48 protein-coding genes and 13 pseudogenes (2 of these 61 cut by a window edge) are annotated in these 57671 nt (G+C 59.9%); 29 read left to right on the top strand and 32 right to left on the bottom strand.

The features are described from left to right. Both istB and AC0L7L_RS20690 read right to left on the bottom strand, forming a co-directional pair. Positions 1–609: the 5' portion of an IS21-like element helper ATPase IstB gene (istB, locus tag AC0L7L_RS20685; protein WP_272214502.1), read on the bottom strand. Its footprint begins 150 nt before the window's first position; the window shows 609 of its 759 coding nt (coding positions 1–609); its start codon is at positions 607–609; its stop codon lies beyond the left edge, outside the window. After that, the gene (locus AC0L7L_RS20690) at positions 606–1190 is read right to left on the bottom strand and encodes a Mu transposase domain-containing protein (RefSeq protein ID WP_473514143.1); all 585 of its coding nucleotides are present in this window, start codon (positions 1188–1190) and stop codon (positions 606–608) included. The genes istB and AC0L7L_RS20690 overlap by 4 nt, the downstream gene beginning before the upstream one ends. A gap of 77 nt (positions 1191–1267) precedes the next feature. Here AC0L7L_RS20690 and AC0L7L_RS20695 point away from each other — a divergent pair. Continuing rightward, a pseudogene (locus AC0L7L_RS20695) lies at positions 1268–1492 on the top strand (IS5/IS1182 family transposase); the annotation flags it as partial. Positions 1493–1561: 69 nt separating this feature from the next. On the opposite strand, the gene AC0L7L_RS20700 reads toward AC0L7L_RS20695, so the two are convergent. Further along, the gene (locus AC0L7L_RS20700; RefSeq protein ID WP_473514263.1) at positions 1562–1933 is read right to left on the bottom strand and encodes a winged helix-turn-helix transcriptional regulator; all 372 of its coding nucleotides are present in this window, start codon (positions 1931–1933) and stop codon (positions 1562–1564) included. A gap of 128 nt (positions 1934–2061) precedes the next feature. Between AC0L7L_RS20700 and AC0L7L_RS20705 the strand changes: the two are divergent. Continuing rightward, positions 2062–2537 (top strand): annotated as a pseudogene (locus AC0L7L_RS20705) (oxidoreductase); the annotation flags it as partial. Here AC0L7L_RS20705 and AC0L7L_RS20710 read toward each other — a convergent pair. The 3 genes from AC0L7L_RS20710 to AC0L7L_RS20720 all read right to left on the bottom strand — a co-directional run bounded on the left by AC0L7L_RS20710 (position 2500) and on the right by AC0L7L_RS20720 (position 4566). Next, positions 2500–3222, bottom strand: coding sequence for a GNAT family N-acetyltransferase (locus AC0L7L_RS20710; RefSeq protein WP_473514144.1), 723 nt, complete (start codon positions 3220–3222; stop codon positions 2500–2502). The pseudogene AC0L7L_RS20705 and the gene AC0L7L_RS20710 overlap by 38 nt on opposite strands. Before the next feature lie 43 nt (positions 3223–3265). Next, positions 3266–3682 carry a cupin domain-containing protein gene (locus AC0L7L_RS20715; protein WP_272214500.1) on the bottom strand — a complete coding sequence of 139 codons (417 nt, stop codon included), beginning with the start codon at positions 3680–3682 and terminating at the stop codon, positions 3266–3268. Between the two features lie 71 nt (positions 3683–3753). Then, the gene (locus AC0L7L_RS20720; protein WP_272214499.1) at positions 3754–4566 is read right to left on the bottom strand and encodes an AraC family transcriptional regulator; all 813 of its coding nucleotides are present in this window, start codon (positions 4564–4566) and stop codon (positions 3754–3756) included. 100 nt (positions 4567–4666) lie between these two features. On the opposite strand from AC0L7L_RS20720, the pseudogene AC0L7L_RS20725 reads away from it, so the two are divergent. The 10 genes and pseudogenes from AC0L7L_RS20725 to AC0L7L_RS20770 form a co-directional block, all read left to right on the top strand. Then, positions 4667–4844: pseudogene (locus tag AC0L7L_RS20725) on the top strand (ISNCY family transposase); the annotation flags it as partial. 467 nt (positions 4845–5311) lie between these two features. Next, positions 5312–6379 (top strand): alkene reductase, encoded by a 1068-nt coding sequence (locus AC0L7L_RS20730; protein ID WP_473514264.1) that lies wholly within the window; start codon positions 5312–5314, stop codon positions 6377–6379. A 142-nt stretch (positions 6380–6521) separates the two neighbouring features. Further along, a complete protein-coding gene (locus AC0L7L_RS20735; protein WP_473514145.1) occupies positions 6522–7040 on the top strand; it encodes an LAPAL motif-containing putative phage structural protein in 519 nt (172 codons plus the stop codon). Positions 7041–7094: 54 nt separating this feature from the next. Then, complete coding sequence (locus AC0L7L_RS20740) at positions 7095–7931, top strand: IS5 family transposase (RefSeq protein ID WP_272214497.1); 837 nt, start codon at positions 7095–7097, stop codon at positions 7929–7931. Between the two features lie 4 nt (positions 7932–7935). Next, entirely contained in the window at positions 7936–8193 is a 258-nt protein-coding gene (locus AC0L7L_RS20745) for an LAPAL motif-containing putative phage structural protein (protein ID WP_272214496.1), read from the top strand. A 342-nt stretch (positions 8194–8535) separates the two neighbouring features. Continuing rightward, complete coding sequence (gene tnpA, locus AC0L7L_RS20750) at positions 8536–8910, top strand: IS66-like element accessory protein TnpA (protein WP_272214495.1); 375 nt, start codon at positions 8536–8538, stop codon at positions 8908–8910. Beyond that, positions 8907–9254, top strand: a complete 348-nt coding sequence (gene tnpB / locus AC0L7L_RS20755) for an IS66 family insertion sequence element accessory protein TnpB (protein WP_237271240.1) — start codon at positions 8907–8909, stop codon at positions 9252–9254. The genes tnpA and tnpB overlap by 4 nt, the downstream gene beginning before the upstream one ends. A 62-nt stretch (positions 9255–9316) precedes the next feature. Then, positions 9317–10211: pseudogene (locus tag AC0L7L_RS20760) on the top strand (transposase); the annotation flags it as partial. A gap of 70 nt (positions 10212–10281) precedes the next feature. Next, positions 10282–11637, top strand: coding sequence for an ISKra4 family transposase (locus tag AC0L7L_RS20765; protein WP_473514129.1), 1356 nt, complete (start codon positions 10282–10284; stop codon positions 11635–11637). Between the two features lie 455 nt (positions 11638–12092). Further along, a pseudogene (locus tag AC0L7L_RS20770) lies at positions 12093–12793 on the top strand (IS6 family transposase). Between the two features lie 195 nt (positions 12794–12988). Here AC0L7L_RS20770 and AC0L7L_RS20775 read toward each other — a convergent pair. From AC0L7L_RS20775 to AC0L7L_RS20825, 11 genes and pseudogenes are all read right to left on the bottom strand, one after another. Then, entirely contained in the window at positions 12989–13126 is a 138-nt protein-coding gene (locus tag AC0L7L_RS20775) for a hypothetical protein (protein WP_272214493.1), read from the bottom strand. A gap of 81 nt (positions 13127–13207) precedes the next feature. Beyond that, positions 13208–14320, bottom strand: a complete 1113-nt coding sequence (locus AC0L7L_RS20780; RefSeq protein WP_473514146.1) for an ABC transporter permease — start codon at positions 14318–14320, stop codon at positions 13208–13210. Between the two features lie 3 nt (positions 14321–14323). After that, positions 14324–17095, bottom strand: coding sequence for a ribosome-associated ATPase/putative transporter RbbA (gene rbbA / locus AC0L7L_RS20785; protein WP_473514147.1), 2772 nt, complete (start codon positions 17093–17095; stop codon positions 14324–14326). Next, positions 17092–18178: pseudogene (locus AC0L7L_RS20790) on the bottom strand (HlyD family secretion protein). Before AC0L7L_RS20790 ends, rbbA begins: the two are co-directional and overlap by 4 nt. 860 nt (positions 18179–19038) lie before the next feature. After that, positions 19039–20142 (bottom strand): ABC transporter ATP-binding protein, encoded by a 1104-nt coding sequence (locus tag AC0L7L_RS20795; RefSeq protein ID WP_473514148.1) that lies wholly within the window; start codon positions 20140–20142, stop codon positions 19039–19041. A gap of 2 nt (positions 20143–20144) precedes the next feature. After that, entirely contained in the window at positions 20145–22079 is a 1935-nt protein-coding gene (locus AC0L7L_RS20800; RefSeq protein WP_473514149.1) for a glycoside hydrolase family 127 protein, read from the bottom strand. A gap of 26 nt (positions 22080–22105) precedes the next feature. After that, a complete protein-coding gene (locus AC0L7L_RS20805) occupies positions 22106–22996 on the bottom strand; it encodes a carbohydrate ABC transporter permease (protein ID WP_272214490.1) in 891 nt (296 codons plus the stop codon). After that, positions 22993–23934 (bottom strand): carbohydrate ABC transporter permease, encoded by a 942-nt coding sequence (locus AC0L7L_RS20810; protein WP_473514150.1) that lies wholly within the window; start codon positions 23932–23934, stop codon positions 22993–22995. The genes AC0L7L_RS20805 and AC0L7L_RS20810 overlap by 4 nt, the downstream gene beginning before the upstream one ends. 85 nt (positions 23935–24019) lie before the next feature. Next, positions 24020–25273 carry an ABC transporter substrate-binding protein gene (locus AC0L7L_RS20815; protein WP_272214487.1) on the bottom strand — a complete coding sequence of 418 codons (1254 nt, stop codon included), beginning with the start codon at positions 25271–25273 and terminating at the stop codon, positions 24020–24022. 127 nt (positions 25274–25400) lie between these two features. Beyond that, positions 25401–26447, bottom strand: a complete 1047-nt coding sequence (locus AC0L7L_RS20820) for a LacI family DNA-binding transcriptional regulator (protein ID WP_473514151.1) — start codon at positions 26445–26447, stop codon at positions 25401–25403. Between the two features lie 206 nt (positions 26448–26653). Then, positions 26654–27370, bottom strand: a pseudogene (locus AC0L7L_RS20825) (MFS transporter); the annotation flags it as partial. Between AC0L7L_RS20825 and AC0L7L_RS20830 the strand changes: the two are divergent. After that, a pseudogene (locus AC0L7L_RS20830) lies at positions 27352–27954 on the top strand (IS110 family transposase); the annotation flags it as partial. The pseudogenes AC0L7L_RS20825 and AC0L7L_RS20830 sit on opposite strands and share 19 nt — an antisense overlap. A 55-nt stretch (positions 27955–28009) precedes the next feature. Here the strand turns inward: AC0L7L_RS20830 and AC0L7L_RS20835 are convergent. Together AC0L7L_RS20835 and AC0L7L_RS20840 are read right to left on the bottom strand one after the other, a co-directional pair. Continuing rightward, entirely contained in the window at positions 28010–28504 is a 495-nt protein-coding gene (locus AC0L7L_RS20835; protein ID WP_473514152.1) for an IS6 family transposase, read from the bottom strand. 363 nt (positions 28505–28867) lie between these two features. Further along, on the bottom strand, positions 28868–29560 hold the full coding sequence (locus tag AC0L7L_RS20840; protein WP_473514153.1) for a GntR family transcriptional regulator: 693 nt from the start codon (positions 29558–29560) through the stop codon (positions 28868–28870). 135 nt (positions 29561–29695) lie between these two features. Between AC0L7L_RS20840 and AC0L7L_RS20845 the strand changes: the two genes are divergently transcribed. The 7 genes and pseudogenes from AC0L7L_RS20845 to AC0L7L_RS20875 all read left to right on the top strand — a co-directional run bounded on the left by AC0L7L_RS20845 (position 29696) and on the right by AC0L7L_RS20875 (position 38059). After that, positions 29696–30808: a sugar ABC transporter substrate-binding protein gene (locus tag AC0L7L_RS20845; protein ID WP_272214485.1), complete on the top strand. Its 1113-nt coding sequence runs from the start codon at positions 29696–29698 to the stop codon at positions 30806–30808. 62 nt (positions 30809–30870) lie between these two features. Next, positions 30871–32430, top strand: coding sequence for a sugar ABC transporter ATP-binding protein (locus AC0L7L_RS20850; protein ID WP_473514154.1), 1560 nt, complete (start codon positions 30871–30873; stop codon positions 32428–32430). Beyond that, on the top strand, positions 32427–34484 hold the full coding sequence (locus AC0L7L_RS20855) for an ABC transporter permease (RefSeq protein WP_272214484.1): 2058 nt from the start codon (positions 32427–32429) through the stop codon (positions 34482–34484). The genes AC0L7L_RS20850 and AC0L7L_RS20855 overlap by 4 nt, the downstream gene beginning before the upstream one ends. Positions 34485–34495: 11 nt before the next feature. Beyond that, positions 34496–35290, top strand: a complete 795-nt coding sequence (locus AC0L7L_RS20860) for an SDR family oxidoreductase (RefSeq protein ID WP_473514155.1) — start codon at positions 34496–34498, stop codon at positions 35288–35290. Continuing rightward, the gene (locus AC0L7L_RS20865; protein WP_272214482.1) at positions 35290–36231 is read left to right on the top strand and encodes a 3-hydroxyacyl-CoA dehydrogenase; all 942 of its coding nucleotides are present in this window, start codon (positions 35290–35292) and stop codon (positions 36229–36231) included. The genes AC0L7L_RS20860 and AC0L7L_RS20865 overlap by 1 nt, the downstream gene beginning before the upstream one ends. A 4-nt stretch (positions 36232–36235) precedes the next feature. Then, positions 36236–37163 (top strand): annotated as a pseudogene (kce, locus tag AC0L7L_RS20870) (3,5-dioxohexanoate:acetyl-CoA acetone transferase). A 17-nt stretch (positions 37164–37180) separates the two neighbouring features. Then, the gene (locus AC0L7L_RS20875) at positions 37181–38059 is read left to right on the top strand and encodes an SMP-30/gluconolactonase/LRE family protein (RefSeq protein ID WP_272214480.1); all 879 of its coding nucleotides are present in this window, start codon (positions 37181–37183) and stop codon (positions 38057–38059) included. A 150-nt stretch (positions 38060–38209) separates the two neighbouring features. On the opposite strand, the pseudogene AC0L7L_RS20880 reads toward AC0L7L_RS20875, so the two are convergent. After that, positions 38210–38785: pseudogene (locus AC0L7L_RS20880) on the bottom strand (IS6 family transposase). Between the two features lie 498 nt (positions 38786–39283). On the opposite strand from AC0L7L_RS20880, the gene AC0L7L_RS20885 reads away from it, so the two are divergent. Further along, a complete protein-coding gene (locus AC0L7L_RS20885) occupies positions 39284–39553 on the top strand; it encodes a type II toxin-antitoxin system ParD family antitoxin (RefSeq protein WP_272214479.1) in 270 nt (89 codons plus the stop codon). Here AC0L7L_RS20885 and AC0L7L_RS20890 read toward each other — a convergent pair. Then, positions 39547–39732 (bottom strand): hypothetical protein, encoded by a 186-nt coding sequence (locus AC0L7L_RS20890; RefSeq protein ID WP_272214478.1) that lies wholly within the window; start codon positions 39730–39732, stop codon positions 39547–39549. The genes AC0L7L_RS20885 and AC0L7L_RS20890 overlap by 7 nt on opposite strands. On the opposite strand from AC0L7L_RS20890, the gene AC0L7L_RS20895 reads away from it, so the two are divergent. Next, positions 39682–39867: a type II toxin-antitoxin system RelE/ParE family toxin gene (locus tag AC0L7L_RS20895; RefSeq protein WP_473514156.1), complete on the top strand. Its 186-nt coding sequence runs from the start codon at positions 39682–39684 to the stop codon at positions 39865–39867. The genes AC0L7L_RS20890 and AC0L7L_RS20895 overlap by 51 nt on opposite strands. 87 nt (positions 39868–39954) lie before the next feature. On the opposite strand, the pseudogene AC0L7L_RS20900 reads toward AC0L7L_RS20895, so the two are convergent. The 5 genes and pseudogenes from AC0L7L_RS20900 to AC0L7L_RS20920 form a co-directional block, all read right to left on the bottom strand. Next, positions 39955–40140: pseudogene (locus tag AC0L7L_RS20900) on the bottom strand (IS30 family transposase); the annotation flags it as partial. Between the two features lie 471 nt (positions 40141–40611). After that, positions 40612–41040, bottom strand: a pseudogene (locus AC0L7L_RS20905) (ATP-binding protein); the annotation flags it as partial. A gap of 46 nt (positions 41041–41086) precedes the next feature. Next, a pseudogene (locus AC0L7L_RS20910) lies at positions 41087–41263 on the bottom strand (DDE-type integrase/transposase/recombinase); the annotation flags it as partial. Positions 41264–41432: 169 nt separating this feature from the next. Further along, the gene (locus tag AC0L7L_RS20915) at positions 41433–42755 is read right to left on the bottom strand and encodes a TRAP transporter large permease (protein WP_473514157.1); all 1323 of its coding nucleotides are present in this window, start codon (positions 42753–42755) and stop codon (positions 41433–41435) included. 1 nt (position 42756) lies between these two features. Next, a complete protein-coding gene (locus AC0L7L_RS20920) occupies positions 42757–43260 on the bottom strand; it encodes a TRAP transporter small permease (RefSeq protein ID WP_272214476.1) in 504 nt (167 codons plus the stop codon). A 168-nt stretch (positions 43261–43428) separates the two neighbouring features. Here AC0L7L_RS20920 and AC0L7L_RS20925 point away from each other — a divergent pair, with 168 nt between their 5' ends. Continuing rightward, entirely contained in the window at positions 43429–44469 is a 1041-nt protein-coding gene (locus tag AC0L7L_RS20925) for a LacI family DNA-binding transcriptional regulator (RefSeq protein WP_473514265.1), read from the top strand. A 60-nt stretch (positions 44470–44529) separates the two neighbouring features. Here AC0L7L_RS20925 and AC0L7L_RS20930 read toward each other — a convergent pair whose 3' ends face one another. The 5 genes from AC0L7L_RS20930 to AC0L7L_RS20950 all read right to left on the bottom strand — a co-directional run bounded on the left by AC0L7L_RS20930 (position 44530) and on the right by AC0L7L_RS20950 (position 51087). Beyond that, on the bottom strand, positions 44530–47025 hold the full coding sequence (locus AC0L7L_RS20930) for a hypothetical protein (protein WP_473514158.1): 2496 nt from the start codon (positions 47023–47025) through the stop codon (positions 44530–44532). Continuing rightward, entirely contained in the window at positions 47025–47861 is an 837-nt protein-coding gene (gene kduI, locus AC0L7L_RS20935) for a 5-dehydro-4-deoxy-D-glucuronate isomerase (RefSeq protein WP_473514159.1), read from the bottom strand. Before kduI ends, AC0L7L_RS20930 begins: the two co-directional genes overlap by 1 nt. Next, a complete protein-coding gene (bglB, locus tag AC0L7L_RS20940; RefSeq protein ID WP_272214474.1) occupies positions 47861–48952 on the bottom strand; it encodes a beta-galactosidase BglB in 1092 nt (363 codons plus the stop codon). The genes kduI and bglB overlap by 1 nt, the downstream gene beginning before the upstream one ends. 221 nt (positions 48953–49173) lie before the next feature. Beyond that, the gene (kduD, locus tag AC0L7L_RS20945; protein ID WP_272214473.1) at positions 49174–49935 is read right to left on the bottom strand and encodes a 2-dehydro-3-deoxy-D-gluconate 5-dehydrogenase KduD; all 762 of its coding nucleotides are present in this window, start codon (positions 49933–49935) and stop codon (positions 49174–49176) included. Between the two features lie 174 nt (positions 49936–50109). Continuing rightward, the gene (locus AC0L7L_RS20950) at positions 50110–51087 is read right to left on the bottom strand and encodes a TRAP transporter substrate-binding protein (RefSeq protein ID WP_272214472.1); all 978 of its coding nucleotides are present in this window, start codon (positions 51085–51087) and stop codon (positions 50110–50112) included. Between the two features lie 672 nt (positions 51088–51759). On the opposite strand from AC0L7L_RS20950, the gene AC0L7L_RS20955 reads away from it, so the two are divergent. Continuing rightward, the gene (locus tag AC0L7L_RS20955) at positions 51760–51984 is read left to right on the top strand and encodes a hypothetical protein (protein WP_473514160.1); all 225 of its coding nucleotides are present in this window, start codon (positions 51760–51762) and stop codon (positions 51982–51984) included. A gap of 51 nt (positions 51985–52035) precedes the next feature. After that, positions 52036–52998, top strand: coding sequence for an aldo/keto reductase (locus AC0L7L_RS20960; protein WP_473514161.1), 963 nt, complete (start codon positions 52036–52038; stop codon positions 52996–52998). Here the strand turns inward: AC0L7L_RS20960 and AC0L7L_RS20965 are convergent. Continuing rightward, positions 52990–53892, bottom strand: coding sequence for a GntR family transcriptional regulator (locus AC0L7L_RS20965; protein ID WP_473514162.1), 903 nt, complete (start codon positions 53890–53892; stop codon positions 52990–52992). The genes AC0L7L_RS20960 and AC0L7L_RS20965 overlap by 9 nt on opposite strands. A gap of 153 nt (positions 53893–54045) precedes the next feature. Here AC0L7L_RS20965 and AC0L7L_RS20970 point away from each other — a divergent pair, with 153 nt between their 5' ends. The 4 genes from AC0L7L_RS20970 to AC0L7L_RS20985 all read left to right on the top strand — a co-directional run. Then, positions 54046–55056, top strand: a complete 1011-nt coding sequence (locus AC0L7L_RS20970) for an ABC transporter permease (protein ID WP_473514266.1) — start codon at positions 54046–54048, stop codon at positions 55054–55056. Between the two features lie 41 nt (positions 55057–55097). After that, positions 55098–56036, top strand: a complete 939-nt coding sequence (locus tag AC0L7L_RS20975) for an ABC transporter substrate-binding protein (RefSeq protein WP_272214467.1) — start codon at positions 55098–55100, stop codon at positions 56034–56036. Between the two features lie 67 nt (positions 56037–56103). Next, on the top strand, positions 56104–56880 hold the full coding sequence (locus tag AC0L7L_RS20980; protein ID WP_272214466.1) for an ATP-binding cassette domain-containing protein: 777 nt from the start codon (positions 56104–56106) through the stop codon (positions 56878–56880). Beyond that, positions 56880–57671: the 5' portion of a zinc-binding alcohol dehydrogenase family protein gene (locus tag AC0L7L_RS20985; protein ID WP_473514163.1), read on the top strand. Its footprint extends 216 nt past the window's final position; the window shows 792 of its 1008 coding nt (coding positions 1–792); it begins with the start codon at positions 56880–56882; its stop codon lies off the right edge, out of view. Before AC0L7L_RS20980 ends, AC0L7L_RS20985 begins: the two co-directional genes overlap by 1 nt.

Below are 57671 nucleotides of genomic sequence, written 5' to 3' on the forward strand. Positions count from 1 at the left end.
GCTGGTGATCAGGGTGGCGCCCCGCTCATAACGTTGCGAGATCAACTCGAACGGCAGTTCCGCGCCAGTCTTGGAGAGCGGCACGAAGCCGAGTTCGTCGATGATCAGCAGCTTGTACCCTGCCATCTGCTTTTGGAAACGCAAGAGACGCCGCTCGTCACGGGCTTCCATCATCTCACTGACCATGGCTGCGGCTGTGGTGAAGCCAACAGACAGGCCCTTCTGGCAGGCTGAAAGGCCGAGGGCGAGCGCTATGTGCGTCTTCCCGGTTCCGCTGGGGCCGAGAGCGATGACGTTCTCGCGACGCTCGATCCATTCGCAGCGGGCCAGCTCCAGCACCTGCATCTTGTTGAGCTTCGGGATGGCGGCAAAGTCGAAACTGTCGAGGCTTTTGACGACCGGGAATTTGGCTGCCTTGATACGCCGCTCGACCTTACGACGATCCCGTTCGACCATTTCCCGCTCGGCAAGCCGGCTGAGGTACCCGATGTGGTCGACGCCCTCGGTGGCGCAAAGCCGGGCCAGTTTCTGATACTCCCGCTGGAAGGTCGGCAGCTTCAGGGTCTTGAGGTCGTGGGCAAGCAGAATCTCGGGTGCTTCGGTGCTCATGCCGCTTCTCCCTTCCCCGATGACAAGAGGCCCATGTACGCCTTCGCCGATGTCGTCTCGACGGTTGCTCTCGGCAGGTAGGGATAGATCGACAGATCCAGTCGCGGCGGCCGGCGCTCCACCCGGCAAAGAATCAGATGTTTGACGGCGTCGAAGCCAATCGCGCCGAGTTGCAGGGCTTGCTTGATCGCCGCATGCAGGTCAGCCATATCGAAGCTTTCCAGCAGTCGAAGAACCTGCACGTATTCTCGCCGGCCATGCTTTGCCATGCGGCCTTCCATCAGCCGGCACAGTGTCGCAAACTCCTCCGGCAGAGCCCAGCCCTGCAGAGGGGCCGCCTGATCCAGCGCATTGATCTTCTGTTCGATCAGCGGCAGGTAATGAACAGGGTCGAAGATGACATCTTCCCGATCCCAGCTCCTGGGATGGCGGGCGATGATCTCGCCGCGGCAACCAATCACCACCTTGTCGACATAGCCTCGAACCCAAACGTCCTGATGACCGTAGGCGACAGGCACGGAATAGTCACCGGATTGTAGTTCAGCGCGGCACCAGGACCCCACACTCTTTAAATCTTTCAAAGACTTATCGTGCCGATCGGCGTCGAACCCCTATGCCGATTTACATTCATCTCGTCATCGCAGTCCATGCGAACAGCTACGGGCCACACAAAACGCTCTATAACCGTTTCATTCGCTGGAGCCGTCTTGGCGTGTTCGACCGCATCTTCGCGGCGCTGGCCGGTGAGGCTCCCAGGCCCCAGCGCATCATGATCGACGCCACGCACCTGAAAGCGCTCCGCACTGACGAGGGGCGCCCGATCATCATGCTGCTCAGTGAGGGCCAGATGAGCGATGGGGGGCGCTCAGTGGCGCTGGCAGGGTTGGGGATACCGGGCCAGTCCCGCCTCTTACTGCACCGCAGCTTTTGCAGCTTCACCATCGCGGCGCGTCTACTTGCTGTGCACCGCGTCGAACGAGTCCCGTGCGGCATCAACCTCGGGCAGCTTTTCGAGCGTCCACTCGTGCAGGGCTCGAAAAGGCTGCTGCAGCGTTCGCCCAAGTGGTGTGATCTGATACTGAACCGCAACCGGCGAAAGCGAAATAACCTCTCTTGCGATCAAGCCGTTGCGTTCCAACCGGCGAAGGCACTGGGTAAGCGCCTTCTGGGTGACGCCTTGCAGCCTGCGACGGATGGCGTTGAACCTCAGCGGTCCGTCGTCGAGCACGGCCAGGACCATCATCGACCATTTGTCGGCGATCTGATCGAACAATGCCCGGCTAGGACATTCTGACGAGAAACAGATCGGTTCAAGTTCAAGCATGGCTGTTTCCTTCAATGTTCCAAGGCGACTTCAGGCGACTGACTGACGCCAAGTCTACAACGTATACCATGCTAGATAATTGAAAACGGAGTCTCTGTCATCCCCATCCCCATCCCGATTCCAGCAGCTTGTTCCACCCGTTTACCGCCCGGTCGCTCGACCTGAAAAAGCCACATCGTCATTGGCGCCGATGACGCGCCGGTTCTCTCCTGAAGGTATTCCGGGGCCAGTCAGCGCAGCCTGCTATCAGCAGCGGGACGGTTTGGACACCCCGGGCGAACCGCGCCGCGTCGCCATGAACGAGCAAGTCATCGCCGATACGGTCGCGGCCTTTGTCAAGGCTGCAGCGGACGCCAAGCGGCTGGGCTTTGATACCGCCGATATGCACGGTGCCCACGGTTATCTCATCGACCAATTCTTTTGCGCGGGTACCAATCTGCGCGCCGAACGTTGTGGTGGCCTCACGATCAAGGATCGTTCGCGGTGGTGATCGTCAGCGCCGTGCCGGGCGGTGGGCCCAGATTTCCCGATCATCATGCGCGGCTGCCAGTGGAAGCAGCAGGATTTCAGCGCTCGGCGGGCGGTCTCTTCGACTGAGGTGGAAGCACGCAAAACTCCGCGCGGAAATCCTCAAGCATCTTCCTTTGTACACCCTCGGCATCAAAGTTCTCCGGCGCAAGCCAAGCCTCATAGGCAGGCCGCAGCTTCGTCCAATCTTTGTCAAGCATCGCGAACCATGCGGTGTCGCGGTTCCGGCCCTTCACGATCAGGTGCTGGTGAAACACCCCCTCGTGCTGGAAACCGAAACGGTGTGCTGCCCGTTTGGACGGCAGGTTTTCGTTGTCGCATTTCCACTCGAAGCGGCGATAGCCGAGGTCGTCAAAGATGTGATGGGCAAACAGGAACAGGGCCTCGGTTGCCGCTGGCTTTCGTGACACCAATGGGCCCCAGTAGATATGGCCGATCTCGGCCACACCGTTGTCCGCATCGATCCGCATGAAGGCCTGCCGCCCTGCAACCTTGCCCGATGCTTTGTCGATCACAGCAAAGAATAGCGGATCCTCGCTTGCTGCCGACTGCTCCACCCAGGTGCGAAAGACGTCGCGGTCGGTTGGCGAGACATTGGGCAACCAGCGGAACCGCTCGTCCCCATCCGGTTGGGCCGAGGCATCGAACAGGCCGTCCGCATGCCTTGCCGGATCGAGCTTTTCCAGCCGGACGAACCGTCCGTTCATCGGCTCGGTTCGGGGTTTGGGGCGCTGGGTCCATCTGGACAGGTCTTCTGCCATTTCAGGCTCCTTCTTGAATGTTCGACCGGCTTAACCGGCATACTCAGGCCTCAGGACCGGCCACATTTTCCAGCGTCTCGCCCCGGCCGATCCTGACGAAGACATACCGTACGTCATCTCCGCCTTGCAGGATCTGCGCCCGATGAATCACACGGCGTGGGAAATAGGCGTAGTCACCCGCTCCGAGTTCGAAAGACTGCTTCCCGCCCGTGCCATGATCGACGCGGATGCGGCCCGAGAGCATATACATGACGCTGTCGAAGTCATTGTGGTGGTGCCACTGGCTTGGTTGATCCAGCGCAGTAACATGACATTCGCCGACCCAAAGCTCCCCAACTTCCAGCGCCTTGCGCCGGATCTGCCCTGGCGTGATCGGCCCCTCTTCAAGGTCCGCCGCGCGGATGATGCCAATTTCGGAAAACAGTTCCTTGCCCATAAGACTTCCTCTCGATGCAGTCATGGTCTGTCATGCAGTATCGACGGTTCGTCTGAAAAACAGAAGGACAAGTCTTGTTGCGAAACGGACAAAGACTAGGGTCCGTCAAGATGCAGTTTCCGGGCTTGTGCCGGGGTCATGCCAAAGGTTCGGCGGAACGCGACCCCGAGCGCGGATTGACTGCTGAAGCCGACCTTCTGGGCGATGCGGTCTATTTCGCCGTCGGTCATCAGCAGGGCGAACGCCGCGTTCAGGCGCGCCTGTAACCGCCATTGCCCAAAGGTCATCCCGGTATCGTGAAGGAACAGCCGCGCCAGTGTCCGCGCCGATGCGCCGCAAACTTCGGCCCAGTCATCAAGCGTTCGTGGATCGGCAGGATTTTCGACGATGGCCCGCGCGATCCTGGACAAACGCGCTTCCCGCAGTTGCGGCAGGCGTGTCATCAGGGTTTTGGCCCGTCCGATTTCATCGATGATAAGGGCGATGATATGCGGGCATCGCCCGTCAGGGGCCCAGTCCACCGGTTCGGCACAGATTGCAAGGATCAGTTCCCGCAGCAGCGGATTGACCGTCAGCACCCGCGGTTCCTGGACGAGAGCCACAGCCATGGTTCGTTCGATGAACAATTCGCGCATCGCGACATCGCCCTCCATGGAGATGGAATGCGCTTCGTCCGCAGGCAGAAACAAGGCCTTGGTCGGTGGAAGCAGGAACAAAGCGTTTGCGGTTTCCACGCGCATCAACCCCGAGATCGCGTAGACAAGTTGCGCTTTGGGATGGCTGTGCCTCCCCGAGGAAAGCCCATGTGGATAATCCATGGCGAAGCCGACGACACTGCGATCAGCGCGTTCATACTCATCAATAAGCGCCTGTCGTTCTGGCGAAAGAAATATAATTTCTGTTTTCATGCGGCCACGTTATTCGCCGCGTCGTTCGCTGGCAATTGCGCCAGTGGAAAGCCCGCCTTCGGGTTTCGTAGATCCGAGACCCGAACGGGAGCTTTGGGCAGGTCGCTCCGCGTGCGAACTGGTGCAGACTGATGGCCTCGCATCACTGATGGTTCGAGAACCGCAGTCCTAAATGTGCCCTGCTGGTCTCCATCGGTGATGCAATCGACAAGCGCCTGCATCTTCGTTTTGCCAGCTCGGAGAACACCTTCGACGATCTGCATGCGAGGAAGGTTTATGCCGTTTCGTCTGCTGGAATGACAGATAGTGAATGGGGACTGCGATTGGAAACAGGGCGGAGAAGAACTTATTCGCCTCCAGGTATCCCTAGACCTACCAAGTGTATTGCGAGTGCCTAATTGACGCTAGGTTTATTTAATATACTACTTCGTCGACAACGCAGACGGAGTATTTTATGTCACAACGAACCCTCATCCAAGACAGACATTCCGTCTCCAAATCGTCGATAGATCTCGCTCAGGCTGCCGAAATGGGCTCCAGGGCACCTTTCGTGCGGATCTGAGCATTTCCAGGAATGAATGCAAATGGTGACTTCCGAATTGCGACTTGAGACCTCGGCTATTGGTTCAAAGTCAGCGCCAGCCAGTCGCCCTGGCAGGCCTGTACATCACAAATGGTCGCGTTCGGGATCCCCGGCTTCATTCAGATATTCAACCAATCGAGAAAGCAGAATCAGAGAGAAAACATGCCAACATCTAAGCTTCTAAGTGCCGTAGGCAACGCCGAACTCACATTTAAAAATCGCGTCTTCATGGCTCCGATGACAAGAGCGCGATCCAAGGATCATGTAGCCAACGAATTGACGGCGACATACTACGCACAGCGTGCGTCCGCCGGCCTGATTTTTACCGAAGGAACCCAGATCAGCTCCCAGGCAATCGGCTGGACCAACACACCGGGAATCCACACCGCCGAGCAGATCGCGGGATGGAAAAAAGTCACGGAGGCTGTTCACAAAGCTGGAGGCCTGATCTTCGCCCAGCTCTGGCACACAGGCCGTGCGTCCCATCCGGATTTTCACGGCGGCGAACTCCCTGTAGCGCCGTCCGCGATTCCCTTTGACAGCCAGGTGTTTACTGCAGAAGGCCCCAAGCCGACGGTCACGCCGAGAGAGCTTACAATCGATGAGATCAAATCCACGATAGCAGACTATGAAGCCGCGGCGCGTGCCGCTAAGGAAGCAGGCTTCGATGGCGTCGAAGTCCACGGTGCCAACGGCTACTTGCCGGCACAGTTTCTGGAAGATGGCCCAAACAAAAGGACCGACGAATATGGCGGTCCGATCGAGAACCGCGCGCGGTTCCTGCTCGAAGCCACGGACGCCGCCATCAGCGTCTTTGGGCCGGAGCGCGTCTCGGTCAGGCTTTCGCCGCGTATTCCGTATAACGACATGGGCGATTCCAATCTCGAGCAAACATATCTGTTTGCTGTTGAGGCACTTGAAAAGAAAAAGGTCGGCATCCTCCATTTCATGGAGTCCGCGAACCTGCCGGAGGGAGCGAAGCCATTCGCACCAGAGGCCCGGAAGCGGTTCTCAGGCCTTTTCGTGGTGAATGTCGACTATGATCAGCAGACTGCGGAGCAGGCCATCGAATCGGGCCTGGCTGATGCCGTCACGTTTGGAAGGCTCTTCATCAGCAACCCGGATCTGCCGGAACGCTTCCGCAGGAAAGCGACTTTGGCACCTTCGGATCATGACACTTACTATAGCGGCGGCGAAAACGGATACACTGACTATCCCAATCTGCCGTAGTACAAACGGTACCCAGCCAGATGCACATTTGCCATACCCGACGGTACGGCAAATGTGTGCTGCTGCCGGTTTCGTGGACATGAAGATGTCATTCGGCGCGGCACCCGGACCCCATACGCTTTAAATATTTCAAAGGCTTATCGTGACGATCGGCGTCGAACCCCTATGCCGATTTACAATCATCGAATCCATATTCACCTACGCACAAGCCCACAAAGACGAAATCGCGGCTGCAAATGGGCTTGCCGATCTTGTCTTCAAGATCGGCGGTGCGGCCGTTGGCGGTGTTACTGTTGCTGGTGGTGGTCTGCTTGCTTTGCTCAAATGGATGAAGGGACGCAAGCCCGATCGGATTGAAGAAAAAGGTGGAGATGTCATTGTTCACATCGGTGACACGTATTTCATCACCAATCTACAAACGATAAAACTCGCAGAGAGTGCCAATGTGCGGAGTCATGCGCGAAAGATGGTCGCGAGCCTTGAAAAAGAGGGAATCGAGAGCATCTCGGCACGCCAACCAGGGGGCGAAGAGCTTGTCTTAGAAAAGAGCGATATTCCATCTTTCGATGTGCCAGAGAATGAAGAAGAAGAGATCGAAGATGAAACCCGGAAAATGACTCTTCAGATCATCTCTCTGAGAGCCCGATTTAAAAGTTGTTGAGTGATATCAGAAGGATGTGATTCAACCACCTCTGCCAAGAACGTGGAGGATTGCATGCCCTGGACTGATATCACCCGCCTGCAGCATAACCGCGATCGCCTTCGCTATCCAACCGATTTGACGGATCGTGAGTGGGCTGTAATTGCTCCACTGATACCGCCGGCCAAGCCCGGTGGGCGGCCACGGAAAACGAATATGAGGGAAGTGGTGAACGCGATCCTTTATATTGCGGGCAGTGGCAGTCAATGGCGGGCACTGCCGAAGGACTTCCCTCCGGTCTCCACGGTGCGAGGCTATTTCTATGGCTGGCGCGATATCGGCTTTTGGCAGACCATCAACCATCTGCTTGTCTGTGCTACGCGCGAACTGGAGGGGCGTGAGGCCTCGCCCACGGCCGGTGTGATCGACAGCCAGAGTGTCAAGACCACCGAAAGTGGCGGGGTCTCGGGCTACGACGCCGGCAAGAAGATCAAGGGCCGCAAGCGCCACATCATCACCGATACGATCGGGCTGATGCTGTTCGTGCTTGTCCATGCTGCCGATATCCAGGACCGCGACGGTGCGCCCGATGTCCTGAAAGCCATCCGCTACCGTTTCCCCTGGTTGCGCCATGTCTTCGCAGATGGCGGCTATGCCGGGCAGAAGTTGCGAAAAGCGCTGCGCGGATGCGGCCAATGGAACCTTGAGATCATCAAGCGTTCCGACACAGCGAAAGGCTTTGAGGTTCTGCCACGCCGATGGGTGGTCGAGCGCACCTTCGGCTGGTTCGGTCGATGCCGTCGACTGGCCAAAGATTGGGAAAAGTCCATCGCAAGCGCCACAGCATGGGTCAACATCGCAAGCATCAGGGTGATGACCAGACGCCTCGCACGATATCGTTTCCCATCATGAACTTTTGAATCCGGCTCTGAGCTTCAAAGAAGACAACAAGTGGCGTCTCACAGATGGAGCCGAGCCCTTCACAGCAGATATCGAAGATGTCGATTTCCTTAATAAGATCGCCAACGATGAAATCTCGTTTGGGAAGAATGACTATTTGATCTGTGAAGTGCGAGAACGGCAATCAATGACGTCGAAGGGGCTCAAGAAAGAGCGAACCGTCATGAAGGTGATCGAGCACAAGCCCGCAGCAAGGCAACTTCGCCTCATGTAAACATGAAAGCATGCAAGGCGCTTTTGCGACTTACTTGTTCCGGCTGGAATGTCAGCTTTTAAATTTATGCGAGCTTTTGGCTAAAAGCTTGCATGAAGATGAGAGCGGACGTTCGTGGATAGCGCGGCGAAATCCCGGTTTGAGCCCCTTTACCGAATGCTTTCCCGCAGCATTTTGCGAGTGCAAAAAAACTTGCCCTACGCGATCGGCCCTTTTCGGACATTCAGAACCATTTTGATGCTGGTAACCACTCCGTTGTGACCGCCTGCCTGATTTCCGGCTGATTTGCTAAGATACGTGCTTAACGACGTCGTTAGCGACGTGTCTTAGGTGGGTTTGGCGATGCGTGGTGAAATACTGGGGTTTGAACGTCGTCGGCGCTGGAGCGACGAGGAGAAGCTTGGGATTGTCATGTCGGTGGGCACCGATGAGGCGACGGTCACGCAGGTGGCGCAGCGCCACGAGGTCACCCGACAGCAGATTTATGCGTGGCGTCACGAGATGAAGAAGAAGGGGCTGTGGTCACCGGATGGTGGTGCACTCTTCCTTCCTTTTGATATTCCGACGCATGGCGTGCCCGCCATCGCAGACACGCCCATCATAGCGGCCCCGATGGCAGTCGAATTGCGCCTGCGCAACGGTCGCAGCCTGCACTTCGACAGCAGCATGGCTGCGGTGGCGCTGACGCAGCTGATCCGTGCTGTGGAAACGGCATGATTGGTCCGGGCACTGGCGTTCGCGTCTACGTGGCTTGCGGCGTGACAGATATGCGCAAAGGCATCGCCGGTCTGGCGGCGCTGACCCAGGATGTGCTGCGCCAGAAGCCTGCGGGCGGCGCAGTCTTCGCTTTCCGCGGCCGCAAGGGTGACCGGCTCAAGCTTCTGTATTGGGACGGTCAGGGCTTTTGCCTCTACTATAAAGTCCTGGAACGCGGCCGCTTTCCCTGGCCTGCGATGACCGAGGGTGCCGTCCGGCTGACGTCCGCGCAGCTCGCCATGCTCTGGGAAGGCATTGACTGGCGCAGGCCGGATTGGGGCGCACCGCCGGCCCGTGTGGGCTGAATATATGAGTCAAAACGCTTTGTTTTTATAGCGCTATCACGTGCCCTGTGGTAGAAATGTGCATGTCAAATGTAACGCAAAATCTGCCAGATGATCCCGCCATATTGAAGGCGATGATTGCGGCTTTGCAGGCCGAGAATGCCAAGATCTCGGCGACATTGCGGGTCCACGACCAGCTGGTTCAGGCCCTGCGCCTGCGGATCGCCAAGTTGCAGAAGCTGGCTTTCGGCAAATCCTCTGAGAAAATCGAACGCGAGATCGAGCAGCTGGAACTGGCGCTCGAAGATCTGCTGGTTGCCGTAGCCGAGGAAGATGGAGCGCCCATCGACGAAGGACACAATGAGCCGTCTCCAGAGGCTGCCGATGCGCCCGCGCTGCGTCGACGTCCACGTGTCTCGGATGCGACCCTACGCGAGCGTCGTGAGCTTGATCCCGGCACATGCTGCGCTGACTGTGGCGGCGATCTGCGGGTTGTGGGCGAGGATGTCAGCGAACTGCTGGACATGATTGCAGCCCAAATGAAGGTGGTGCAGATCGCCCGCATCAAGAAGTCCTGCCGGCGCTGTGAGCGAATGGTGCAGGAGCCTGCGCCCAGCCGTCCGATCCCAGGCAGCATGGCCGGCCCGAACCTGCTGGCTCATATTTTAGTCGCGAAGTTTGATGATCATCTTCCTTTGTATCGCCAGCACGAGATCTTCGCCCGCATGGGCGCAGACATCCCCGAGACCACGCTTGTCGGTTGGTGCGGACGCGCGATGAAGACACTGTCGCCGCTCATCGAACGGATCGAGGCTGACATCATGGGCAGCGACCTGCTGCATGCGGATGACACGCCGATCCGTGTCCTGGACCGGTCGTTGCGCGGCAAAGGGGCTTGGTAAAGGCGTCAGACAGGGCCGGATCTGGGCCTATGTGCGTGACCAGCGCCCATGGGCTGGATCATCCCCGCCCGGGGCGAGGGAGCGGGAAAAAGGTGGGGGTAAGAAATAAAGCGTAACCAGAACCCTTTTCAGAAGGGTACTCGTGGATGTCACAATTGAAGCTGAATGTTGTTGTCGAGTTAGTCGGGCCCGATGGCGTTCGTCAGCGCCGAGAAATCGCAGTTGTAGAACGCATGGTCGAGGGAGCGCGATTCGATGAATTCGGCCTGTCCCTTGAGGAAGGCAAGTTGATACAACGCCGCCTGCAAGAAGAGCTTACGCAGTTTCAGGTGGATCAAGCCAGCCAGCACGATCGGAAATGTCACGACTGTGGCCGCCTTCAAGGGGTTCATGACTATCGATCTCGCACGGTCCATTCGCTCTTTGGTATTTGTCGCCTGCGGGTGCCTCGGCTCCGCAGCTGTAGCTGCGGAAAGCCGGCAAAGTCGAACACCGGAAACATCGAGACCTTGTTGAAGGGCAGAGCGACGCCGGAATTGGAGCGCGTACAAGCTGAGCTCGGTTCGCGCCTGTCGTTTCGTGAAGCAGCTCGTGTACTCGATCTTTTTGTACCGACCACGCGGCCACACAATCATCGAACTGTCGTCAACCGGCTCGCCAAGGTGGCCGATCAGATCGAAAAATGGGATGCCGCGAGCCCCTATCGCATGAGCCGGGCCGGCGGATCCTCCATTTCCGTCTTCATTGATGGTGCCTATATCCGTGCAGTTCCTGGATATCAGAGTCGGCATTTCGAGATCGCCATGGGACGCGTTGTTTCACCGGGGCGGCTACCGCGTCAGTTCGCGGCCGCACCGCATGTGGCTACCGGCAAGCACGATGCGGTTCGTTCCGCAATGCGAGCGCAAGGATGGCTGCCTGGCCGCGACGTCACTGTTTTCAGCGACGGTGACGTCGGGCTGCAAAGCATCGTGCTCAGTGCAACAAGGCAGCCCGTGACGCATATTCTTGACTGGTTCCATCTGTCGATGCGGCTTCGGCACATCGAACAGACGTGGCAAGGCCTCAAGCATATCGGCGATCTGAACATTTACCTTCGAGATGTTGCGGCTGATGTGCCGAGGCTTCGCCATCTGCTTTGGAGCGGCTACGTCAGGGAGGCGACGAGAGCCGTGAAGAATATGCTCTACCAGTTGGAGCAGCACCCCACGCTTCGTGAGGCCAACCAAAAGCTCAAGCGATTGTCCGTATTGATCAGCAATCTCCGGTCCTACCTGGTCCAGAACACAACGTCGATTGTCGACTACTGCCATCGATATCGGTCGGGTCAGCCGATATCGAGTTCTCCGGCCGAAAGCGCCGCCAATAGCCTCGTGAACGCTCGGATGAACAAAAAGCGGCAGATGCGTTGGTCTCCTGCCGGCGCCCATCGGGTATTGCAGGTTCGGGCAGCGATTGCCGATGGTCGGCTCAAGCAAGCTAAGTTTGCCCTTGCGGCTTGAACCCCAGCTTTTTCCCACTCCCATTGATATGCTGGCGCTCGCTGATCGAGACCTTCTGATATAACCTCAGACCGGAAAATATCAGGCAGATTTCCAGTCGCCGTACCATGCCAAGATGGTTCGCGGGCTCGGCAACGAGGGGGCGATTGGCTGTTCATAGGCCGACCCGGTGCTCAAGCGTCCTTACATTGCGCCGGTTCGGCTGCGACATATTCAAGTCAACGACAAACGATGTCGAACCGATCCTCTCAATTGTAAGCGCATTTCCAGCTCATTTGGTTTCCGTCCGTCCGACCTCGCGGGCATGCAGGTCTCCAACCACCGTCTCCCAAGCGTCGTCCTCAGGATAAAGTGCGCTACGCAGATAGGCCCATGTTAAGCGTTGTACTTCCGCCAGGCGATCGGGGCATCGTCAACTTAACGGAATGTGGAACTTGATGTGCGAATGACGGGCCATGACAGACCGTGATCCACTATATCGTCGCCGTCGCTTCCCAGCTGAAGTCATTGCCCACGCCGTGTGGCTCTATTTCCGGTTTCCTCTGAGCCTGCGAATGGTCGAGGACTTGCTGGCTGCTCGCGGATCATTGTCTCGCACCAAACCGTCCGGGGGTGGGCATAGAAATTCGGCCGCACCTTTGCCAACGACATCCGTCGTCGATTGTCCGGTCGGCTTGGGGACAGGTGGCATCTCGATGAAGCCGTTTTTTCAATCCGTGGCAAGAAGCATTGGCTGTGGCGCGCAGTTGATCAGGACGGTTTCGTCCTGGAGGTTCTCGTTCAAAGCCGCCGAAATGCCAAGGCCGCCAAGCGCCTGATGCGCAAGCTCTTGAAGGGCCATGGCCGATCGCCGCGGGTGATGATCACAGACAAGCTGCGATCCTGCGGCGCAGCAAAGCGAGAGATCATGCCTTGTGTCGAGCATCGCTCCCACAAAGGGTTGAATAATCGGGCGGAGAATTCTCACCAACCAGTCAGGCGCCGAGAACGAATCATGAAGCGCTTCAAGTCACAGCGACATCTCCAACGCTTTGCCTCCATCCATGACCCGATCGCCAACCTGTTCCACATCCCGCGCCACGACATCCCTTCCAAGCATCATCGCGAATTGCGTTCCGCGGCGATGAACCTGTGCACAAAAATCGCACGGGCATGATCGGCGAAACAGGCCGTTGTCATGGTCTGCCCTCGTTACCGTTAAGTTGACGACGCCCCTTTGCCCTTTGAGGCATTGTGAGCGGTATTCTTTTGTCGGGCCCTAGGAGTTGGTGCCTGGCGGTCTTCGGATACCCCTCGTCTCCGCCAAGTCGCGCCTGGGGAAGTCGCATCGATGACCTCCTGCCATGGAACTTCAAGCTGTCGGGCTGATTACCGGTGCGGCGCAGACGACGCTTACGTTCCATTTGAGCTGGGTTGCAATCATCATGTCAGCCATCGTCGCCCAGGCCAACGGCTCGGCATCCGGTCGGACGGTCAGGATCGCGGTCACAAGGTTGTCCACCGCGAATGGAACGGTTCGGCCGGACTGGGGCGCTGTATCCGGGAACGACAATGAGCGTCGGATACGGGCCTATTGCAGGAACCCGCGGAAACGGCGCAGCGCGATGGCAAAGAGCGCCAGTCCGAGGACTGCCAGCCAGACGAATTGCGGCCAGACGACATCAAGGCCCGCGCCGCGAAACAGAATGGCCTGCGACATCGTCACGTAATGGGTATTGGGCGCCAGCAGCATGATGTCCTGAATGAATTGCGGCATGCTTTCACGCGGCGTCAGTCCGCCGGAAAGCACCTGCAGCGGCAGCAGCACCAGCATCAGCAGCAGGCCGAACTGCGGCATCGAGCCCGCAATCGTCGCCAGGAAAATGCCGAGCGAGCACATCGCGAACAACATCAACGCGCTGCCGGCCATGAACAGCGGCATGGAGCCGTTGACGGGCACGCCGAGAATGCCTTCAACCACGATCACGAGGGAAAGCGTCGAGGCAACGAGGACGACGAGGCCGATCGACCAGATCTTGCTGACCACGATTTCAAGCGCCGTGACCGGCATGACCAGAAGGTGCTCGATCGTGCCATGCTCGCGCTCGCGGATCAACGCCGCGCCGGAAAGGATCATCGACAGCATGGTGATGCTGGTGATGATGTTGATGATCGAGCCGAACCACATCTGGCTAAGCTGCGGATTGTAGCTGGCGCGGATATCGAGAGAGACCGGAATTTTGCTGCCGCCTGGAGCACGGTTAAGATATTCGCTGACTGTATTGTCGATGATCTGCTGGATGTAGGTGTTGCCGGTAAACGCCTGGGTCATGCGCGTGGCATCGATATTGAGCTGCAGCTCCGGCTTTCGTCCGGCCAATACATCCCGTTCGAAATTTGTCGGTATATCGAGCACGAAGGTCGATGTTCCGGTATCCAGGCGGGCGTCCATCTCGGCGGTGGTGATGATTTCAGGCTCGATGAAATAGGGGGGATAGAAGGCATCGACAATGCGTTGCGACAGCGCCGAGCGATCCTCGTCGACAACCGCGATCGCCGCGCGGTTGAGCGTTTCCGGCATCGCCGAGGATTCCATGTAGATGGATAGCGAAAAGGCGTAGACGATGAGAACGATCATCAGAGTGTCGCGGCCAAGCCCTCGTAATTCCTTGATGCCGAGCTGGAGGATATTGGAAAACCGCATGACCTACCTCGCCTGCTTGCCGAGCAGAAGCGTGCTGGCGATCGTCAGAACCGGAATGGCGATGAGAAGAGGCACAAAGGCAGCGTGAAGATCGGCAAGGCCGAGCGCCTTGGTGAAGGTTCCGCGCGATATCGTCACGAAATAAGTGGCCGGATAGACCTCGCCGATCATGGCGCCAAAGCCCTGAAGCGCGCTGACCGGATCGATGAGGCCGGAATACTGGATTGCCGGAATGAGCGTGAGAAGAGCGGTGGCGAACAGGGCTGCGATCTGACTGCTGGTAAAGGTCGACACCAGCAGGCCCATGCCGGTTGAAATGGTGACGAACAGCAGGGCCGCCAGCGAAAAGGCGAGCATGCTGCCGGTAAAGGGCACCTGAAACACCATCAGCGAGGTTGCCAGCAGCAGGGCGAAATTGAACATGGCAAGCACGATATAGGGCAGTTGTTTGCCAATCAGGAATTCGAGTCTCGTCGTCGGCGTGACATAGAAATTGACGATCGAGCCCAGCTCCTTCTCGCGCACCACGGAAAGTGTGGTGAGAATGGCGGGAATGAGCAGCAGCAGCAGAGGAATGACTGCCGGCGCCATGGCGACGAGGCTGCGGATATCCGGGTTGTAGCGATAGCGCGCGGCAACCGAATAGGCCGGATCAGCTGCTCCAGCCCCGTAGACTTCTTCGATCTTGCGGGTAAGCCATGTGGCATAGACGCCCTGAATATAGCCTCTAGCCGACGATGCGCGTTGCGGCATCGATCCGTCCAGCCAGACGCCGATTTCGACATCGCGCCCGCGCGCCAGATCGGCGGCGAAATGCGGCGGGATTTCAATAGCGAAACTGATTTCCCCGTCGCGCATGCGCCTGTCCATATCGGCATAATCGAGAAGCGGAGCCTTTTCATCGAAATAGCGCGATCCGGAGATATCGAGCGTCAGGTCCCGGCTCGTTACGGTCTGATCGCGGTCAAGCGTGGCATAGCTCAGGTTTTCGATATCGAGATTGATGCCGTAGCCGATCACCAGCAGCAGAATGACGCTGCCGATGATCGCCATGGTGGCGCGGATCGGGTCGCGGCGCAGTTCCAGCGCCTCGCGCCATGAATAGGCCATCATCCGGCGAAAGTCGAAACGGTGTTTCAGCGCCCTTTCGGCGGCTCGCCCGTCGGCGTCGTCCTTTTCGGCATTTTCGGCGATCGCGGGCTCTTCAGCCTCCCGCGCTTCGTCCGTGACCGCTTCCAGATGGCTGATGAAGGCCTCTTCGAGCGTTGCCTTTCCGCTTGCCTCGATGATGGCGGCCGGGCTGTCGCTCGCCAGCACCCGGCCGGCATGCATCAGCGAAATCCGGTCGCAGCGCGCCGCCTCGTTCATGAAATGGGTGGAGACGAAAATCGTGACATTGTCGTTGCGCGAAAGCGCGATCAGCATGCGCCAGAAATCATCGCGCGCCAGCGGGTCAACGCCGGAGGTCGGTTCGTCCAGGATCAGGATATCCGGCCCGTGGATCATCGCGACCGCCAGCGACAGGCGCTGGCGAATGCCGAGCGGCAGCGCATCCGGCAGGCTGTCGGCGACGTCGGCGAGATCGAAACGCGCAATCATTTCGGCAACGCGCGGGCCGATCGTTTCCGCCGGCAGCCGGTAAAGCCGGGCGTGCAAAGACAGGTTCTGCCGCACGGTCAGCTCGGTATAGAGCGAAAAGGCCTGAGACATATAGCCGACTCGCCGGCGCACGTCGAGATTGCCGGGGTCGACCGGCTGGCCGAACAGCTTTGCCGTGCCGTCGCTCACATCCAGAAGCCCGGTCAGCATTTTCATGGTCGTGGTCTTGCCGCAGCCATTCGAGCCGAGAAAGCCGAAAATCTCGCCCCGGCGAATGCGGAAGCTGACATCGTCGACGGCGGTGAAATCGCCGAAACGCTTGCTCAGATGCTCGGCTTCGATCGCAAAGTCGCCGGCATCGCCCTCCGCGCGCGGGGTAATGTCCAACGCCGGTCGGTCGCGGCCAGTCGCTTCCGGCAGCAGCGCCACGAAAGCGTCGTCGAGATTGTCGGTGGCGGTCGCGCTCAAAAGCTCGGCCGGGCTGCCGGTGGCAAGAACATTGCCGTCATTCATCGCAGCCAGCCAGTCAAAGCGCGCGGCCTCTTCCATATAGGCGGTTGCGACAATGACGCTCATGCCGGGGCGCGAGGCGCGGATATCGTCGATCAGGCTCCAGAACTGCCGTCTGGACAGGGGATCGACGCCGGTCGTGGGTTCATCGAGAACCAGGAGATCGGGATCATGGATCAGCGCGCAGCAAAGCCCGAGCTTCTGCTTCATGCCACCCGAGAGCTTGCCGGCCGGCCTGTCGGCGAAAGGCAGCAGTCCTGTACTTTTCATCAGGGTTTCGATGCGCCGCCGGCGCTCTGCATGGGCATGGCCGAAAAGCCGGCCGAAGAAATCGATATTCTCGTAGACCGACAGCGTGGCGTAGAGATTGCGGCCGAGACCCTGCGGCATATAGGCGATGCGCGGGCAGACAGCGCGGCGGTGCCCGTCATCGGAGATGTCGCCGCCAAGCACGCTGACAGCGCCGGTCTGCACCTTGCGCGCGCCGGCAATCAGCGACAGCAGGCTTGACTTGCCGACGCCGTCCGGGCCGATGAGGCCCGCCATGCAGCCGGCGGGAATATCAAGCGATATGTCGTTCAGCGCCGCCGTCTTGCGATAAAGCAGGCTGACGCCTTCAAGGCGAGCGACTGCGCCGGCGCCACCCTGCTCATCCGCGACATTCATTGGGCGAGATTTCCTTCAAGCGCGTCAGGCCAAGCGGCATTGGGGTCATAGCGCACATAGGCGACGCCAGGCAGGCCGGTCTTGACGAGGTCGATATGCTCGCGCAACAGAGCCGGGTCGATGCGGGCCTTGACCCGAAACATCAGCTTCTGGCGCTCCACCTCCGTCTCGACGGTCTTCGGCGTGAACTGGGCGACGTCGGAAACATAGGAAATGCTGGCGGGAATGGTGAATTGCGGTGCGGCATCGAGCACCAGCCGGGTCTCGGCGCCAATTGCCGTCCGGCCCGCCTGTTCGGTCGGCAGGAAGAAGTTCATATAGACATCGGTCAGATCGACAATATTGAGAATACGACCGCCGGCCGCCACGATCTCGCCCGGCTGGGCGACAAGATACTGGACACGTCCGGGACGCGGCGCGGTCAGTGTGCTGTCGTCAATGATCGACTGGATATAGTCTATGCTCGCCTCGGCGGCATCGATCGCCGCTTCCGCCTTGGTAAGCTGCGCCTCGGCGGTGCTGATGGCCGCGCTTGCGGCGGCGGATGAGGCCTCGCCGGCGGCAACGGTGGCCTTCGCCTGCAACGCCTTCGCCTCGGCATCCTCAAGCGCCTGCCTGGAGGTGACATTTGTCTGCACCAGCTTCTTAAAGCGCGCGAAAGTGGCCTCGGCGGAATTGAGCACGGCCTTGCGCTGTTCGACGACGGCTTCGGCCGCGCGTTTTTCCGCCTTCGCCTGTTCTATCGTCGCATTGGCGGCATCCACGCCGGTGCGGGCGCTGCGCAGCTTGGCCTCGGCCTCGCGTTTTTGCGCCTCCAGCTGCACTGGTGTCCATCTGCACCAGTTTCTCGCCGGCCTGGATGAAATCGCCCTCATTGACGAAAATCTCACTGATTCGCCCGGCCGTCTTGGCGGAGATATCGATTTCCGTCGCTTCGATACGGCCGTTCCCGCTGGCAATGCCTTCGGGAAGGGCGTCGCCGTTGAGATTGCGCCATGCGGCATAACCGCCGGCCGCAACGGCCGCCAGGACGACGATCGCAACCCATTTACCCAAACCTGTCCGCACTCTGCCACCCCCCATTTCGGGTGAGATTTCACCCCGACATATGCATACAATCGCTCTTTAGCATTTTAGCGGGTGGAAAGATTGTGACAATGCGACATGTCGCCTTCATATCTGGGGTCAGGACAAGATTTGTTCCCGCAGACACGCTAAAGCCGAACGGAATGTGAACATCATGCGGCTTGGTGGATTTTTCCGGAAAGTCGTAGGGGCCTGAAGCCGTCGTGCATCTGTTGCTCGGTATCCCAGGTATAGATACCGGTGAGATTGATGTGCTCCCAGCTGAGCGGCGAGATGTGTTTCAACGCCACTGTAAACTTAACGAAGACCGATCAAGAGTTTCGCCCTCCGCTTTCGGTTAAGCGATTTGCAGGCGAGCGATCTCGTTCCACATTTGCATGGCTGCGGTTCTCAGGTTGCGGTGATGGTGGGACGGGATATCGTGGCGTTGGATGTTGAAGAGATTGGCAACGGGGCAATCACTTCAGCCGGGAACCGGTGGTGGCGATAAAGCGAATCACGAACGGTTTGGGTCATGCCGTAAAATCACGCAGGCCAATCGCTGCCCGGTTAATGTTACGATGCCCTCGATATGTCTGGATCGTGGACGATTTCAAAATGATCGGAATGACGGCCTCTTCCAAAGTTCAGAAAAGCCACCTAGCTGCTCACGTGCGTAAACTGCTTGAGTCCGTGCCGGAAGCGTCGGCTGGATAGGACGACGCGAAATATCGGTTCGGTGACGTATCTCCGAGCTGCATTCCGCCCGTGCGCTTTCATCTGCCGAAAGGACGCGGCTCCGTCCTATCGCATCCCAGCGGACGCACCGCGCTCCGAAGCATTTCGCGGAGGTCAGGTGATTCCACCTGACTGCTACTCTAGCGGACTCGCTGCTCGCCTGCATTGAAGATGCACATGGCCTCAGGGTCCGCCGTCAGGTGGAGAACCGTGCCGGGTCTTGCGATCGCCGAACGTTCGACTTCCACGGTGCAGCTGGTTTCGCCGATGGTGCCGTAAAGATAGCTCGCACCACCGAGAAACTCTGAGAAATCGACCTTGAACGGCACGGAAGGCTGGCCCTCTTGCGCAATCTTCCAGTGTTCGGGACGGATGCCGATCATGATCCGGTCCCCCTCACCGGGCCTGTCCGCGAGAGCGGGCAGCGCCAGTGCGGCACCAGCCACCTCCACCCCCGAACCCCTTACGACACCCGGCAGGAAGTTCATCTTTGGCGATCCTATAAAGCCGCCGACGAACATATTGTCCGGGTCATCGTAAAGGGCCGCAGGAGAGCCGACCTGTTCAATGCGGCCGCCGCGCAGAACCACGATCTTGTCTGCCAGCGTCATCGCCTCGGTCTGGTCATGGGTCACATAGATCATCGTATTGCCGAGTTCCTGGTGCAGCCGTGCGATCTCGATCCGCATGCCGACCCTAAGTTCCGCATCGAGGTTCGAGAGCGGCTCGTCGAACAGAAAGATTTCCGGATCACGAACGATTGCGCGCCCGATCGCGACACGCTGGCGCTGGCCACCGGAAAGCTGGGCCGGGCGGCGATCAAGATATTCCGTGAGTTTTAGAATGTCGGCAGCCTGCCGCACCTTGCTCTCCACCTCGGCCTTGGACCGGCCGGCGACCTTGAGGCCGAAACCCATATTCTGCTCCACGCTCATATGCGGATAAAGCGCATAGGTCTGGAACACCATCGCTATGCCGCGATCCGACGGGTCCTCATCGGTGACATCCTTGCCGGAGATCAACACATCGCCACTGGTCACCTCTTCCAGCCCTGCGATCAGGCGCAGCAATGTCGACTTGCCGCACCCCGAAGGCCCGACGAAGACGACAAACTCGCCCCCTTCTATTTCGAGATCGACATCATGGATAACCTGAACTGCGCCAAACGATTTCGAAACCCGTCGAAGCGTCAAGCCGGAAGGAGCGTGATCCTGTTTGAGACTCTGCAATTCGCTCATCGCCATCTTCAAGCCTCCCTGCGCAGCCAGACCAGCATTTCGCCCGGTGCGCGGTTATCCCAGAGATAATAGGGGATCGCCTTCAGTGTCACCGGTGCACGCATGGGCGGCGTTGTCACGTAGAGCGCGTCGTCAGGCTGGCTCTCGGCAACGGCCTCGATCGCGAGGCCGACAGCTTCCGGCAGGTCATCGATATCGGACATGCGGATCGAAGCGCCGTCCTTGACGACAAAGGCGTTCAGAGGCGCGTTGTTGTCGGTTTCCTCCACGCAATAGACCAACGGGCCGCGCAGGATCGCCGTTCGGCCCTGGTCGGGCGCGACCTTCGGGTTCGCATAGAGCATTTCGACCTCCATGGCGAGATCGAGCTTCACCGTGTCGCCGGCCGACCATTGCCGTCTGATTCTGAGATATCCCTTTTCGGGGCCCACAGCCAGAGTTTCGCCATTGACCAATACGGCAAAGCCCTTCGCCCATCCGGGAACGCGCAGCGACACGGTGAATTCAGCGGGCGTTTCTGGCGTCAGCGTAACGGCGATCTGCCCATCGCGCGGATACTGCGTTTCCTGCCGGAGAGCGACCCTGGTGCCGGCCACTTCAACCTCGGCGGTGTTCTCGCAATAGAGATGCAGCGCCAGCTCATCTTCCGCGACACCGTAAAAATAGGTTCCGATCGACGCCACCAACCGCGAAATGTTCGGCGGGCAGCAGGGGCAGCGATGCCAGCGCCAGCGGTGATGCCCGCCATAGCTTTCCAGCGGATTATCGTAAAAGAAGTGGGTCCCGTCCCGGGATATGCCGGATAGCGCACCGTTATAGAGCGCGCGTTCCATCACATCGGCAAAGCGGGCATCCGGTTCGCGCCCGAGCATGCGACTTGACCAGAAGACGAGCGCGACAGCGGCGCAGGTCTCGGCATAGGCAGTCTGGTTCGGCAGGTCATAGTCGAAGGTCAGTCCCTCATTGGCTTTGGACGGTCCGAAGCCGCCGGTCACATAAAGGTTTTTGTCGGTCAGATGCGACCAAAGCGCCTCAAGTGCAGGATCGAGGCTGTCATCGGAAAACTCAGTCGCCACATCGGCCATGCCGGCGTAGAGATAGGCGGCGCGGACGGCGTGGCCGACCACTTCGCGCTGCGCGCGCACCGGCTTGTGGGCCTGGCAATATTGCAGCGTTCCAAAGTGGAAGGCTTCCGGGCTCTCGCCGCGTGCCTCGGCCTCGACGTCAAAATAAAGCGGCACCTGACCGCGCTCATCGACGAGGTATCTGGCAAGATCGAGATAGCGTTGTTCGCCGGTCACCCGGCCGAGCTTGACCAGCGCCAGCTCGAGTTCCGGATGCCCGGGATAGCCGCGCTTCTTGCCCTCGCCGTGCCCGAACGTCTCTTCGATGCAATCGGCATAGCGGCACATGATGTCGAGGAATTTGCGCTTGCCGGTGGCATGATAATAGGCGATCGCGCCTTCGATCAGATGACCGGCATTATAAAGCTCGTGACGATCGCGCAGATTGGTCCAGCGCTGTCCGGGCTGGATGCGCAGATACCAGGAATTGAGGTAGCCATCCTCTGCCTGAAGACGGCCATAGGCGTCGATCACGGCGTCGACGCGGGCTTCAAGTTCCGCATCGCGGCGGCGGTAGAGCGCGTAAGCCGCCGTCTCTATGCTCTTGCCGAAATCGGAATCCCAGAACATCTGGGTCGTAACCGTATTGCCGTGGTCGTAGGGGATCACGATGCCCGGATTGGGAAGGTCGGGATCGACCTGCTCCAGCATCCGCGCCTCGATGCAGCGATCGAACAGAAGCTTCGCCGTCGTTGTCGCGATCACATCGACATGCCGTCCGAAGAAACCGCCGACCTCGACCTGATTGACCGCCAGCGGCCTGAATTTCGATTTTGGCCGAAGCGCGTCGGCAGTCTTGAAGGGGTTGGCTTCGTTCATGGTTGTGTCCTTTCGGAAATTCTGAATTACTTGACCGCGCCGGCCGTCAGACCGCGAATGTAAGAGCGCTGGAGAACGAGGAAGAGGATCATGCAGGGGATCATCATTAAGGTGACGCCGGCCTGCACCGCGCCCCAGTCGACCGAGCCGTAGCGGCCGTAACGCACGGCGGTCATCAAAACGGGAAGCGTGAATTTCGACTGGTCCGTCAAAAGCACCAAGGCAGCCAGAAACTCGTTCCAGGCGTTCAGGAAGGCAAACAGCCCGACCGTGACAACGCCTGGCAGCACCAGCGGCCCCATGACCTGCACGAGCATGCGCACGCCCTTGACGCCATCCATGCGCGCGGCTTCCTCGATCTCCTTCGGCACGGCATCGAAGGCATTGCGCATCATGAAGACCGAGAAGGGCAATTGCAGCGTCGAATAGATCAGGACGAGGCCGATCAGCGTGTTCTGCAAACCCATTTTCGCAAGCAGCAGAAACAGCGGCGTCAGGATCGACTGGAACGGGATCATCATCGTTGAAAGGACCAGAATGAAGGCAAAACCCTTCATCGGGAAGCGGTGGCGCGAAAACCCGTAGCCGGCGAGAATGGCGACGACGATCGTGAGCGCTGACGTGCCAAGCGCCACGAACAGAGAGTTGCCCGAATAATGCAGGACCGATTGGCCGAAATTTTCGAGCCGCTCATAGCTTGCGATGCTGAAACCCTCCATCGGCCACGGCGGCAACGGTGGCTTGGTGCTTTCTGCCGGCGAGCGGAAGCTTGCAAGCACGACCCAGACCAGCGGCGCGAGGAACAGCAGAGCCACCAGCGTTGCTGTCGCGTGGAAGATCGCCCGGTGATAGCGGAACCGGCCCCGCCGGGTGGCAGGTGCCACTGTCCGTAAACGGGACAAGGCGTCGGTGGTCATTTCTCCCTCCTGTCGCTCAGAAGCGTCAGCTGCACCACGCTCAGGGCCAGGAGAATGAGCAGCAGCACCATGGAAAGGGCCGCGCCATAGCCGAGGCGGAAGGAGATGAAGCTTTCATTGAAGATCTTGTAGACGGCGGTCACGGTCTTGTTTTGGGGGCCGCCGTTGAGGATGATATAGAACTGGTCAAAGGCCAGCATCGAACCCGAAATGCAGAGGATCAGCGCCAAGGCGAACGGCTTGCGGATCAGCGGCATGGTGATGTAGCGGAAACGCTGGAGCCATTTGGCGCCGTCGATTCGGGCGGCCTCCTGATAGTCGGCCGGGATCGACTGAAGTCCGCTCATCAAAATCACCATGAAGAAGCCGGCCATCTTCCAGACCACCATGGCGATCACCGACCAGAAGGCAGGCGTGAAGTTGGCGAGAATATTAATGCGCCCCTCGGTCAACCCGAGATCCTGCGCGAGCGGGGAGAACAGGCCGGTATCGACATTCGACAGCCAGACCCAGAGCAGGGCCGCCGAAGCAAAGCCGGTCACCACCGGCAGAAAATAGATGGTTCTGTAGGCTGAAACCGCGCGTCCCTGCCCCTGAACGATGAAAGCCAGCGCCAGGGCAACGCCCAGCAGTGCCACCGTCACCACAACGGTATATTCGATCGTGAACCAGAGCGACGACCAGAAGCTCTTGTCGAAGATAAGCTTCTCGTAATTGTCGAGACCGATAAAGCGCGGCACGCCCATGAGCGGCCATTTGTGCAGCGACATCCACACCGTCATGCCGAGCGGAACAAGGAAGAATACGGTCACCAGGGCAAGCGCGGGGAGAACATAGAGCAGACCGGTCCATTGCGAGGATCGGCGCCGTCGCCGGCGCGTGGGTTCCGGTCGCACCGCTGCAGTCACCGCGTCATCGGGTATTGTGCTGTCGGACATGGCTGGTTCCTCATGCAACAAATATCGGGCAGCGACTGCCGGCCGATGCGGCCGGCAGTCCTTTCAAGTCATGCGGTCTGAAGTCTCAGCGTGAGGAGTCGATGATCGACTGCATCTCTTGCTGCGCCTCGGCCATGGCCTCACTGACCTCTTCTTCGCTGCTGGCGTAGAAGGCCTTGTTGAGCATGGTGATCCAGGGACCGTTGCGCGAGTTGACCAGGTCGTTGAAGACCGGGCTGTAAGGCGTTCTGCCCTTCGCCATCGCCTTCGCGGCGATCAGATATCGTGCATCGAGACCTTCAAGCGCCTGTTCGGCGACATCGTCACGCACTGGCAAGGAGCCGTTCTGCGCCAGGATCTTCTGCCCCTCGGTCGAATAGGCGAATTCGATGAAGGCCTGGATCGCCGGCATTTTCGAGTCCGCAGTTTTCGCCGACACGACGATATTGTCGCCGCCGGCAAAAGACGACCAGTCGCCATCCTTGCCCGGCAGATAGGTCACGCCGTATTCAAGATCCGGATACTGGTTGTTGAGCGCGCCGATCGCGAACGAACCGGACGGCGTGATGCCGATATTGCCGCCGGCGAACGCCGCAAAGAAATTGGAGCCAGCATCGGTCTGCGATCCGGCCGGAATGAGGCCGTCCTGAACCATGCCGCGATAGAAATTGATTGCCTCCTTCATCTGCGGCGTTTCGACGGTCGCCTTCGCGCCTTCATCCTCGAACAGTTTTCCGCCTGATGCCCAGATCAGCGGCGTGAAGGTGAAGATGTTGCAGCCACCGCAATTACCGGAGAAATAGAACCCGTAGGTATCGTCCCCCAGCGCCGAAACGGCTTCAGCGTCTGCACGGATATCTGCCCATGTTTCCGGCGCCTTGTCCGGATCGATGCCCGCTTCCTTGAACAGGTTCTTGTTCCAGACCAGAACCGAGGCATCGGCCGAGAACGGCATGCCATAAATCTTACCGTCATACGTGCCGACCGACAGATGCGCCTTCGACAGACTATCGTAATAGGGCAGCGATTGCGCAAACGCAGTCATATCCTTCAACTGACCGGCCTGCGCGAAGGATGGCGTGTAGATCAGGTCGAGCGAAAGCGCATCGGGTTGCGAGCCGCCGGCGGCGGCGATCGCATATTTCTGCACCAGTTCATTAACCGGCACGATCTGCAGCTCGGCCTTGTCCTCGCCCATGGCGTTGAAGGCCTCGACCAGTTTCGGCATGAACTCCGAACCATCGGAGCGCACCCAGAGCGAAAACGTCTCCGCCTGGGCAAGGCCAGGCAGCGCGAGCGCGGCGATGGCGACGCCACCGAGAAAAGTCTTGATATTCATTCCCATTACCTCCCGTTTTGGTGTCATCCGTTGAAGCAAACGCATTGCGCCAACGTTTGCGCAAACAGCGCATTTTCTCCCCTTCCATCTGGTTCTTCAGCGTGAAGGGATCAGTTTCGGCGCAAATTCAAACGCTGTTTGCGCCGCAGGACTCACGAACGACAAGCTGGCAGGGGGTCTCCCGAACACCCGGTTCCACCGGCTTGCCATCGATGAGATCGAGCAGCGCCAGCCCGGCGCTGCGTCCGAGGCCCGGAAGCCCCATATCAATTGTTGTGAGCGGCGGCCGCGTGGCCTGGGCAAACACTTCCCAGTTGTCAAAGCCGACAACTGCCACATCTTCCGGCACCCCCACGCCGCCAAGCGTGAAGGCATCGATCACGCCGCGCGCGATCTGGTCGTTGCCGCAAAAAATCGCATCGGGGACTGCACCAGCGTCGATCATCGCGTGGGCGGTTTTGAACCCATGCGCTTCCGTCCAGGCGGAAAAGACAGCCGGGCCAGGCGGCGAAAGCCCGGCTTCCCGGAGCGCCGAGCGCCAGCCCGTTTCCCTCAAACGTGCAGCCTTGAAATCTTCCGGCCCGGTGATATGCGCGATCCGATTGCGCCCGAGACCGATGAGATGCTGAACGGCAGTCCGCGCCGCATTCTCGTCATCGGGAACGAAACTCACCGCCCCATCGGGCGCGGCGGCATAGACATAGACCACCGGCATGCCGAGCGGTGGCAGATCGATCGGCAGGCCACGATCGATGCGCTTGCCGGTGATGATCAGACCATCGACACGTTTTTCCTCCATCGCTCTCAGATTGAGGGTCAGGCTTTCAGGCTCGTATTCGCCGGCGCTCAGAAAGACGGAAACGCCGCGATCGGCCATTGCAGAGGACAGGCCGGAGGCCAACGGCAGAGTGAAACGGCCATAGGTGTCGTTCGTCAGAAGCCCAAGCGTGGAGGAACGCTGCTGGACCAGACCGCGCGCAATCGAATTCGGACGGTAATCAAGCTCGGCGGCAACGGTGCGGACGCGCTCCCGGGTTTCTTCCGACATGCGGCCGGTTCCGTTGAGGGCGCGCGATGCGGTCGTCACACTGACATTCGCTCTGGCCGCAACGTCGCGGATCGTGCTGCGCTGGTAAACGCCTGCCGATTGCAGCTTTGCCGCCCTGTCCGTCACCGATAATCCTCCCATTGTGCAATCGATAATGCATTGAACAAACGTTTGTTCATGTCTGGTTTATCGTTTGCGCACCGAGATAATTGCACTTCGTCGGCAAAGCGTCAATCCGGTTTTTTGTGACAATTTCATCCGCCAAAATATGGTGGGCCGCCGCACGCCGTGCGACAGCCCCTTGTTTGATCTGGCTTGTTTGCGCTTGATGCCTATTGGCCGACCCCGTCGGGGCAGGCCGCAACGCCTTCGGCGTTTCCTTGCCGGAAGGTCATTGCAAGCACAAGGCCGGCAATGGCGGTGGCCGCGCCCGCAAGCGCCACGGCCCGATAGCCGAAACCGACATCGATCACCGCGCCGCCGAGCGCAGCACCGATCGCATTGCCGAGATTGAAGGCGCCGATATTCATCGCGGAGGCGAGATTGGGCGCATCGGATGCCTCCTGAACCACACGGGTCTGCAGCGGCGGCACCAGCGCGAAGCTTGCGACACCCCAGAGAAAGATCAGTGGCGCTGCAAGAACCGCCGATCCCATGCCGAGCGCGAACAGGACCAGAACGACCACGACCGCGATCAGCGAGACGATCAGCGTACCGTCCAGCGAGCGATCGGCAAACCGCCCGCCGACCACATTGCCGACGGCCAGTCCGAGGCCGTAAACCACCAGCATCGCCGTCACGAAGGTCGCGCCGGCGCCGGTCTCGACCTGCAGAATCGGCGCGATATAGGTGAAGACCGTGAACATGGCGCTCGCGCCAACGACGGTCAGCAGCAATGCTGTCAGTACCGGCCGCCGGAACAGATGGGGTGATTGGGGTCTCGCCCGAGCCCAGATGCGGGCGGCTGCTCCTGTCGGGATGTTAAAACGTGGTCGATTGGAATGGCCATAAGCATCGGGAAGGAGCAACCATGACGTATTTTGCCGGACTGGACGTGTCTTTGGAAGAGACCGCAATTTGCATTGTCGACGAGAGCGGTCGGATCGTGAAGGAAACGCAAGCGGCGAGCGAACCACAGGCCTTGTCGGATGCGTTACGGAAGGTCGATCTGCCGCTGGAGCGCATCGGACTGGAAGCGTGCTCGCTGACAGCCTGGCTTCACGACGGGCTGCGCGACCAAGGCCTGTCGGCGATCTGCATCGAAACGCGGGCTGCCAATGCGGCGATGAAGACGATGCCCAACAAGACCGATCGCAACGACGCCCGCGCGCTTGCACAGATCATGCGCACGGGCTGGTATAGGCAGGTGCATGTGAAGAGCCGGCAATGCCGCCTCTGGCGCTCTCTTCTGGTCGCCCGTCGCACGATGTTGAACGAGATGCGTTCGATCGAAAACGTGGTGAGAGCAATGCTGCGCGAGGCCGGCGTCAAGCTCGGCACGCCGTCGCGCACCGCCTTTGCCGACCGCGCGCGCGCGTTGGCCGGCGCCGAGACGCAAGTGATGGCGATGGTCGAACCGCTTCTTGCGATCCTCAGCGTCATGCTGAAGGAGCTCGCCCGCTTGACCAGGCGGCGTCGTCAACTTAACGGTAACGAGGGCAGACCATGACAACGGCCTGTTTCGCCGATCATGCCCGTGCGATTTTTGTGCACAGGTTCATCGCCGCGGAACGCAATTCGCGATGATGCTTGGAAGGGATGTCGTGGCGCGGGATGTGGAACAGGTTGGCGATCGGGTCATGGATAGAGGCAAAGCGTTGGAGATGTCGCTGTGACTTGAAACGTTTCATGATCCGCGCGCGTCGCCGGACTGGCGGGTGAGAATTCTCCGCCCGATTATTCAACCCTGTGTGGGAGCGATGCTCGACACCCGGCATGATTTCTCGCTTTGCCGCGCCGCAGGATCGCAGCTTGTCTGTGATCATTACCTGCGACGATCGTCCCTGGCTCTTCAGCAGTTTGCGTATCAGGCGCTTGGCGCCTTGGCATTTCGGCGGCTTTGAACGAGAACCTCCAGGACGAGAACCGTCCTGATCAACGGCGCGCCACAGCCAATGCTTCTTGCCACGGATTGAAAAAACGGCTTCATCGAGATGCCACCTGTCCCCAAGCCGACCGGACAATCGACGACGGATGTCGTTGGCAAAGGTGCGGCCGAATTTCTATGCCCACCCCCGGACGGTTTGGTGCGAGACAATGATCCGCGAGCAGCCAGCAAGTCCTCGACCATTCGCAGGCTCAGAGGAAACCGGAAATAGAGCCACACGGCGTGGGCAATGACTTCAGCTGGGAAGCGACGGCGACGATATAGTGGATCACGGTCTGTCATGGCCCGTCATTCGCACATCAAGTTCCACATTCCGTTAAGTTGACGATGCCCTTCGAAGCGCTCGACGCATGGAAAAGTGCGGCCTGCATTGCCCAAAATTCCTGAACGCCCGGCCCTTCTAAACCTGCCAAACTTAACGTGACAACGCCGTCTGACCCTAGCGCGTCAGCATGTAATCGGAAGGCGACCCGCGTTCTTCCAGTGTCTTGAGGATCACTTCATACGCGCTGTCGATATCCTCCCGCAGCGTCTTCACCGCGCCTTCAGCATCGCCCGCGCAGATCCGCTCGTAAAGTGCGCGGTGTTGACGGTTCGAGGCCTTGTAGTGGCCGTGTCGCTGCAGCAGGTGGAACTGCGGATTGATCCTGAGCCAGAGCGTGCTGATGATTTCGAGCAGCAGTTCGGAGCCAGCCTGTGCGTAGATTGCGAAGTGGAACTCGTAATTGCGGTGGATAAATTCCCGCACCTGTCCGGTAGATTCGGCCTCTTCCATGCGTTTCAGCAGGGTTTCGAGTTTTGCCTCGAACTTCGCCGTTCGGTTCGCGACCGCCCAGGTTACGGCCGACGCCTCGACTTCGCAGCGCACTTTGCGCAGGTCCTCCAGCTGTCGCGCGCCAAGCAGGGGCACGCCGATGGAGCGCCCCGAGACGACCGTCAGCGCTCCGAGCGCCATCAGCCGTGAAATCGCCTCACGGACGGGCATCGGGCTGACGTTCAGTGCTTTGGCGATGCTTGCCACTGTGACTGATTCCCCCGGAGCGATTTCGCCCTGAAGGATCAGATCACACAGGCGCTGGTGAACCAGGGCCTGAAGCGTCTCCTTTTTCAATGGCGTCACGTTTTCGAGCATGGCGGATCCTCTTCTGCTGCAGGCCAAGCTACGAAATTTCGCTGAAAAGAGAAAGATTTTTTGACTTTTGATCAAAGATATTTAATCTTAAATCTCATCGGCGACGGGGAGTGTCGCCTTTAACGGGAGGAAGCCATGATTGGACGTTTACTTGCAGGCGCAGCCTGCGCCATCGGCCTTGCCGGGGCAGCGCAGGCCCAGGACGCCGAGCCTTACAATGTATTCTTGTCGATGAGCTACATCGGCAATGACTGGCAGGCCGAAGCCTCGAACATGATCAAGGCGCTGGCCGCATCCGAGGATTACAAGGATCGTGTCGACCTTGAGGTGCAGGTTGCCGGCCCCAATGCGCAACGCCAGATCCAGCAGATCAATGCCATGGTGCAGGCCGGCGCCGATGCGATCGTAGTCTATCCGATCTCGCCCACCGCGCTGAACAGCGTGGTGCGCAGCGCCTGCTCACGCGGCGTGACGATCATCGCCTACGATGCCGAGATCACCGAGCCCTGCGCCTATAACGTCACCATCGATCAGGCCGAAGCGGGTCGCAAGACCGCCGAATGGCTGGTCGAAGAAATGGGCGGCGAGGGCGACGTGGTGATGGTAACCGGAGTTCCCGGAACATCGGTCGACACCGCCCGCACCTCGGCAGCCAAGGACGTGTTTGCCGAGCATGATGGCATCAATATCGTCGGCGAGGCCGTTGGCATGTGGAGCCAGGCGGTGGCGCGGACCGAGCTCAACAAACTGATGGCGACCCGCGACTGGTCCGATATCGACGGGCTGTGGATGCAGGTCGGCTGCTACACCGCCAACGCCATGCAGCTCGAGGCGGGCCAGGCGCCTGAAGCCCTTCTGCCTTGCGCGGGCGAGGGCTCGAACGGCGGGCGTATCCAGATGCTGCCGGCCAATGCCGAAGTTGACGGCGCATCTTCACCTTACGCGCCGATGGGCGCAGCGCGGATTTCCTATGCTTCCCCGCCCTATTCCGGCGCGCTGGCGCTGAAGCTGGCGGTCGATAAACTCGATGGGGCGGATATCCCGCAGCACACCACCCTGCCGCTGCCGCTGGTCACCAGCGAGACGGTTGAGCTGTGCGAAACCGGTAGCTGGGAAGAACAGAAGGCGGGCTGCAATGCGTTCCAGCCAAGTCTGGTGTCGAACCCGGGCTGGTTTGCCTCGATCTTCTCGGAAGAGCTGCCGCAGCTCGGTTTGAGCGCCGCGCTTGTGGGCCAGCCCGAGCGCTGATCCGCGCCCCGATCCGGCGGCGGGCTGCCGCCGGACACCTTCACAGCATTCTCGAGGACGCCATGTCATCCGCACCCGCTGTCGCGGTCTCCGGCCTGACCAAGGCTTACGGGCCAACCGTGGCCAACGACCAAGTCGAATTTTCCGTTGCCAAGGGCCGCGTTCACGCGTTGCTCGGCGAAAACGGAGCAGGCAAGTCGACCACGATGAAGCTGTTGTCGGGCCTCGTGCAGCCCGACGCCGGCAGCATCTGCATCGACGGTCGGGAGACCGCGTTGCGCTCGCCGCGCGACGCCCATGCGGCGGGCGTGCAGACAGCCTTTCAGGAACTCACCCTGGTGCCCGACCTGACGGTGCTCGACAACATGCTTCTGCCGCGCGCCCCCTGGACGCCGCTCGGCACGCTGAACCGTACCCGCACCCGCCGCGCCGTATCGGCCCATTTCGAAGCACTGGATCTCGCCGTTGACCTTGATGCGCTTGCCGGCGAACTGACCCTCGCGGTCCGCCAGAAAATCGAGATCGCCCGGACGCTCTATCGCAAGCCGCAGATCCTGTTGCTGGATGAGCCGACCTCGGCCCTGTCGGGCAGCGATGTCGACTGGCTCGGCCGGATCATCGCAGATGCCGCCGCGCAAGGGATCACGGTGCTGTTCATCTCGCACCGCATGCCCGAGGTGCGCGCCTTCTGCGATACGCTTACGATCCTGCGTAACGGCCACTCTGTCCATTCGGCGAAGGTATCCGAGGTCACCGATAACGAGGTGGTCGAAATGATCATCGGGCGCTCGGTCGAAAACGCTTTTCCGCCACCGCGCGCCGCGCGCGACAGGCATGGCGAAACGCCGGTGCTGGCCACGCGCGCCCTGTCAGCCGGGCCGAAGCTCAAGGACGCCGACATCGCGCTGCACCAAGGCGAGATCCTCGGCATTGCCGGCCTTCAGGGCATGGGCCAGGAGGCGCTGTTCTCCGCGCTGTTCGGCCAGGAACACCTGCAGGCAGGCCACATCGAACTGGATGGCACGCCGCTGCATTTGCGCTCGCCCGCGGACGCGCTGCATCCGTCCGTCGCCATTGGCCTTGTGCCTGAAGAACGCAAGACGCAGGGTCTGTTTCTCAAGCTTTCCGGGCGGCACAATGCCAGCCTTCCGGTGCTGGAGCGGTTTGGCCGCGGCCCGCTGCTGGATGATGAAGCGGAGGCGCGCGCCGCAGCGGGCGCCTTTGCCGCCGTCGAGGTCGATGGACGTGCGCATTATCTGTCTGCCGGTGCATTTTCGGGCGGCAATCAGCAGAAGATCGTGCTGGCGAAATGGCTGGTGGCGCAAAGCCGTATCCTGCTGCTCTTCGATCCCACGCGCGGCATCGATGTTGGCACCAAGGAACAGCTCTACGCGCTGCTGCGCGCCTATTCCGATGCGGGCGGCTCCGTCCTGCTGCATTCAACCGAAATCCCCGAACTGGTACATCTGTGCGACCGGGTCGGTGTGCTCTACGAGGGCCGCGTGAGCCGCTGGCTTGAAGGCGACGGCCTGACCGAGAACGCCATCATGGAAGCGACGCTCGGCGGCAGCGATCCACTCCACATTTCGACACCCCGCGACCGGCAGGAGATACCGGCATGACCGACCAGACTGTTGTCTCCACACCGCGTGCCGGCGGCCTGACAGCCCTGCGCAGCCTGAAACGCAGCCAGGCCGTGATTGTCGCCGCCCTGGTGTTTGCCGGCCTGATGCTGCTGAACAGCTTTCTCAGCCCGTACCCGCTGAGCTATTTCGACATCTCCTTTCTTGCCAGCGGCGGCGCCACGACCGCCATCGCCGCTGCCGGGCAGACGCTGGTGATCATTTCCGGCGGGTTCGACCTTTCGGCGGGCGCCGTGGTGTCGCTGGTCAACGCGGTGCTGGCAACCGCGATGGATCCGGCGAACATGGAGGCTTCCGTTCCGCTCTGGACCGCGATTGGCATCGCCGTCGGCATGGGCGTCGGCGCGGTGAACGGCTTTTTCGTCGCCTTCATGCGCCTTCAGCCGATCGTGGTGACGCTGGCGGTGATGTTCATCGTCCAGGGGCTGACCCTGCTGATCATGGCGACACCTGGCGGCTTCGTCGCGCCGTCGATGGCAGCGGTCTATCTCGGAGACACCCTGCCGGGCCTGTTGCCCGCGCCGCTGACCCTGCTTGGCGTGTTGATCCTGGCGTGGCTCTGGCTCAAGCGCACGGCATTCGGCGTGGCGCTGTTCGCGGTGGGCAGCGATCCCGAGGCGGCGCGGGCGACGGGGCTTAGAACCCGGACCGTCACCTTCTTCACCTACATGCTGGCAGGCGGGCTCTACGGGTTGGCCGGGGTGTTCGTCAGCGCCCAGACGGGCAGCGGCGATCCGCTCGCCGGCAACGCGCTGCTGCTGCCAACCTTCGCCGCCGTTGTCATTGGCGGTACCCGGCTCGGCGGTGGCAAGGGCGGTATTCCCGGCACCATCCTCGGGGCCTATATCCTGATGATCGTTGTCAACCTGCTGCTGTCGCTCAACGTTTCGGCCTATTACGCAACCATCGCCGAAAGCGCCGTGCTGCTGATTGCCGTGCTGGCGGGGTCGCTGAGCAAAGACAGTCCCCTCTCGCACCGCCTCGGCGAGTTGAAGGACGCGTTCGCCGCCCGCCGCAAGGGCTGGCTGGTATCGCAGCGTGCTTCGGCGGACCACAGACTTGCCTTCACGCAGCCTTCCGGAACCGCGCCGAAGCTCACCTTCATGCAACGCTATGGCGCGACGCTGCGCCATGCGCTTCCCGCCTGGCTCTGCCTGGTGCTGGTGCTGATCGCGACCCAACTGGTGCTCGGTGGCGTGTTCACCGGATGGCGCTACTGGGACGCGCTGCTGGTGCTATCCAGTTTCCTCGCCATCCTGGCGCTCGGACAGGGTGCGGTGATCCTGACCGGCGGTCTCGATCTGTCGCTGCCATGGTGCATCGCGCTATCGGGCGTGCTGATGACCGGGCTTGTCGGCGGTCAGGACGCAGGTCTTCTGGTCGCGTTGCCGGTGGTGTTCGCCGTGGCGGCGCTGATCGGGCTCGCGAACGGGCTTGGCGTGGTGGCGCTGGGGCTTTCGCCGATCGTGGTCACGCTGGCGATGAACGGCATTCTGCAGGGCGCGGCGCTGATCTGGTCAGGCGGCACGCCGGCGGGCTTTGCCCCGCCCGCGCTGCGCTGGCTGATGACCGGGAAGATCCTTGGCGTGACCCCGGTTATCCTGTTCATGATCGCCTTCGCCGCGCTGGCGATCCTGCTTCTGGGGCGTACCGTCTTCGGTCGCCACGTTTATGCCGTCGGCAACAGTGCGCTGGCCGCGCGCCTGTCGGGCGTGCGAAGCGGGCGGGTGATCGTCTCGGTCTACATACTGTCGGCGCTTTGCGCCGCTCTGGTGGGCATATTGCTAGCAGGCTTTTCCGGACAGGCGAGCCTGGGCATGGGCGACGACTATCTGCTGCCCTCGATCGCGGTCGTGGTGGTCGGCGGCGCGCTGATCACCGGAGGACGCGGGCATTACGCCGGCATGCTGGGTGGCGCGTTGCTGCTCACCGCGATGCAGACATTGCTTGCGGGCACTGCGCTGCCCTTTGCCTTCCGATCCGTATTCTTCGGCCTCGTCATCCTGATGGCCGTTATCGCCCTGCGCGAATGAAGGAGATTGCCATGAATGACACCCCCCGCATGATTTTGCCCGGCCTTGCCGGAAAGCGCATCGCGATCAGCGCAGGCGCAGGCGGGATCGGCCTGTGCATCGCGCGCGAACTCGCCCGCCAGGGCGCCCGGCTGGCGATCTGTGACGTGGATTCCTCCGCGCTTGAGGCTGCAGCCACCGAACTTGGCGCCGAGGTCGCGATGCTGGCTGACGTCTCGGACGAGACCGAGGTCGCGGCATTCTTCAAAGCCATCGAGACCGGTATGGGCGGGCTCGATGCGCTGGTCAACAATGCCGGGATCGCCGGCCCGACCGGCGGCGTCGATGCCATATCGACCGCCGACTGGCGACGCTGCATCGATATCTGCCTGACCGGGCAGTTCCTTTGCACCCATTATGGCGTGCCGATGCTGCGCGCGGCGGGTGGCGGGGCCATCGTCAACATCTCGTCTTCTGCGGGCAAGTTCGGCTATGCCTTCCGCACCCCTTATGCATCGGCCAAATGGGGCGTCGTCGGCTTCACCCAGAGCCTTGCCAAGGAACTGGGGCCGAACAATATCCGCGCCAATGCCATCCTTCCCGGCATCATCGCCGGACCGCGCATCGAAAAGGTGATCGCCGCCCGCGCCGAGCAGACCGGTCTCAGCCACGAGGCGATGACCGAGCGCTATCTTTCCAACGTTTCGCTGCGGCGTATGACCCCGCCGGAGGACGTTGCAGATATGGCCGCCTTCCTGATCGCCGATACCGGCCACAACCTGTCGGGGCAGAGCTTTCCCGTCGATGGCAATGTGGAGGCGCTGTGATGGCCTCTCCCGTCGCTTGCGTCGGCGCCGGCCTGATCGGCCGTGCCTGGTCCATCGTTTTCGCCCGCGCCGGCCATGATGTGCGGCTCTGGGACGAGAACGCCGAAGCGCCGCATGCCGCGCGCGCCTTTGCCGCCGAAATGCTGCCTGAGCTGAGCCGGCTTGGTCTCATCGATTGCGACCCCGAGGCGGCGCTTGCGCGCATCCGCCCCGCCGCCACGCTGGAAGAAGCGCTGGACGGAGTGGAACACGTGCAGGAAAGCACATTCGAGGAGATCGGCGTGAAGCGCGCCATCTTCGCGCGGCTCGATGCGATTGCGGGGCCCGAAACGGTGCTGGCCTCGTCGTCTTCCGCCCTGCTGCCCTCGGCGGTCTCCGAGGAGCTTGCGGGGCGTCATCGGGTGATGGTGAACCATCCGATCAATCCCGCCTATCTTGTCCCGGCGGCGGAACTGGTGCCCGCGCCATGGACCGATCCGGCGCTGATCGAGCGCACGGCGGCCATGCTGCGCGCGGCCGGCATGCGCCCGATCGTCATGCAAAAGGAGATCGATGGCTTCGTCATGAACCGGATGCAGGGCGCGCTGCTGCATGAGGCCTTCCGGCTGGTTGCGGATGGCTATGCCAGCGCCGAGGACGTTGACGTCGGCCTGCGCGAGGGACTTGCTCTGCGCTGGTCGTTCATCGGACCGTTCGAGACCATTGACCTCAATGCCCCGGAAGGCGTGCGGCAATATGTCGAGCGCTATGCCGGCATTTATGACGGCCTTTCCGAGCAGCGTCCCGCCGACTGGCGCGGCGCGGTGCTCGACCGCATCGAGGCAGAGCGCCGCGCCGCGCTTCCCGCAGAAAACATCGCCGACCGGCAAGCCTGGCGTGACCGGCGGCTCATGGCACTTGCCGCCCACAAGCGGCGCGCCACAGACGAAATCGGAGACTGAGACCATGCCTGACAAAGTAATCATTACCTGCGCCGTGACCGGCGCCATCCACACTCCGACCATGTCGGAATATCTGCCGATCACCCCCGACGAGATCGCTGAGGCCGCCATCGGTGCGGCCGAGGCCGGCGCTGCGATCCTGCATCTGCATGCGCGCGATCCTGAGACCGGCAAGCCCGATCAGTCGCCGGAAGCCTTCGCGCCCTTTCTCGGCCGCATCAAGCAGTCGACGAACGCGGTTGTGAATATCACCACCGGCGGTTCGCCCTACATGACTGTGGACGAGCGCACTAAACCGGCGGCTGAGTGGTCGCCCGAGGTCGCCTCGCTCAACATGGGCTCGATGAATTTCGGCTTCTTCCCGCTGTTGGCGAAATACAAGGAATTCAAGCACGAATGGGAACGTGAACACCTCGAAGGTTCGCGCGACCTGGTGTTTCGCAACTCGTTCAAGGACATCGAATATGTGCTGGAGACGTGCTACGGCAACGGCACGCGTTTCGAGTTCGAATGCTATGATATCTCGCATCTCTACAACCTCGCCCATTTCGCCGATCGCGGGCTGGTGAAGCCGCCATTCTTCGTGCAGTCGGTGTTCGGGCTTCTGGGAGGCATCGGCACCCACCCGGAGGACGTGATGCACATGAAACGCACCGCCGACCGGCTGTTCGGCAGCGATTTCCGCTGGTCGGTGCTGGGCGCGGGCAAGGACCAGTTCCGAGATCGCCGCTCAGGCGGTCAGCATGGGCGGCAATATCCGCGTCGGGCTTGAGGACAGCATCTGGATTGCGCGTGGCAAACTGGCGGAGAGCAATGCCCAGCAGGTCGTCAAGGCGCGTGCCCTCGTCGAGGGACTGGGGCTCGAGATCGCCACGCCGGACGAGGCACGCGCGATGCTGGCGCTCAAGGGCGGCGACGCGGTGAATTTCTGACAGGGAGGAAGACGGTTATGAAGATCGACATTCTGCTGGACGTTAAGACCACGCTGGGCGAAGGCCCGGTCTGGGACGTGGAGAGCCAGCGGCTCTATTTCATCGACTCGATGGATGGACGGGTGTTCTGCTGCACCGCCGAGGGCACCGAGTTGCGGGCCTGGGACGTGCCGGGCAAGATCGGTTCCATGGCGTTGCGCAAGGACGGCTCCGGCGCGATCGTTTCGCTGGACAAGGGGTTCCATCTGCTGGACTTCGAAAGCGGCGACTGCCAGTTGCTGCACGACCCCGAGCCGGAGATGGATACCACCCGTCTCAATGACGGCAAATGCGACCGCAGGGGACGGTTTTTCGCCGGCTCCATGGACATGATGGAAGAGGGCCCGAAAGGCGCGCTCTACCGGGTCGATCCGGATCTCAGCGTCACCAAGGTCGATGACGGCATCATCTGCTCGAACGGGCCGTGTTTTTCGCCGGATGACCGGACCTTCTATTTCACCGACACCTGGACCGGCGAGGTCTGGGCCTATGACTACGATATCGAGACCGGCGCGGTTTCGAACCGGCGGACCTTTGCGAAGGTCGACACAGCGAACGGCGGCGCGGCGGATGGGGCAACCGTCGATGCCGAAGGCTATTACTGGCTGGCGCTGGTCTATGATGGGCGGCTCTGCCGCTACGCGCCGGACGGCACGCTCGACCGCGAGATCGAGATGCCGGTGAAAAAGGTGACCAGCGTGCAGTTCGGTGGACCCAACCTCGATGTGCTCTATGTCACATCGATGGCGAAGCCGCCGCTACCGCGTTTTCCCGGCGATGGCGTCTTGCGTGGCAGCCTCTTCGCAATCACGGGGCTGGGGGTCAAGGGACTTCCCGAACCACGCTTCGGCGGTTGAAGCGACTGTTTTTGCGGCTCACCTTTGCGAAAAGGCGCGGTTGTCGCCCTTGGCTTCGGCATCGGCCACTTGCCGAGCCGCCGAGCTCGACAATAGGACTTGAGACGGCGTTGTCACGTTAAGTTTGGCAGGTTTAGAAGGGCCGGACGTTCAGGAACTTTGGGCGATGCAGGCCGCGCTTTCCCCTGCGTCGAGCGCTTCGAAGCGATGGTAGCGGGTTGTTTGCGCAGCGCGGCGGCGGGCTGGAACTGAAAAGCAATTGCGGCTAACGGAGTGCATGGCGACGAACCGTTGCAATGCTTCCGATGACCGGTGGCTTTGCATGGTTCGTTCCCGTTTTCGAAACGGCAGGTGTCTGTTCTCGGCCTATTGTTGAGCCCTTGTGCGACCAATGGTTAAGTCCGGGTACCACGTCCGCCTTCGCCGCACCGTACCAGCGCAGTTTATCGGTGATGATCCGCTTTGGAACAAAGCCATACTGATCCATTTTACGCCAGAGCGCGCCTGCCGTCGCCGCAGATTGCAGGCAATCCGAGGTCCGAGCTTGTCGATCCAACGGCGGATTGTCTCATAGGAAACGCCGATCCCACGCTCGAGCAGCATTTCCTAAACTTCACGCAGGCTCAGATTGAACCGCAGGTAAAGGCAGACGGCATGGGCAACGATTTGTGGCGGAAAACGGTGACATTGATATCTGGTTTCTGCATCGCCGAAATCCAAACCCAACCCGAGATGTAAGCAATCGCATGCAGGTTAACCTGACAACGCCGAAAAAATGGCTAAGACACCAGATCCAGAAGTTACAGAACGTGCGATCCGAATGAGGGCTTTCAAATGGGTGTAACACCCAAGCGAAACATCTCCAGTAAGTCAAATATATGTAGGTATTCAGATAAGTGGCGGCTTCACGGTCGAATAGCTCACGGACGCCCTAATCTATTTGGTTGAAAAGAGGATGGAGTGAAGAAATCAATTCTCCGGTGCATCTTATTGTTATAGATTCTGGGTTTTCCCAAATGTAGACTGTAGAGGTATTTCGGCGGATGGATCCTCTCCTTTGCTTTGACTAAAGGGTGTTGCAAAAAAACATGACTTTTGCAAAATCCTGTCCCCGTCAATGATTTCAACACTTTGTCGCTTGTAAAAGTCCGTATGGTTTTTCTTGTGTCAGGTAGGATTTTATCCTACCATTTATGAGAACAAAGAAAGTACGGAATAGTGGAAATGGTCGAGAAGATTAGCATCAGCCTACCCCCAAATATGTTGGACGCCATCAAGGCGCAGGTGGCGTCGGGTCATTTTTCATCCACCAGTGAAGTCTTGCGAGAGGCCATGCGTCTGTGGCTCAAGACTGAGGAAGAGCGCGAAGAGCGTCTTAAAGCCATTCGGGCACGTGTCGCGCAATCGGTCGATGACCCTCGCCCGCCCGTTCCAGCCAAAGAAGCGTTTGGCCGTATCCGTAAGAACTTGATGGAGCGGCATTCAGATCAATGAAACAGTTGCCCGTTTACCTTCTGGAATCGGCGCTGAATGATATTGACGAGATTGCAGAATACGTTGCGTGAGTCAGCAGCTCGCTGGAAGTCGCTCTTGATTTTGCCGCTCGCATCGAGCGGCAATGCATGAAGATCGGCAACGCGCCATATGGCGGCGTTGCGCGCGATGATCTGCACGAGGGTCTCCGGATGGTTCCCTTTGAAAGCAGTGCTGTCATTCTGTACCGCATCACTGACAGCACCATAGAGATTGTAAACGTGTTTTATGGTGGTCGCGACTACGACACCATCATGCGTGGCTCAAACGAATGAAAATCGGCTATGCCCGCGTCAGCACCAGAGATCAGAACCCTGGCCGCCAGCTTGTCGCCCTTGATCGCCGCCGTTGACATTCGGCAAGCTCTGACGCGCGAACACCGGCAAAGGCGAAAACGCTCTGATGATCTTGTCCATGACTGGCCTTGAGTACCGGCTTGGGTTCTTGATGCGAACCGTGTAGCGGCTCTTGCGCTCCACGAAAGTGGTGACATTGGCATGGCCGAGAGGGCGTTCGAAGATGAAGAGATCTGCCTCCCAATGCCCAAACATCGTTAACTAGGGGACTTAGCGACGCTTGCGATGCTTCGAACTTTTCTGGGTCCAGTATAAGGGTAATGGATTCCCGCAGCAGTCTACCTTCATCATCCAACTCGTCCGCGAGAGCACTGTCGGTGAGATATTCTGTTCCGTCTCAACGCCTTTGATACAGATTTGGCTCAACGGATAAGGGGTCAGAACAAGATTTGTTCCTGCAGACACGCTAAGGTCGAACGGATCATCAACAGTCGTCGCGAACCCGAATAATGATCTGACGACTAGTCGTAAATTTCCCTGCGATCGCCGAAAGACTCATCCCCGTTGCGAGGTCGTCTCGCATCTCCTGTTTCTGTTTGTCGTTGAGAGTCGCGGGGTGTCCGAGGGCTTTGCCTTCCGTTTTTGCACGTTTGAGTGCGAATTCCGATGAAGCCGGCCACCGTTGGGGCTGAACCTGGGTCAATGTGGATGTTTGGTTCGGGTTCTCGCCATCGCCTTCAGCATCCTGGCGTACCGGCCATCGCCGCGTGCCAGGGCACGTGCGGCAAAGAGCCTTGGCGCACGGTGGTAGACGACGGAGAAGTCCTCCCGGCAGGCCTTGTGGCCCAGGGCGCAGGTGAGCCAGCTCTTGCCGACGCCGGCCGGACCGGTGATGAGGAGCCCGTGCCGCTTTCGTATCCAGTCGCAGGTGGCGAGATTGAGGAACATCGTGCGGTCGAGACCGCGTTCGGCACGGATATCGGTATCCTCGACCTGCGCGGCATGGAGCAGCCGGGCTGCCCGGGCGCGGGCCTCGAAGCGCTTCGTCCGCCGCAGCGTCGCTTTATGCTCAAGAAGGATGGCGAGCCATTTGCCATGTTCGAGGGCGCGGGTTTCCGGCTGTGCATCGAGGTCCCGGAAGGCCTTGGCCATGCCTGCCCAAAATCATTCGATGACGGACAGCTATCGCCGGACACAGTTATCCAGCGAGTGCCGCAAATTGTTGAAAAGCGGAGTGGTCAGCTGCCGGGCGTTGGCCCTTTCGGATCATATTGGCAACCTCAATTCCGTCCAATGCAGCTGATGCTGACGAAAAGGATTTAAAGCCATTCATAGGGCACGTCAGCTTCTTGATGAAGCGGTGGTCCTGTTCAATCTATTAGGTCAGCTATCGGGCGCCCTGAAATCACTGGCCAATTTTCGTCGGGCAAGCCGTCTGGCGCCTATCCACGTGATGAGTGAAACACCCGAGTTTTCTCGTTTCCGTAAATCATGACGCGGCGCATGACGCCGCGGCTTTTTTCGGTGTTGACAGACGCGCGCGCTTACATCAGTCCCAGAAGGCGCGGCAGGCCTGTTGTGAGCGCAGGGATATAGGTGATCATCAAAAGCGCAATCACCAATGTTATGAAGAACGGCAACAGAGGCTTTGCGACCTTTTCGATGCTCACGCCGCCGATGCTGCATCCGACGAAAAGAACGGAACCCACAGGTGGTGTCATTGACCCGATACCGAGGTTGAAGATCATCATCAGGCCGAACTGCACCGGGTCCATGCCGACTTCCCGCGCAATCGGCAGGAAGATCGGGGTGAATATCAGCACTGCCGGCGTGAGGTCCATGAAGAAACCGATGATCAAAAGGCAGATATTCATGATCAACAGGATCACGATCGGGTTCTGGAATGTCAGCAGAGCATCCGCAATTGCGTCCGGAATGCCGGTGATCGTCATCACATAGGACATCACCCCGGAGGCGGCGATCAGGAACAGGATGACGGTGCTGGTGACCATCGAGCTTTTCAGCACGTCGATATATTCCCGCCAGGTGGCAAGGCGGTAGATCAGCGAGAGCACGAAGGAATAGAGAACGGCGACAGCAGCACCTTCCGTTGCCGTGAAGGCGCCGATCACGATGCCGCCGATGACGACCACGACCATGAGTAGCGGCGGGAGAGCCTGCCAGACGATCTTCACGGCTTCGCCGAGGCCGGGGATTTCCGAGACCGGAAAATTCCGCCGCTTGGCGATGATGCCCGCCACGATCATGACAGACAGCCCCATGAGCATACCGGGCACATAGCCGCCGATGAACAGCGCGGAAATCGAGGTGCCGCCGGAGACCAGCGAGAACAGGATCAGCGGGCCACTTGGCGGGATCAGGATGCCGGACGGCGCCGAAGCGATGTTGACGGCAGCAGAAAAGGTGGGGTCATAACCCTCTTTCTTCTGCAATGGCGCCATGGTGCCGCCGACGGCGGCGGCTGCTGCGATCGCCGAGCCGGAGATCGACCCGAACAGCATATTGGCGATCACATTGGTATGCGCGAGCGAGCCGGGCAGGCGGCCGCCGAGCAGCTTTGCAAAATTCACCAGCCGGATGGCGATGCCACCCTTGTTCATGATGTTGCCGGCAAGGATGAAAAATGGAATCGCCAGCAGGGTGAATGAATCGACGCCGGCAAACATCTTCTGCGTGGCGACGAAGAAGGCGACCTTCGGCGGCATGAAGAACAGGCCGGTGACGATGGATGAAACCGCGATCGCCACGGAAATGGCGATGCCCTGGGCCAGCATCAGGAAGAACAGGCCGAAGAGCAGGATGGACGCGAAAACCGTTTCGTCCACGTAGTCGAAGATAAAGTCCATGTCAGAGGCTCCCGACCGGCTTGAGCGATGCCCGGTTGCTGTCGCGCACCAGGATGATCATGTTCAGAGACTGAAGGATGAAGATCAGCACGGCGGCGATCGGCATGATCAGGTAGACGTCACCGATGGGAATACGCATGATCGGGGAGAGCTGCGTCATCGACGATGTGACCGCCTTGATGCCTCCGAGGAACATGATGAACACGGCAAACACCAGAACGACGGAATCGTTGATCAGCATAAGGATCAGTTTCTTCCGCCCGGACAGCGCATCGACCGCGAAGACGAGCGACAGGTGCTGGCGCGTGCCGAAGGCGTAGGCGGATCCGAGGAACGCCATCCAGATCATCATGAAGCGGAGAAGTTCTTCGGTGTAGAGTGCCGGTGAGGCGAGCACATAGCGGGTGAACACCTGCCACAGCATCAATCCGGCCATCACCGCAAGCATGGCGGAGGTCAGGTAAAGCAGGGCGCTTTCCAGAGCATGTTTTGTTTTGTCTATCATGGATGTCCTCCATGTCCCGTACGACAGCGGCGGAACGGCGTCTTTCAGGACTGTTCTTTTGGCGCGTCCGCGAAGGTACCCTCCCTGGGCGGTCGCTACTGATGATATCATGCATCATGAAAAAAGATTGCGCCATATGAAAGAATATTTCATATTGTGTCAAACGGAGTGATGCAGATGAAAAAAGAAAGCCGACGTCTTCGGCTGAGCGATCTGGCGCGCTATTGCGGCGTCTCGCCATCCACGGCCTCGCGGGCGCTCTCTGGAACAGCGGGCGTGCGGCCGGAGCTCAGGGAAAAGATCTTGCAGGCTGCCAAGACACAGAACTACCACGTTCCGATGTCTATTGCGGGCATGAAGGTCATTGTCGCAGCCAGCGCCAGTGCCATGATTGACTATCAGCGCAATCAGTTCACGGCGTTTGTCCTGGAAGGCATGCGGGAGCGCGCGGAGGTCCTCGGGCTGTCGCTGACGACGAAAGCGATCTCCAGCGCCGAAGACGAAATTCAGATGCTGGAGGATGCTGCCGGAGATCCTGAAATCGCCGGTGTGTTGATGCTCACCATCGATGAAGACGAGATGCTGGTGCCGGCCCGCGCCTTCAATAAGCCGGTCCTGCTGGTCAATGGCGACGATCCGCTGATGCGGCTGTCGAGCATCGCCCCGCACAACCGCGCGGCGGCAGCGCTTGCCACCCGCCACCTGAAATCGCTTGGTCACTCCCGGATCCTGTTTCTTTCGCGTCCCGGTCGACGCACGATCCTGCGGCGTCTGGAAGGATGGCGCGATGAGATCGAGCCCACTTCAGGTGTTGACTGGCGCGACCTTGTTGTCGACGCGACGGACTGGACGCCCGAAGCAGCTATCGATGCTGTGCGCCGCTATGTCGAGGAAAAGGGAAGTGCGTTCACGGCTGTTCTGGCGGCCGGAGACAGCCTTGCGGCGGGTGCGATTTTCGGGTTGCGCGCGCTCGGCCTTTCGGTTCCCGGCGATGTCTCGGTTATGGGGATTGATGGCCTGCCGCAGAGCGATTTCCTGGATCCGCCGTTGACCACCGTCCAGATTCCGATGCGTGAGATCGGGGCTGCGGCCCTGGATATGATGCGCGATCTCGTTGACAACGAGCCATTTCTCCCGCGCCGCACGGAACTGTCTTGCGCTTTGATAGAGCGTGGGTCCACGGCGGGTGTGAATGGCGGCAAGGGCTGATCTATAAACCGAAATCAGGAGACCGGCGGACAGATTGCCCGCCGGACTTCGCAACAGATCTCAGTCGAACTGATGGATCGTGCCCTCGATTGTCCAGTCGGCGGGGTTCAGGTTCCGTCCCTCCGCCACGATCGCGCCGTCCGGACCGAATGAGACATGGCCATAATCCGGGTCGACGACTGCGACGGTTCCGTCTTCGGCAAGCGTGAAGGCGCAGGCCTCGAAACGTTTCTGGAAACCGGCAAGTCCACCGTCAACCTCCCCGCCGTCGGCCAGCCGGAACATCCAGGCAGTCTTGCGGCCGTTCTGGCGGATTTCCATGCCGGCCGTCGGTCCGGTTGTCACCTGTTCGAGAGGCGTCGTTCCGGTCACCATGACGAAACCGTTCCCCGAGCTTGCGCAGGCAAAGTGCGTACCGGCGATGGTTTTGTCAAAAACCTGGGCAGGGAACCAGATATGGCTGAAATCCGGCTGCCCTTCGTGGGTTTCGAAGAGAACCACGGCTAGGTTGCGATACTGATGCACACGCGGCAGTGCGCCGCAACCACCCCAGTAGGATGGCCTGCCGAAACCGCAATGAATGACCTCGCCTGGATGGTTCACCCAGATCTGGGCATCGGGATTGCGCCCGACCCTCAGTTGCAGCACGGTTTCCTGATAGCCCCATTCGCCCCAGCGATAACGGGCCAGCGATCCCATTGCCGTTTCCGCAGTCTTGTAGTGGTAGAGATGGGCGAACCGGTTCTCGCCTTGCGAGAACGTCCATTCCTGCCGCTTTGCACCGGTAAGGCGGGCGGTGTCGCGATCGCTCGCGGGGATCACGAGGCCGAAATCTCGCAGGCATAGCAGGAATTGCGGTAGCGTCTGGAAGGTGCGTCCGTAATATCCGCGCGACCAGAGGACACGCGAAATTGCTGAAAGCTCGCTCGTGCGTGCTGCCATCAGTGTGTGCTCGTAGGAGCGCCCCTGTGCGGCTGTCAGCGTGCCGTGATGCGCCGAGGCGGCGACGACCGCAATCAGCCGCAGGATCGCCTTGCGGGCGCGCTCGCGGATATCCTCGTCATGTGCCAGTGCATAGAGCGTCGCCAGGCCCTTCAGGTCGATCGGGAAATAGGGCACCGAGTTGAACTCGGCCATTTCCCATTTTTCGAAGTGATCGAACCAGTCCATGAGCCGCGCTGCACCGCGTTTTGACTGCTCATCGCCGGTCACATTGGCGCGGACAAAACGCTTGTCGGCATGAAAATGCCCCGCCAGATAGGCGGCTGTGTGAAACAACAGCGCGTGGTTTTCCGAATAATACCACTGCACGTCATTGCCAGGCTCGTCCATCCAGTAACGGAAGTTGAGTGTTGCCGCATCGATCCGCTTGCGGATGTCCTCCGAAAGAAGATCTCCATAGCGGATCCGGCCGAACAGCAGTGGAACGAGATGAAAATCGGCGCAGTCGTGGCAGTTTTCGATTTTCGGCAGCGAGACCTCGATCATCGCCTCGGTCTCAGCGTCGCCAAGACCGAGCCCGAGCCGTGCCAGCGCAGAAATCGCATCGGCATAGCCATTGTCGGCGACATGCCGGAGCGCCTCCTCAATTCGGTCGTCAAAGCTCTCCGGCGGTTCGCCCTGTTCCTCGCAGCGCGCGATTTCAACCGTGAATGGCCGCGACAGGGTCAGGCCACAGGCGGCGAGGCGCACGTCGAAATGGCGAAAGTCGCTGTGGAATGCGGATACGTCACCGACGACAAGCCGCGAGGAACCCGCGGGCAGGCTTGCGTTAAACGTGTCGTGCTCTTCGGCCAGAAAATCGCCCGCGACGATGATTTCGACATCAAGGTCCTGACTGACGGTTTCGGGGCAATGAAAGGCAACCTCACCCGACGAGTAGGCCGGGCGCTCGAAATGCATGGTTTCGAGCATGTTCTCGATTTCGTCGGCAAGCCCGCTTTCGCAGGGAACGTTGAGAGAAACGGAAGCCGCTGGGCCCTCGCAATAATCGAGTTCGAAGAAGTAGCGGGCATCGCGCTCAGCAAGATCGTCGAAGAATACTGCGATATCGTTCAGGCCTGCCTTTAGTTGGACTTCGAATTCCTGATCGGTCTCGAAATTACGCTGATAGACGCTCATGGAGCCCACTTCCGCGCCGTTGACGAACAGGACTGCACCTCCGCAGCAACTGAGCTTCAACTTTGCCGTTCCGGAGGTTTCAGCTTCAATACGGGTTTCCGCCCATGCGGAAACCGCGGTGGCGCGGAACCAGAAACCGGAAAGGTCGACTCGCGGCGAGCCGAAGGGCGTCCAGATGCGCCCGGGTCCCTGTTTTTCGACGATCACAGGGCGTTTGCCGCGCCGCTCGCTGACGAATTGCGTGCGGCAGGGATATTCGTGCGGGATGAAGTTCTTCTCCTTGGTGAGAAAGAATTGGGCATCCATTTTCCCCGACATGGTGGTGTCGGACACGTTGTATTCCTCTTGGGCTATGGCGGATACATGCCAGTAGCAGATCGGCGCAGCATTCGGCAGCGGCCGACGCATTGCGCCATTTTGTGCTTGTTGGGCCATCACAGAAGATCTTTCACGGCAACGGGCGTCACATCGTTATAGGCTTTGTTTTCACCGGTCATACCCCAGACGAAGCAATAAGGTCCGGTGCCAGCCCCCATATGGATCGACCATGCGGGCGAAAGTATGCTCTGACGGTCGGCCACCACGATATTACGCACTTGGTTGGGCTCGCCCATGAAATGCATGACCCGGTCTTCCGGCGCCATATTGAAATAGACATAGGCTTCCATGCGCCGCTCGTGCACATGCGGCGGCTCGGTGTTCCAGATGCTGCCGGGCGCGGGCTCGGTGATCCCCATCAACAGCAGGCAGCTCGGCGACACTTCCGGGTGAATATACATGCGCAGCGTGCGCTTGTTGGCATGTGCCTCATCGCCCATGGTGACCGGCTTGGAGTCGGCCTGGCGAATGAGCGCCGACGGCACGGCGTAACCGGCCGGAACCGAGTTCATGTAAAATGCGGCAGGGTTGGCCGGGTCCTCAGAGGCCATGCGGACGGATTTCGTGTCGCGTCCGACATAGACGATGTCGCGATGCTCGACCGTATAGACCGCATCGTCAACCGTCACGGCTCCCGTTCCGCCGAGATTGACGATGCCCATTTCGCGGGCATCGAAGAAGCCCGGCGTTCCGACGGCCGAACCGTCGGCGATTTCAGCGTGCCCGTTGACCGCCAGAAAGCCGCCGATGATCATCCGGTCGACATGGGTGTAGACCATCTGCAGCTTGTCGGCGACAAACAGGTTATCGAGCAGGAATTCCTCGCGCAGACGCTCATTGCTGTATGTGCTGACGTCTTTGGGGGAGACGGAATAGCGTGTGTCTTCAAACATCATTCTTCCTCCGCTTTGGCAATATTAAGGGCTTCGACCAGCAGCAGCAGGGCCATGGACTGGCCGTAGCCGGTCGGCTGGATCGGAATGTCCTTGTAGAACTGAAGATCGTGACCCATGCGGGTGCCGTAGGAGACATTGTCGACGATGCCGTCTTCGCCGATATTGTCGAGCGTGACGGCAAGCGCTTTCAGGCCCGCTTCGCGCCAGCTTTCCGGGCCGATGCCAAGCCGCGCGCCCTTCAACAGAGCGTAGCCGATGGCGGCGGTTGCAGAGATTTCCTCATACGACGTCAAATCGTCGACCAGCGTGTGCCATGCGCCGCTTTCCGCCTGATAGCCGATCAGCGTTTCAAGCTGCGCCTTGACGACTTCCGTCAGATAGCGCGTCGCGGCGTCATCGAGTTCGGCCAGTTCGAGCAGGTCGAGAACGCCGGCGGAAATCCAGGAATTGCCGCGCGCCCAGCGGGCCCGGGCAAAGTTGTGGTTGCCGTCAAAGGTCCAGCCATGGAACCAGAGCCCGGTTTCCGGCTCCGACAGATAATGCGTGTGCACCAGGAACTGGAAGGCGGCTTCGCTCACCAGATCGCGCCGGCCGGCGCCCTGCCCATAGCTCGCCAGAAACAGCGCCACCATGAACAGTGTGTCGTCCCACAATTCATCATCGTTGATCTTGTCGGACACATTGTGCTGAAAACCGCCGCAGCGCGTGCGCGGCATCTCGGTCAATATCCTGTTGGCCCAGTCCTTCATCGGCGCTTCGAAGCGGGGATCGCGGGTTTCGCGCCACAGAAGGGAGAGCGCCAGCATCGGCGCGGTGGTGTTGACGTTCTGCGGCGGCAACCCCTTCTCGATATGCGCGGAATACCAGTCCTCGAGCAGGGTCTTCACCGCCGCATCGCCCGTCTTCAGCCACATCTGTGCCAGTCCGTAAAGCCCGACACCCTGAGGCCATTCCCAGGCGTTGAAGCTGACATAGTCGCCGGCCGTACCGTCGAGATTTGGTTCGTTGAACTTGCCTTCGTCGCGCAATGACTTCAGGCCATCAACCAGCAGCTCGATCTTGTGTTTCAGTTGATTTCTGGAAAGCACGGGTTTTCCTCCGATGCAGGATCATGATGGCAATATGATGCATCATGAAAACTAATTGCGAAATATGAAATATTATTTCATCTCAGGATGTGGTGGCGGCAATGCCCTGTCGCGTTCGGCAACGCGCAGAAGCCGCTGCGCAGACGCGCACCGCCGAATTTTCCTGGATGATAGGGTTTACAGCGGACCGCCTGACCGGCGATCCGCAAGCAGGCATGGCCTCAGCGGGCGAGCCAGCCGCCATCGACGGCGATGGTATAGCCGTTGACATAAGAGGAGGCTTCGCTGGCGAGGAAGACGACAGGTCCGGCGAGATCGCGCGGAAGGCCCCAGCGCGCGGCCGGAATCCTGCCGAGGATTTCGCTGCTGCGCTCCTCGTCGGCTCTCAGCGCGGCGGTATTGTTGGTCGCCATGTAGCCGGGCGCGATGGCGTTGACGTTGATGCCATGGTGCGCCCATTCATTCGCCAACAGTTTGGTGATGCCCATGACGCCGCTTTTCGAGGCTGTATAGGAAGGCACCCGGATTCCACCCTGAAACGACAACATCGAGGCGATATTGACGATCTTGCCGCCATGGCCCTGCGCGATGAACTGGCGGGCGACGGCTTGAGATAGGAAGAAGACGCTTTTGATGTTGATGTTCATCACGTCATCCCAGTCCTTCTCGGAGAAGGAGGTGGCGTCTTCGCGGCGAATGATGCCGGCATTGTTGACCAGAATGTCGATCTTGCCGAATTCACTGACGGCCCTTTCCACGATCCGCGGAATGTCGTCCTGCTTCATCAGATTGGCTTCGATCGACACGAAACGGCGTCCGAGCGCCTCGACCTTGGCGATCGTATCCGCCGGCTCGACAATATTGACGCCGACAATGTCCGCGCCGGCCTCGGCTAGCGCAACGGCCATGCCCTGACCGAGACCGGTATCGCAGCCGGTTACAATTGCCGTTTTTCCGGAAAGGTGAAAATCATCGGTGATCATGGTTCTTCCAATCTTTGGGTGGGGGCGATATCGCGAGCGGAAATCTGACAGAGCAGAAGCGCGTTTCGCGGACGTCACTTGATTGCAGCTGACGGCGAGGTGCTTGGGAAAATAAAAAGGCGCTTCCTGTTTTATGAGACAAGAAGCGCCTTTTCCGTCAGGTCCGGGAGGACTTTACTGAGCGTTCTGAATGGCGTCGACCAGCTGGCCGACGGCCGGATCCTTCTTGTATTCCTCGATCAGCGGTGCGACCTTTTCCTGGAAAGGCGCCTCGTCGGGATGGACGATGGTGACGCCCATTTCCTCGATCTGCTGCATGGCCTCGTCGACAGCTTCGTTCCAGACTTTCTTCTGTTCCTGGGTGGCATGGACCGCGGCTTCCTTGATGATGGCAAGCTGCTCATCCGTCAGCTTGTCCATTGCCGTTTTGGAGATCACGAGGAAGTCGGGAATGCGCAGATGCTCGTCCAGCGAATAGCATTTGACCACTTCGCCATGACGGCCGAGCGTCAGCGCTGTCGGGTTGTTTTCGGCGCCATCGATGACACCCTGCTGCAAGGCGGTGTAGATTTCACCGTAGGGCAGGGGCGTGGGAATGCCGCCCATCAGCTCAACCATCCGGATGGAGGTATGCGAATTTATGACGCGCAGCTTCTGGCCTTTCAGGTCATCCGGCGTCTCGACGCATTTTGATTTGGTGTAAAACGAACGGGCTCCGCTGTCGAAATAGGTCAACCCCATGAAGCCGCTGTCGAGCGAAGCCTGATAGACCGGGTCGACAATCGGCCCGTCCATGACATCGTAGAAGTGCTCCTGACTGTTGAACAGATAGGGAAGCGTGAAGGCTTGGTAGATCGGGTTGAAGTTCTCGAGATTGGCAGCGCTGACGCGTGTGATGTCCACGGCGCCGTTCTGTACCTGCTCCAGAACTTCGCGTTCAGATCCGAGAACGCCGTTCATATAGAGCCTTATCTTGACTTCGCCGTCGGTCTTTTCCTCAACCTCTTCGGCAAACTGTTCGAGCACCATGCTTGTCGGATGGTCCGCCGCCAGCGCATCGGCCAGCTTCAGGCGTACGGTGGCGTTCGCCGAACCGGCTGCAAGCGTCATGCCTGCGGCCAATATAGCCAGTGCAGATGTCATTTTCTTCATTGTCTCACTCCCTGTAGCGCATTGTTTTCAGTTTCCATGGCGCTCGAAATGCAAATGCAAACGAGTGCGATGGAATGCATTATGCAATATGAAATTATATTCTCAATATGAAAGAAAATTTCATGTTCTGTGTGCGAGACTCTCTGCCTCCCGCTGCTGACTTTTGTACCGCGGTCTCTCCTATGTTGTTTTTGGCGATATCAAGACGAGGTGGCCGCTGTCGGGAGCGATGCCTCCGGCTATAATTGAAAAACAGGCCCTGAGATATGAGGCCCGGCCCTTGCCACCCGGCCAGCCCGAATTCTGCCATTCACGCAGAAGCGTTTGCCAATATTTGGGGCCGTGCTGAAGACGGATCGGCCCGCGCTGGCGCCAGTGATGGTGGTGGCATAATCGAGGCGGAAATCCACTTCGCAAAGAGCCCCGAAGCTGTGCAGCCAAACCGAGCCACTTCACTGTTGCATCCGGGAGACCCGTTAAGGTCGAAGAGAAGATAAACCTAGGGTTACTCCCGGCAATCAGCGCATTGGCTTGCATCCATCCGGATTTCCACAGCACTGAACCCATCCTTCGCGAGCTTCCAGAAAAATCTCTTTGGTTCGGCGGAAAGCGTTCGCCCTTGCGCATTGTTGTGTTTTAAATAATAATAAACCAATTCATCGGAGGAATGGGATGTCAAAAACACCGATCCTGCAGTTCGGCACGAGCCGTTTCCTGCAGGCGCGTCTGGTCTTGTTCGTTTCCGCGGCAGCGGCGCGAGACGCGAGGCTGGGCGGCATCACGGTGGTCCAGACGAGTGGCCTCGGCGGCGGGGCGAATCGGCTCTCTGCGCTGGCCCGCGGATACAAAGCTCCGGCGCGGGATCGGCGCTTTTCTCAAATGGGCCCGGCAGCATAGCGACGGGTGTGAAAAGCCATTGCTGGAGGAGGCCTTGAAGGAGGAAGACACATGAAGACAAACCGGATCGGCCGAACCGCCGTGGCGGTAACGGACGTTTCCTTCGGCTGTTCCAGCATCGGCAATCTCTACCGGGAGATCACGGACGGCGACGCCGAGGCCGTGCTTCAGGCCGCCTGGAAGGGCGGTATCCGCTATTTCGATACCGCGCCGCATTATGGCAGGGGGCTTTCGGAAATGCGGCTCGGGCGTTTTCTCGAAGGGCGGGCCGGATTTGTGGTGTCGACCAAGGTCGGCCGCGTCCTCTCTCCGGCTATGGAACCGATTGCGGAAGCTGACAGTTTCGTGAAGCCGGCGCAAAACGATGTGCGTTACGACTATTCCGGCGACGGTATCGAGGAGAGCCTCGAGCAGAGCTTTCGGCGGCTTGGCGTCACCCATATCGACATCGTCTATGTGCATGATATTGGCGAATACACCCACGGTTCCGGCAACGCGGCCAATATGGAGGATTTTCTCGGCTCCGGCTACGACCGTCTTGTCAGGCTGAAGGAAGCTGGCAGGATCGGGGCCTTCGGGCTGGGCGTGAACGAATGCCAGGTGTGTCTTGACGTGATGGACCATGGGCCAATTGATGCCATCCTTCTGGCCGGTAGGCTGACACTGCTCGACCGTTCGGCCGAGGCGAAACTCGTGCCGCGGTGTCTCAGCGAAGAAACCAGCCTCGTGCTCGGCGGCATCTTCAACTCGGGCATTCTTGCAACCGGTCCTGTCGATGGCGCGACCTACGACTACGAACCTGCATCGAAAGCGGTACTGAACAAGGTGGCGGCGCTTCAGGCGGAGGCGGAACGGGCCGGGCTGGCGCTTCCGACCGCCGCGCTGCAGTTTGCAAAGCGGCACCCGGCATCTGCCTCGGTTCTGATCGGCACGGCCAGGCCCGCCACGCTCGCGCGAAACCTCGAGGCGTTGCAGGCCGAGATTTCCGCACGGGCAGAGCGTTTTCTAGGCTAGTTCGTGGTGGCGGAGCGACGAGAGGAGCGTCGTTTTGGAGGTTCGCAGATGGCGTGAGGCCGCGTCGCACGCCGCAGCGGCGTCACGTCTTTCAAGCGCATCGATGATCGCCAAATGCTCGTCGATCGCGGCAGCGTTGCGCGTCTTCTCGTCAGTCTTGTCCCACATGTAATGATAGTGGAAAATCAGCGAGATGACCTTCTGGAATTCCTCCACAAAGCGGTTTTTCACGACCGAATTGATCGCCGCGTGGAAGGCTTCGTCGAGTTTGGAGAACTCGTGATAGTCCGTCTCGATGCTTTGCCGAAGCGCGATGTGGAGCCTCCGCAGTTCGGAAAGCCTAGCCCAGACGGGATGACCAACGGGCGCTTCGGCGGCCTGGTTCACCGCGTTGATCTCCAGGACCGAGCGGAAATCCGACAGTTCCACTGCGAAGTCCATCGTGAAGCCGCGCAGCATCCAGCCGCCTTTCTGACGGCGGGCCACAAGGCCGAACCGGCTGAGGCCTGCGAGGAATTCCTTGATTTCGTGCTGGGGGACGCCGAACGTCCGTGAAAGATCAGCCACGGATAAAGGCGTGTCGGCCGGGACATCGAAGCGCAGAATCCAGTCGAGAAACCGCTGTTCGAGATCGTCGCTCGGAGCACCCGGCTCAGCGATCTCGAGGCGGTCGGCATCGTCCGGCTCGCGCAGCAAGCACTTTTCCCGCCCCTTCCATGAGATGAGTCCGCGTTCCTCCATTCGGCTCAGGCAACGCCGCACCACCGTCCGGCTGACATCGGCGATCTCGCTCAACATGGTTTCGGCCGGGATCGCCGCCCCGACCGACAAGGTCTCACAATAATCAAGCAGCCGGTTATATGCATTTCTGTAGCGGATGTCGCTTCTTGCCATTGCCTCATTCTCACGATTCGCGCGTACGGTTCATAATATCATAGTATTAAATTATAAAAAACAATTGACGCGCATCAAGCGTAAAGTTATTTGGTATTAAATTATTACGTGCAGAACGAGGGAGGAGACCTCATGTTCGATGCGAGTCGGCCGATGCAAGGCCGCAGTTGGAAAGGCGTGTCCTTTGGGCAGGCCCAGTTCCACCGGCTATCGGCGCTTATAACACTCGTCTTGCTGATCATCGGTTTCGGCTTCGCGAACCAGGCCTTCTTTTCGGTCAATAATGGCTTGACCGTGCTACTGCAGACATCGGTTATCGGTCTTCTCGGCATCGGCATGACGATGGTTATCATCACCGGCGGGATCGATCTGTCCGTCGGGTCCGTCCTTGCCCTTTCCGGCGTCATAACCGCAATGTCCGTCAAGGCGGGCTTGCCCGTCGCCCCGGCCATGCTGGTGGGCGTTGTGGCCGGCGCGCTCTGCGGCGCGTTCAACGGGTTCGTCATTACAAGGCTGCGTATTCCGCCCTTCGTTGCAACGCTTGGGATGATGCTGATTGCGCGCGGCCTGGCGCTGCAGCTGACGGGCGCGCGTCCCATTTCCCAGCTCGGCGAGGCTTTTGGCGTGCTTGGCAACGGTGCGCTGTTCCGCGTCGTCGAAATGCAGGCGAACGGCTTTCCAAAGGTGATCTTCCCGGGCATTCCCTATCCGGCGATCCTCATGTTTGCGATGGCGATCGCCGCCGCCTATCTGCTGAACCGCCGTCAGGTCGGCCGTCACATTTATGCGACCGGGTCCAACGAGGAAGCCGCGCGGCTTTCAGGCGTGCGGACCAACCGCACCAAGCTGTTCGCCTACACCATGTCGGGCGCTCTCGCCGGAATTGCCGGGAACGTTTTGATGTCACGGCTCGTTACGGCCCAGCCCAGCGAAGGCGTCATGTACGAGCTCGATGCGATTGCCGCCGCGGTCATTGGCGGCGCCTCGCTCTCCGGCGGCGTCGGCACGATCTCCGGCACCATGATCGGCGCCTTTATCATCGGCATCCTTCGAAACGGCCTCAACATGGCGGGCGTCTCCGCCTTTATCCAGCAGATCGTGATCGGCTTCGTCGTCATCGGCGCTGTCTGGATCGACCAGGTGCGAAGCCGCAAGAGCGACTGAGCCTGACTGTTTTTTCTGCATCTCAAAAGAGGAGGAATGAGATGAAAAGCCTGAAATACCTTATCGCAGCATCCGCGTTTGCACTGACCGCGGGAATGGCGCATGCCGGCGAAATCGCCGTCATCGTGAAAACCACGAACTCCAACTTCTGGCAGAACGTCAACAAGGGCGCTGAGGCGGCCACCGAAAACCAGTCGGAACACTCGATGAGCTTCGACGGGCCGGCGGCCGAAAGCGACATCGCCGCCGAGGTGAACCTGGTCGAGAACGCCATCAACCGCGGCGTCGCCGGCATCGTGTTGGCGCCGTCCGACCCGGATGCGCTCGGCCCGGTGGTCAAGCGCGCCTATCAGAGCGGCATCCCCGTCGTCATCATCGATAGCGCGCTTTCCGACCAGTATAAGGACAGCTATCAGGCCTTCCTTTCCACCGACAACTGTGCGGCCGGCAAGCAGGTCGCCCAGCGGATGATCAAGGAAGCGGGCACAAAGGGCAAGGTTGCCGTCATGTCCTATGTCGCAGGCGTTGGCTCTGAAATCGGCCGTGTCGGCTGCTTTCAGGACTATATCGGCGCCAATTCCGATATCGAGATCGTCGGCCCCTACTATTCGGAAAGCCAGATGGCCAAGGCGCTGAACCAGACCACCGATATTCTGGCCGCCAACCCCGACCTCGTCGGCATCTTCGGCGCCAACGAGCCGACAGCCGTCGGCATGGGCCGGGCAATCGTGCAGGCGGGCAAGGCTGGTGATCTCGTGGCGCTCGGCTTCGATGGCAATGCCGACCTGCAGCAATTCGTGCGTGACGGCGTGCTAGATGCCATAGCGGTGCAGGGCTCCTTCGCGATGGGCGAAAAGGGCGTGAACACGGTCATCGACCTGCTGAACGGCAAAAAGGTCGAAGGCTTCATCAACACCGGCGTCGTCATGGTCGACAAGGACAACATCGACTCCGACGAAGCCCAGAACGTGCTCTACTGAGCCTTTGGCCGGAGGCTGACATATAGAGCCTCCGGCACCTTTTCCCGTCTCAGCGAAAGGTCAAGCTATGTCCCGAACACCGCTTGTAGACATGATCGGCATCGAAAAACACTTTGGCGGCGTGCGCGCGGTGGACCATGTGTCGGTCGATCTCTATCCCGGCGAGGTGGTCGGACTGCTCGGCCACAATGGCGCCGGCAAATCCTGTCTGATGAAGATACTCGCCGGCGCGATGGTCCCCAATGAGGGCGAGATCCGGGTGGATGGCAAAACGGTGCACTTCGCCGAGCCGAACGATGCCCGCGCCGCCGGCGTCGAGACCATCTATCAGACGCTTGCGCTGTCGGACCATCTCGATGCCCCGGCGAACCTGTTTCTCGGCCGCGAACTGAAGACCCGGTTCGGCAATCTGGACGACGCCCGCATGCTGCGCGAGGCGCGGGAGGTGCTCGCCCGGCTGAACCCGAACTTCAAGAATTTGCGCGATCCCGTCTCGAGCCTCTCCGGCGGGCAGCGGCAGGTGATCGCGATCGCGCGTGCCATCTATTTCGATACCAAGATACTGATCATGGACGAGCCCACGGCAGCACTCGGGCCTTCCGAAACCGCAATGGTGGCCGACCTCATCTTGAAGCTGCGCGATGAAGGCATCGGCATTTTTCTTGTCAGCCATGACATGCACGACGTGTTCGATCTGTGCGACCGCGTTGTGGTGATGAACAAGGGCCGGGTTGTCGGCGCGCATCCCATCAACGAAGTGACCAAGGATGACGTGCTCAGCCTGATCATCAAAGGCGAACTGCCGGCCGACTGGTCTGCGAAAAACCTGGAGCCGACAGACTGATGGACGCGAAAACGGGCATGATGGAGAGCATCGTCTGCGTCGAACCCGGCCGGATGACTCTTGAGCGCAGACCGCGCCCCCTGGAGGCGCCGGAGGGCTGGGTTCTGATCGACATCGCGGCGATCGGTATCTGCGGGACGGACTACCACATCTTCGAGGGCAAGCACCCGTTTCTGGACTATCCGCGCGTGATCGGCCATGAACTGTCTGGTTATGTCGCAAGCGGCCCCGATGCCGGCAAGCTTGTCGTGATCAACCCCTATGTCTCCTGCGGCGCGTGCCGGGCCTGCCGGCGCGGCAAACCGAATTGCTGCAGCGCCATTTCGGTACTCGGCGTTCACCGCGACGGCGGCATGTGCGCACGCATCGCCGTGCCGGCCGAAAACGTCTATCCGGCCGATGATCTGACGCCGCAACAGGCTGCCATGGTGGAGTTTCTTGCCATCGGGGCGCATGCGGTTGCCCGTTCCTGCACGGGGGAGGGGGACGTCGTGCTCGTGACCGGGGCCGGCCCGATCGGCATCGGTACGGCGCTGTTTGCCCGGCTTGCCGGCGCCGATGTTCACCTGATGGACCTGAGCCGGACCCGGCTCGATCTCGCGCGCGATCTTTTCGGCTTCGAAAAACGGCACCAGCCCACCGGTGACATTCTTTTGGGCGCGCTTTCCGAAGGGTTCGACGTGGTTTTCGACGCAACCGGAAATGCCAGGGCGATCGAGGCGGGGTTTCCGCTGCTTGCCCATGGCGGCAGCGCCGTGCTGGTCAGCGTGGTGAAAGACGACATCACCTTC

Source organism: Martelella sp. K41-7, from assembly GCF_055808365.1.

Coding starts and splice junctions, on each gene's coding strand:
- AC0L7L_RS20840 (WP_473514153.1), bottom strand. CDS start 29,560: ATGCTCGAAAACGTGACGCCATTGAAAAAGGAGACGCTTCAGGCCCTG.
- AC0L7L_RS20710 (WP_473514144.1), bottom strand. CDS start 3,222: ATGGCAGAAGACCTGTCCAGATGGACCCAGCGCCCCAAACCCCGAACC.
- AC0L7L_RS20915 (WP_473514157.1), bottom strand. CDS start 42,755: ATGGACTTTATCTTCGACTACGTGGACGAAACGGTTTTCGCGTCCATC.
- AC0L7L_RS20875 (WP_272214480.1), top strand. CDS start 37,181: ATGAAGATCGACATTCTGCTGGACGTTAAGACCACGCTGGGCGAAGGC.
- kduI (WP_473514159.1), bottom strand. CDS start 47,861: ATGTTTGAAGACACACGCTATTCCGTCTCCCCCAAAGACGTCAGCACA.
- AC0L7L_RS20965 (WP_473514162.1), bottom strand. CDS start 53,892: ATGGCAAGAAGCGACATCCGCTACAGAAATGCATATAACCGGCTGCTT.
- AC0L7L_RS20800 (WP_473514149.1), bottom strand. CDS start 22,079: ATGAACGAAGCCAACCCCTTCAAGACTGCCGACGCGCTTCGGCCAAAA.
- AC0L7L_RS20885 (WP_272214479.1), top strand. CDS start 39,284: ATGGTCGAGAAGATTAGCATCAGCCTACCCCCAAATATGTTGGACGCC.
- tnpA (WP_272214495.1), top strand. CDS start 8,536: ATGCGTGGTGAAATACTGGGGTTTGAACGTCGTCGGCGCTGGAGCGAC.
- AC0L7L_RS20955 (WP_473514160.1), top strand. CDS start 51,760: ATGTCAAAAACACCGATCCTGCAGTTCGGCACGAGCCGTTTCCTGCAG.
- kduD (WP_272214473.1), bottom strand. CDS start 49,935: ATGATCACCGATGATTTTCACCTTTCCGGAAAAACGGCAATTGTAACC.
- AC0L7L_RS20980 (WP_272214466.1), top strand. CDS start 56,104: ATGTCCCGAACACCGCTTGTAGACATGATCGGCATCGAAAAACACTTT.
- AC0L7L_RS20780 (WP_473514146.1), bottom strand. CDS start 14,320: ATGCGGTTTTCCAATATCCTCCAGCTCGGCATCAAGGAATTACGAGGG.
- AC0L7L_RS20810 (WP_473514150.1), bottom strand. CDS start 23,934: ATGTCCGACAGCACAATACCCGATGACGCGGTGACTGCAGCGGTGCGA.
- AC0L7L_RS20860 (WP_473514155.1), top strand. CDS start 34,496: ATGAATGACACCCCCCGCATGATTTTGCCCGGCCTTGCCGGAAAGCGC.
- AC0L7L_RS20815 (WP_272214487.1), bottom strand. CDS start 25,273: ATGAATATCAAGACTTTTCTCGGTGGCGTCGCCATCGCCGCGCTCGCG.
- AC0L7L_RS20805 (WP_272214490.1), bottom strand. CDS start 22,996: ATGACCACCGACGCCTTGTCCCGTTTACGGACAGTGGCACCTGCCACC.
- AC0L7L_RS20730 (WP_473514264.1), top strand. CDS start 5,312: ATGCCAACATCTAAGCTTCTAAGTGCCGTAGGCAACGCCGAACTCACA.
- rbbA (WP_473514147.1), bottom strand. CDS start 17,095: ATGAATGTCGCGGATGAGCAGGGTGGCGCCGGCGCAGTCGCTCGCCTT.
- AC0L7L_RS20975 (WP_272214467.1), top strand. CDS start 55,098: ATGAAAAGCCTGAAATACCTTATCGCAGCATCCGCGTTTGCACTGACC.
- AC0L7L_RS20895 (WP_473514156.1), top strand. CDS start 39,682: ATGAAGATCGGCAACGCGCCATATGGCGGCGTTGCGCGCGATGATCTG.
- AC0L7L_RS20855 (WP_272214484.1), top strand. CDS start 32,427: ATGACCGACCAGACTGTTGTCTCCACACCGCGTGCCGGCGGCCTGACA.
- AC0L7L_RS20950 (WP_272214472.1), bottom strand. CDS start 51,087: ATGAAGAAAATGACATCTGCACTGGCTATATTGGCCGCAGGCATGACG.
- AC0L7L_RS20865 (WP_272214482.1), top strand. CDS start 35,290: ATGGCCTCTCCCGTCGCTTGCGTCGGCGCCGGCCTGATCGGCCGTGCC.
- AC0L7L_RS20765 (WP_473514129.1), top strand. CDS start 10,282: ATGTCACAATTGAAGCTGAATGTTGTTGTCGAGTTAGTCGGGCCCGAT.
- AC0L7L_RS20795 (WP_473514148.1), bottom strand. CDS start 20,142: ATGGCGATGAGCGAATTGCAGAGTCTCAAACAGGATCACGCTCCTTCC.
- AC0L7L_RS20930 (WP_473514158.1), bottom strand. CDS start 47,025: ATGGCCCAACAAGCACAAAATGGCGCAATGCGTCGGCCGCTGCCGAAT.
- AC0L7L_RS20720 (WP_272214499.1), bottom strand. CDS start 4,566: ATGAAAACAGAAATTATATTTCTTTCGCCAGAACGACAGGCGCTTATT.
- AC0L7L_RS20700 (WP_473514263.1), bottom strand. CDS start 1,933: ATGCTTGAACTTGAACCGATCTGTTTCTCGTCAGAATGTCCTAGCCGG.
- tnpB (WP_237271240.1), top strand. CDS start 8,907: ATGATTGGTCCGGGCACTGGCGTTCGCGTCTACGTGGCTTGCGGCGTG.
- AC0L7L_RS20850 (WP_473514154.1), top strand. CDS start 30,871: ATGTCATCCGCACCCGCTGTCGCGGTCTCCGGCCTGACCAAGGCTTAC.
- AC0L7L_RS20715 (WP_272214500.1), bottom strand. CDS start 3,682: ATGACTGCATCGAGAGGAAGTCTTATGGGCAAGGAACTGTTTTCCGAA.
- AC0L7L_RS20740 (WP_272214497.1), top strand. CDS start 7,095: ATGCCCTGGACTGATATCACCCGCCTGCAGCATAACCGCGATCGCCTT.
- AC0L7L_RS20845 (WP_272214485.1), top strand. CDS start 29,696: ATGATTGGACGTTTACTTGCAGGCGCAGCCTGCGCCATCGGCCTTGCC.
- AC0L7L_RS20970 (WP_473514266.1), top strand. CDS start 54,046: ATGCAAGGCCGCAGTTGGAAAGGCGTGTCCTTTGGGCAGGCCCAGTTC.
- AC0L7L_RS20920 (WP_272214476.1), bottom strand. CDS start 43,260: ATGATAGACAAAACAAAACATGCTCTGGAAAGCGCCCTGCTTTACCTG.
- AC0L7L_RS20960 (WP_473514161.1), top strand. CDS start 52,036: ATGAAGACAAACCGGATCGGCCGAACCGCCGTGGCGGTAACGGACGTT.